The organism is Vibrio sp. JCM 18905 (assembly GCF_055393305.1).
Genome location: NZ_AP043880.1, coordinates 1,440,079 through 1,495,144 on the forward strand (window position 1 = coordinate 1,440,079; position 55,066 = coordinate 1,495,144).

The 55,066-nt window shown below is 43.7% G+C and carries 64 protein-coding genes (2 of these 64 running past the window's edge); 37 read left to right on the plus strand and 27 right to left on the minus strand.

From position 1 onward, the window contains the following. Window positions 1-213 carry the 5' portion of a hypothetical protein gene (locus tag ACZ5ZC_RS23300; RefSeq protein ID WP_005396873.1) on the minus strand. 87 nt of this gene lie to the left of the window's left edge, so only the first 213 of its 300 coding nucleotides appear in the window; the start codon lies at window positions 211-213; its stop codon lies beyond the left edge, outside the window. A 245-nt stretch (window positions 214-458) separates the two neighbouring features. Continuing rightward, window positions 459-689 carry a hypothetical protein gene (locus ACZ5ZC_RS23305; protein ID WP_005396877.1) on the minus strand — a complete coding sequence of 77 codons (231 nt, stop codon included), beginning with the start codon at window positions 687-689 and terminating at the stop codon, window positions 459-461. A 259-nt stretch (window positions 690-948) separates the two neighbouring features. Between ACZ5ZC_RS23305 and ACZ5ZC_RS23310 the strand changes: the two genes are divergently transcribed. Then, window positions 949-2,355 carry an aminotransferase-like domain-containing protein gene (locus ACZ5ZC_RS23310; protein WP_464932336.1) on the plus strand — a complete coding sequence of 469 codons (1,407 nt, stop codon included), beginning with the start codon at window positions 949-951 and terminating at the stop codon, window positions 2,353-2,355. 121 nt (window positions 2,356-2,476) lie between these two features. After that, window positions 2,477-2,695, plus strand: coding sequence for a hypothetical protein (locus ACZ5ZC_RS23315; protein WP_012841649.1), 219 nt, complete (start codon window positions 2,477-2,479; stop codon window positions 2,693-2,695). Window positions 2,696-2,796: 101 nt separating this feature from the next. Here ACZ5ZC_RS23315 and asnS read toward each other — a convergent pair whose 3' ends face one another. Together asnS and ACZ5ZC_RS23325 are read right to left on the minus strand one after the other, a co-directional pair. Then, window positions 2,797-4,197: an asparagine--tRNA ligase gene (asnS, locus tag ACZ5ZC_RS23320; RefSeq protein WP_046876186.1), complete on the minus strand. Its 1,401-nt coding sequence runs from the start codon at window positions 4,195-4,197 to the stop codon at window positions 2,797-2,799. A 188-nt stretch (window positions 4,198-4,385) separates the two neighbouring features. After that, window positions 4,386-6,011 carry a methyl-accepting chemotaxis protein gene (locus ACZ5ZC_RS23325; RefSeq protein ID WP_199804003.1) on the minus strand — a complete coding sequence of 542 codons (1,626 nt, stop codon included), beginning with the start codon at window positions 6,009-6,011 and terminating at the stop codon, window positions 4,386-4,388. Window positions 6,012-6,303: 292 nt separating this feature from the next. On the opposite strand from ACZ5ZC_RS23325, the gene queD reads away from it, so the two are divergent. After that, window positions 6,304-6,666 (plus strand): 6-carboxytetrahydropterin synthase QueD, encoded by a 363-nt coding sequence (gene queD / locus ACZ5ZC_RS23330; RefSeq protein ID WP_005376896.1) that lies wholly within the window; start codon window positions 6,304-6,306, stop codon window positions 6,664-6,666. Between the two features lie 91 nt (window positions 6,667-6,757). Here the strand turns inward: queD and ACZ5ZC_RS23335 are convergent, their stop codons facing one another. From ACZ5ZC_RS23335 to ACZ5ZC_RS23355, 5 genes are all read right to left on the minus strand, one after another. After that, window positions 6,758-7,225, minus strand: coding sequence for a GNAT family N-acetyltransferase (locus ACZ5ZC_RS23335; protein ID WP_065646580.1), 468 nt, complete (start codon window positions 7,223-7,225; stop codon window positions 6,758-6,760). 94 nt (window positions 7,226-7,319) lie between these two features. Then, window positions 7,320-9,035: a cyclic di-GMP phosphodiesterase TpdA gene (tpdA, locus tag ACZ5ZC_RS23340; RefSeq protein WP_464932337.1), complete on the minus strand. Its 1,716-nt coding sequence runs from the start codon at window positions 9,033-9,035 to the stop codon at window positions 7,320-7,322. Window positions 9,036-9,245: 210 nt separating this feature from the next. Then, window positions 9,246-10,607 (minus strand): L-serine ammonia-lyase, encoded by a 1,362-nt coding sequence (locus tag ACZ5ZC_RS23345; protein WP_005396900.1) that lies wholly within the window; start codon window positions 10,605-10,607, stop codon window positions 9,246-9,248. A gap of 98 nt (window positions 10,608-10,705) precedes the next feature. Then, complete coding sequence (locus ACZ5ZC_RS23350; RefSeq protein ID WP_005396901.1) at window positions 10,706-11,959, minus strand: aromatic amino acid transport family protein; 1,254 nt, start codon at window positions 11,957-11,959, stop codon at window positions 10,706-10,708. A gap of 344 nt (window positions 11,960-12,303) precedes the next feature. Continuing rightward, window positions 12,304-12,903 (minus strand): CoA pyrophosphatase, encoded by a 600-nt coding sequence (locus tag ACZ5ZC_RS23355; RefSeq protein WP_281189299.1) that lies wholly within the window; start codon window positions 12,901-12,903, stop codon window positions 12,304-12,306. Between the two features lie 242 nt (window positions 12,904-13,145). Between ACZ5ZC_RS23355 and ACZ5ZC_RS23360 the strand changes: the two genes are divergently transcribed. Both ACZ5ZC_RS23360 and ACZ5ZC_RS23365 read left to right on the plus strand, forming a co-directional pair. After that, entirely contained in the window at window positions 13,146-13,685 is a 540-nt protein-coding gene (locus ACZ5ZC_RS23360) for a heme NO-binding domain-containing protein (RefSeq protein WP_054867938.1), read from the plus strand. A gap of 7 nt (window positions 13,686-13,692) precedes the next feature. Then, entirely contained in the window at window positions 13,693-15,393 is a 1,701-nt protein-coding gene (locus ACZ5ZC_RS23365; protein WP_464932338.1) for an ATP-binding protein, read from the plus strand. Between the two features lie 152 nt (window positions 15,394-15,545). On the opposite strand, the gene pabB is transcribed toward ACZ5ZC_RS23365, so the two are convergent. Then, window positions 15,546-16,907, minus strand: coding sequence for an aminodeoxychorismate synthase component I (pabB, locus tag ACZ5ZC_RS23370; protein ID WP_464932339.1), 1,362 nt, complete (start codon window positions 16,905-16,907; stop codon window positions 15,546-15,548). A 271-nt stretch (window positions 16,908-17,178) separates the two neighbouring features. Here pabB and ACZ5ZC_RS23375 point away from each other — a divergent pair, with 271 nt between their 5' ends. The 8 genes from ACZ5ZC_RS23375 to ACZ5ZC_RS23410 all read left to right on the plus strand — a co-directional run bounded on the left by ACZ5ZC_RS23375 (window position 17,179) and on the right by ACZ5ZC_RS23410 (window position 25,073). Further along, on the plus strand, window positions 17,179-18,696 hold the full coding sequence (locus tag ACZ5ZC_RS23375; RefSeq protein ID WP_005376905.1) for a fumarate hydratase: 1,518 nt from the start codon (window positions 17,179-17,181) through the stop codon (window positions 18,694-18,696). A 173-nt stretch (window positions 18,697-18,869) separates the two neighbouring features. Continuing rightward, window positions 18,870-19,055, plus strand: a complete 186-nt coding sequence (locus tag ACZ5ZC_RS23380; RefSeq protein ID WP_012841654.1) for a hypothetical protein — start codon at window positions 18,870-18,872, stop codon at window positions 19,053-19,055. 263 nt (window positions 19,056-19,318) lie between these two features. Then, entirely contained in the window at window positions 19,319-20,695 is a 1,377-nt protein-coding gene (locus ACZ5ZC_RS23385) for a YcjX family GTP-binding protein (protein WP_054867939.1), read from the plus strand. Continuing rightward, window positions 20,692-21,732, plus strand: a complete 1,041-nt coding sequence (locus ACZ5ZC_RS23390; RefSeq protein WP_203347140.1) for a YcjF family protein — start codon at window positions 20,692-20,694, stop codon at window positions 21,730-21,732. Before ACZ5ZC_RS23385 ends, ACZ5ZC_RS23390 begins: the two co-directional genes overlap by 4 nt. Window positions 21,733-21,832: 100 nt before the next feature. Beyond that, window positions 21,833-23,377 (plus strand): transcriptional regulator TyrR, encoded by a 1,545-nt coding sequence (gene tyrR / locus ACZ5ZC_RS23395; protein WP_176319967.1) that lies wholly within the window; start codon window positions 21,833-21,835, stop codon window positions 23,375-23,377. Between the two features lie 35 nt (window positions 23,378-23,412). Beyond that, entirely contained in the window at window positions 23,413-23,997 is a 585-nt protein-coding gene (gene rimJ, locus ACZ5ZC_RS23400; protein WP_464932340.1) for a ribosomal protein S5-alanine N-acetyltransferase, read from the plus strand. A gap of 1 nt (window position 23,998) precedes the next feature. Then, window positions 23,999-24,586, plus strand: a complete 588-nt coding sequence (locus tag ACZ5ZC_RS23405) for an HD domain-containing protein (protein WP_464932341.1) — start codon at window positions 23,999-24,001, stop codon at window positions 24,584-24,586. 13 nt (window positions 24,587-24,599) lie between these two features. Continuing rightward, complete coding sequence (locus ACZ5ZC_RS23410; RefSeq protein WP_046876177.1) at window positions 24,600-25,073, plus strand: DUF2947 domain-containing protein; 474 nt, start codon at window positions 24,600-24,602, stop codon at window positions 25,071-25,073. A 580-nt stretch (window positions 25,074-25,653) separates the two neighbouring features. Here the strand turns inward: ACZ5ZC_RS23410 and ACZ5ZC_RS23415 are convergent. From ACZ5ZC_RS23415 to ACZ5ZC_RS23465, 11 genes are all read right to left on the minus strand, one after another. Continuing rightward, window positions 25,654-27,936, minus strand: a complete 2,283-nt coding sequence (locus tag ACZ5ZC_RS23415; RefSeq protein ID WP_464932342.1) for an nSTAND3 domain-containing NTPase — start codon at window positions 27,934-27,936, stop codon at window positions 25,654-25,656. A gap of 326 nt (window positions 27,937-28,262) precedes the next feature. Beyond that, window positions 28,263-29,498 (minus strand): tyrosine-type recombinase/integrase, encoded by a 1,236-nt coding sequence (locus ACZ5ZC_RS23420; protein ID WP_464932343.1) that lies wholly within the window; start codon window positions 29,496-29,498, stop codon window positions 28,263-28,265. After that, window positions 29,498-29,728, minus strand: coding sequence for an excisionase family protein (gene xisR / locus ACZ5ZC_RS23425; RefSeq protein ID WP_047104247.1), 231 nt, complete (start codon window positions 29,726-29,728; stop codon window positions 29,498-29,500). The genes ACZ5ZC_RS23420 and xisR overlap by 1 nt, the downstream gene beginning before the upstream one ends. A 77-nt stretch (window positions 29,729-29,805) precedes the next feature. After that, window positions 29,806-30,327, minus strand: coding sequence for a single-stranded DNA-binding protein (locus tag ACZ5ZC_RS23430; protein WP_464932344.1), 522 nt, complete (start codon window positions 30,325-30,327; stop codon window positions 29,806-29,808). Beyond that, the gene (locus ACZ5ZC_RS23435) at window positions 30,327-30,590 is read right to left on the minus strand and encodes a hypothetical protein (protein ID WP_274013812.1); all 264 of its coding nucleotides are present in this window, start codon (window positions 30,588-30,590) and stop codon (window positions 30,327-30,329) included. The genes ACZ5ZC_RS23430 and ACZ5ZC_RS23435 overlap by 1 nt, the downstream gene beginning before the upstream one ends. A gap of 81 nt (window positions 30,591-30,671) precedes the next feature. Next, on the minus strand, window positions 30,672-31,256 hold the full coding sequence (locus ACZ5ZC_RS23440; protein ID WP_054867947.1) for a 3'-5' exonuclease: 585 nt from the start codon (window positions 31,254-31,256) through the stop codon (window positions 30,672-30,674). A gap of 9 nt (window positions 31,257-31,265) precedes the next feature. Next, window positions 31,266-31,478: a hypothetical protein gene (locus ACZ5ZC_RS23445; protein ID WP_005376930.1), complete on the minus strand. Its 213-nt coding sequence runs from the start codon at window positions 31,476-31,478 to the stop codon at window positions 31,266-31,268. Window positions 31,479-31,530: 52 nt separating this feature from the next. Continuing rightward, a complete protein-coding gene (locus ACZ5ZC_RS23450; RefSeq protein ID WP_464932345.1) occupies window positions 31,531-32,349 on the minus strand; it encodes a DUF2303 family protein in 819 nt (272 codons plus the stop codon). 39 nt (window positions 32,350-32,388) lie between these two features. Then, window positions 32,389-32,784, minus strand: a complete 396-nt coding sequence (locus tag ACZ5ZC_RS23455; protein WP_005376932.1) for a hypothetical protein — start codon at window positions 32,782-32,784, stop codon at window positions 32,389-32,391. A 500-nt stretch (window positions 32,785-33,284) separates the two neighbouring features. Beyond that, window positions 33,285-33,608, minus strand: coding sequence for a hypothetical protein (locus ACZ5ZC_RS23460; protein WP_054867950.1), 324 nt, complete (start codon window positions 33,606-33,608; stop codon window positions 33,285-33,287). A gap of 37 nt (window positions 33,609-33,645) precedes the next feature. Beyond that, the gene (locus ACZ5ZC_RS23465) at window positions 33,646-34,428 is read right to left on the minus strand and encodes a LexA family transcriptional regulator (RefSeq protein WP_054867951.1); all 783 of its coding nucleotides are present in this window, start codon (window positions 34,426-34,428) and stop codon (window positions 33,646-33,648) included. A gap of 37 nt (window positions 34,429-34,465) precedes the next feature. Between ACZ5ZC_RS23465 and ACZ5ZC_RS23470 the strand changes: the two genes are divergently transcribed. From ACZ5ZC_RS23470 to ACZ5ZC_RS23515, 10 genes are read left to right on the plus strand one after another with little or no spacing between them, the layout of a single operon-like run. After that, window positions 34,466-34,669: a hypothetical protein gene (locus ACZ5ZC_RS23470; protein ID WP_054867952.1), complete on the plus strand. Its 204-nt coding sequence runs from the start codon at window positions 34,466-34,468 to the stop codon at window positions 34,667-34,669. Between the two features lie 52 nt (window positions 34,670-34,721). Beyond that, window positions 34,722-35,174 (plus strand): YmfL family putative regulatory protein, encoded by a 453-nt coding sequence (locus ACZ5ZC_RS23475; protein WP_025501770.1) that lies wholly within the window; start codon window positions 34,722-34,724, stop codon window positions 35,172-35,174. Beyond that, window positions 35,171-35,440, plus strand: a complete 270-nt coding sequence (locus ACZ5ZC_RS23480) for a hypothetical protein (protein WP_054867953.1) — start codon at window positions 35,171-35,173, stop codon at window positions 35,438-35,440. Before ACZ5ZC_RS23475 ends, ACZ5ZC_RS23480 begins: the two co-directional genes overlap by 4 nt. Then, window positions 35,440-35,604 carry a hypothetical protein gene (locus ACZ5ZC_RS23485; protein WP_171343079.1) on the plus strand — a complete coding sequence of 55 codons (165 nt, stop codon included), beginning with the start codon at window positions 35,440-35,442 and terminating at the stop codon, window positions 35,602-35,604. Before ACZ5ZC_RS23480 ends, ACZ5ZC_RS23485 begins: the two co-directional genes overlap by 1 nt. Continuing rightward, window positions 35,597-36,118, plus strand: a complete 522-nt coding sequence (locus tag ACZ5ZC_RS23490; RefSeq protein ID WP_054867954.1) for a DNA methyltransferase — start codon at window positions 35,597-35,599, stop codon at window positions 36,116-36,118. The genes ACZ5ZC_RS23485 and ACZ5ZC_RS23490 overlap by 8 nt, the downstream gene beginning before the upstream one ends. Further along, a complete protein-coding gene (locus tag ACZ5ZC_RS23495) occupies window positions 36,118-37,074 on the plus strand; it encodes a helix-turn-helix domain-containing protein (RefSeq protein ID WP_464932346.1) in 957 nt (318 codons plus the stop codon). The genes ACZ5ZC_RS23490 and ACZ5ZC_RS23495 overlap by 1 nt, the downstream gene beginning before the upstream one ends. Before the next feature lie 10 nt (window positions 37,075-37,084). After that, window positions 37,085-37,297 carry a hypothetical protein gene (locus tag ACZ5ZC_RS23500; RefSeq protein ID WP_054867955.1) on the plus strand — a complete coding sequence of 71 codons (213 nt, stop codon included), beginning with the start codon at window positions 37,085-37,087 and terminating at the stop codon, window positions 37,295-37,297. Further along, a complete protein-coding gene (locus ACZ5ZC_RS23505) occupies window positions 37,291-37,989 on the plus strand; it encodes a phage antirepressor KilAC domain-containing protein (RefSeq protein ID WP_464932347.1) in 699 nt (232 codons plus the stop codon). Before ACZ5ZC_RS23500 ends, ACZ5ZC_RS23505 begins: the two co-directional genes overlap by 7 nt. Before the next feature lie 56 nt (window positions 37,990-38,045). Then, window positions 38,046-38,297 carry a hypothetical protein gene (locus ACZ5ZC_RS23510; RefSeq protein WP_464932348.1) on the plus strand — a complete coding sequence of 84 codons (252 nt, stop codon included), beginning with the start codon at window positions 38,046-38,048 and terminating at the stop codon, window positions 38,295-38,297. Further along, on the plus strand, window positions 38,290-39,264 hold the full coding sequence (locus ACZ5ZC_RS23515) for a DUF968 domain-containing protein (protein ID WP_464932349.1): 975 nt from the start codon (window positions 38,290-38,292) through the stop codon (window positions 39,262-39,264). The genes ACZ5ZC_RS23510 and ACZ5ZC_RS23515 overlap by 8 nt, the downstream gene beginning before the upstream one ends. Window positions 39,265-39,321: 57 nt before the next feature. Here ACZ5ZC_RS23515 and ACZ5ZC_RS23520 read toward each other — a convergent pair whose 3' ends face one another. Then, window positions 39,322-39,789: a hypothetical protein gene (locus tag ACZ5ZC_RS23520; RefSeq protein WP_464932350.1), complete on the minus strand. Its 468-nt coding sequence runs from the start codon at window positions 39,787-39,789 to the stop codon at window positions 39,322-39,324. Between the two features lie 17 nt (window positions 39,790-39,806). Then, entirely contained in the window at window positions 39,807-40,121 is a 315-nt protein-coding gene (locus ACZ5ZC_RS23525; RefSeq protein ID WP_054867957.1) for a hypothetical protein, read from the minus strand. Between the two features lie 549 nt (window positions 40,122-40,670). On the opposite strand from ACZ5ZC_RS23525, the gene ACZ5ZC_RS23530 reads away from it, so the two are divergent. Continuing rightward, the gene (locus ACZ5ZC_RS23530) at window positions 40,671-41,705 is read left to right on the plus strand and encodes a hypothetical protein (protein WP_464932351.1); all 1,035 of its coding nucleotides are present in this window, start codon (window positions 40,671-40,673) and stop codon (window positions 41,703-41,705) included. A 101-nt stretch (window positions 41,706-41,806) separates the two neighbouring features. On the opposite strand, the gene ACZ5ZC_RS23535 is transcribed toward ACZ5ZC_RS23530, so the two are convergent. Both ACZ5ZC_RS23535 and ACZ5ZC_RS23540 read right to left on the minus strand, forming a co-directional pair. After that, window positions 41,807-42,514, minus strand: coding sequence for a hypothetical protein (locus ACZ5ZC_RS23535; RefSeq protein WP_054867960.1), 708 nt, complete (start codon window positions 42,512-42,514; stop codon window positions 41,807-41,809). Beyond that, window positions 42,515-42,892 carry a hypothetical protein gene (locus ACZ5ZC_RS23540; protein ID WP_464932352.1) on the minus strand — a complete coding sequence of 126 codons (378 nt, stop codon included), beginning with the start codon at window positions 42,890-42,892 and terminating at the stop codon, window positions 42,515-42,517. A gap of 544 nt (window positions 42,893-43,436) precedes the next feature. Between ACZ5ZC_RS23540 and ACZ5ZC_RS23545 the strand changes: the two genes are divergently transcribed. Beyond that, complete coding sequence (locus ACZ5ZC_RS23545; RefSeq protein ID WP_464932353.1) at window positions 43,437-44,510, plus strand: coiled-coil domain-containing protein; 1,074 nt, start codon at window positions 43,437-43,439, stop codon at window positions 44,508-44,510. A 105-nt stretch (window positions 44,511-44,615) separates the two neighbouring features. On the opposite strand, the gene ACZ5ZC_RS23550 is transcribed toward ACZ5ZC_RS23545, so the two are convergent. Further along, window positions 44,616-44,762, minus strand: a complete 147-nt coding sequence (locus tag ACZ5ZC_RS23550; protein WP_464932354.1) for a hypothetical protein — start codon at window positions 44,760-44,762, stop codon at window positions 44,616-44,618. 432 nt (window positions 44,763-45,194) lie between these two features. On the opposite strand from ACZ5ZC_RS23550, the gene ACZ5ZC_RS23555 reads away from it, so the two are divergent. The 3 genes from ACZ5ZC_RS23555 to ACZ5ZC_RS23565 are packed head-to-tail and all read left to right on the plus strand — an operon-like array spanning window position 45,195 to window position 47,549. Next, window positions 45,195-46,058, plus strand: a complete 864-nt coding sequence (locus tag ACZ5ZC_RS23555; RefSeq protein ID WP_464932355.1) for a TIGR04255 family protein — start codon at window positions 45,195-45,197, stop codon at window positions 46,056-46,058. Between the two features lie 7 nt (window positions 46,059-46,065). Continuing rightward, window positions 46,066-46,683, plus strand: a complete 618-nt coding sequence (locus ACZ5ZC_RS23560) for a hypothetical protein (protein WP_054867964.1) — start codon at window positions 46,066-46,068, stop codon at window positions 46,681-46,683. Between the two features lie 5 nt (window positions 46,684-46,688). Continuing rightward, window positions 46,689-47,549: a hypothetical protein gene (locus ACZ5ZC_RS23565; protein WP_464932356.1), complete on the plus strand. Its 861-nt coding sequence runs from the start codon at window positions 46,689-46,691 to the stop codon at window positions 47,547-47,549. A gap of 12 nt (window positions 47,550-47,561) precedes the next feature. On the opposite strand, the gene ACZ5ZC_RS23570 is transcribed toward ACZ5ZC_RS23565, so the two are convergent. Then, entirely contained in the window at window positions 47,562-47,936 is a 375-nt protein-coding gene (locus tag ACZ5ZC_RS23570) for a hypothetical protein (protein ID WP_262637765.1), read from the minus strand. 81 nt (window positions 47,937-48,017) lie between these two features. On the opposite strand from ACZ5ZC_RS23570, the gene ACZ5ZC_RS23575 reads away from it, so the two are divergent. The 9 genes from ACZ5ZC_RS23575 to ACZ5ZC_RS23615 form a co-directional block, all read left to right on the plus strand. Then, window positions 48,018-48,686 (plus strand): hypothetical protein, encoded by a 669-nt coding sequence (locus ACZ5ZC_RS23575; RefSeq protein WP_054867966.1) that lies wholly within the window; start codon window positions 48,018-48,020, stop codon window positions 48,684-48,686. Between the two features lie 155 nt (window positions 48,687-48,841). Beyond that, window positions 48,842-49,033, plus strand: a complete 192-nt coding sequence (locus ACZ5ZC_RS23580) for a phage holin family protein (protein WP_005376950.1) — start codon at window positions 48,842-48,844, stop codon at window positions 49,031-49,033. Continuing rightward, window positions 49,020-49,499: a lysozyme gene (locus ACZ5ZC_RS23585; protein WP_054867991.1), complete on the plus strand. Its 480-nt coding sequence runs from the start codon at window positions 49,020-49,022 to the stop codon at window positions 49,497-49,499. Before ACZ5ZC_RS23580 ends, ACZ5ZC_RS23585 begins: the two co-directional genes overlap by 14 nt. Then, entirely contained in the window at window positions 49,481-49,963 is a 483-nt protein-coding gene (locus tag ACZ5ZC_RS23590) for a lysis protein (protein ID WP_464932357.1), read from the plus strand. The genes ACZ5ZC_RS23585 and ACZ5ZC_RS23590 overlap by 19 nt, the downstream gene beginning before the upstream one ends. Before the next feature lie 114 nt (window positions 49,964-50,077). Next, window positions 50,078-50,680 (plus strand): hypothetical protein, encoded by a 603-nt coding sequence (locus ACZ5ZC_RS23595; RefSeq protein ID WP_464932358.1) that lies wholly within the window; start codon window positions 50,078-50,080, stop codon window positions 50,678-50,680. Continuing rightward, the gene (locus tag ACZ5ZC_RS23600) at window positions 50,568-52,529 is read left to right on the plus strand and encodes a terminase gpA endonuclease subunit (RefSeq protein ID WP_464932359.1); all 1,962 of its coding nucleotides are present in this window, start codon (window positions 50,568-50,570) and stop codon (window positions 52,527-52,529) included. Before ACZ5ZC_RS23595 ends, ACZ5ZC_RS23600 begins: the two co-directional genes overlap by 113 nt. A gap of 3 nt (window positions 52,530-52,532) precedes the next feature. Then, complete coding sequence (locus ACZ5ZC_RS23605) at window positions 52,533-52,742, plus strand: phage head-tail joining protein (protein WP_054867968.1); 210 nt, start codon at window positions 52,533-52,535, stop codon at window positions 52,740-52,742. Next, entirely contained in the window at window positions 52,742-54,301 is a 1,560-nt protein-coding gene (locus ACZ5ZC_RS23610; protein ID WP_464932360.1) for a phage portal protein, read from the plus strand. Before ACZ5ZC_RS23605 ends, ACZ5ZC_RS23610 begins: the two co-directional genes overlap by 1 nt. After that, window positions 54,294-55,066, plus strand: the 5' portion of a protein-coding gene (locus ACZ5ZC_RS23615; protein WP_464932361.1) for a S49 family peptidase. Its footprint extends 580 nt past the window's final position; the window shows 773 of its 1,353 coding nt (coding positions 1-773); its start codon is at window positions 54,294-54,296; its stop codon lies beyond the right edge, outside the window. The genes ACZ5ZC_RS23610 and ACZ5ZC_RS23615 overlap by 8 nt, the downstream gene beginning before the upstream one ends.

The following is a 55,066-nucleotide window of genomic DNA, read 5'->3' on the forward strand; positions in this document are numbered from 1 at the left end:
ATGCTTTAAGATTGCTTTTAACGCGTGCTTCTCTGTTGGGACTTCCGCTTTTTCGACTTCAAGCTTTTGTTTCGGGTGTGTGCCCGTCGCATCTTCCGCTACGTGTAGCCAATCTGGGTGCCAATAATAAGGTTGGCCGGAAGGTGAACTCCAAGAATGTACGCCGTTGGATTCACCTTTGTATTTAATGTCTTCTTCGTTGTATTTCGCCATTATTGTTTTCTCTCATAATCCATGAGTTGAGGTGTGCATCACCATTACTATCTAAATGTAACAGATGTAATGAAAATTAATGTGATAACTATCGACTTATTTTGTCATTCGATAGCTACAGACGATGCGTACTTCTCATTCAGAAGAATTTACTATTTGGCAGGTTTTGGCTTTATCTGCGTTTAAAGCATACGACGATGGATTCGCCTGCCTAACGCTATTCTTGAACGGTGATAGAGCCTAAACTACTCGTCATTCAAGTGTTTGAGAATCGCCGCTTTTGCATGCTCTTCTGTTGCGGCCTCTCCGTCAGGGACTTCAAGGTCAGCCTTTTTGTGTTCACCCAAAGCATCTTCAGCGATATGCAACCAATCAGGATGCCAGTAATAAGGGGTTGTGCCGCCAGGATGGTCCCAGCTATGTACACCTTTATGTTTCCCGCGATAAGAGAGATCGTCCATTGTAAATACTTTCATCGCTTCCTCCCGGCTTAAAAGATAGATGTCTAAGTGGATTTAACACTCTCAGCTCCGTGGAATGCCTTGCTTTTCGGACAAGGCAAAGATTTAAGACCACTCGGACGTATCAGTAAAAGTATGGAACATAAATTCTCACTTCGTCGTCGAAATTGCTATTAACAAGCTTGATAAATTACGTTGCTAAATTGACTACTGCCATATCAGAATGCTGGCGCGAAGTATGCTATGGTGCAGCTGCAAGTGAAATGAGGGATACATGAATCGATACCGTCAATTGGCCGAATTGTTTAAGGCACAAATTCAGCAAGATACTTGGAGAGCAGGGGAGAAGCTGCCTTCAATACGCGTCACCAGTCGCAATCATTCCGTAAGTGCAGGTACGGTATTACAAGCCTATCAATTGCTAGAGGCGCAAGGTTGGGTGATAGCAAAGCCTCAATCTGGTTACTATGTGACTGCCGATCTTGAACGTCTTACTAATACGAATGGAATTAAAAGCAACAATACGCCATGCACCAAGTTGAATGATGAGTTGTATTCGTTTTTGAAGCACCAAGCAACATCGGATGTTGTTCATTTAGGCTCGGCGTTTCCGGAACCGTGTTTGTTTCCTTTAGAGTCGCTTAACCGTAATTTGGCCAGCTCGGGACGAAAAATGGGGCCGGATAAGTTGCTAGGCAACCTACCTCCTGGTGCTGAGTCGTTAAGGCGACTCGTCGCACAGAGGTATATTCATCATGGGATATCACTAACCCATGATGATGTGGTTATTACTTCCGGTGCGCTAGAAGCATTGAACTTGAGTTTGCAAGCGGTCACCCGACCAGGTGATACCGTCGTTGTCGAATCCCCAACGTTTTATGGCGCACTTCAAGCGGTAGAACGGTTAGGTCTCAAGGCTATTGAAATCAGTGTCGATGATGAGAGTGGGCATTCGCTTGAACAAATCGAAGCAGCTTTTGCCAATGAAGATGTTCGGGCTTGTTGGTTAATGACGAACTTTCATAATCCAACCGGGGCTTCTTTGTCTGATGAACACAAACGATACATTGTTGAGTTAGCCAATCGATATGATGTGTATCTCATCGAAGACGATGTGTACTCTGAGCTGTATTTTTCTGACAAAAGGCCGAACTCATTAAAGACCTTTGATGAGCAAGAGCGTGTCCTTCATTGTGGTTCTTTTTCTAAGAGTTTATGCCCTGGATATCGCTTGGGTTGGGTGGTGAATAAGCGTTTTAACGAGACTATTCAAAAGCTCCAGTTAATATCGACATTATCTGGGAGTGCCCCTATTCAGCAGGGGGTTGCACATTACTTACAAAACGACAGTTACGACAACCACCTGAGAAAGCTGCGTAAGACACTGCAACACCGTCAAGCTGACTTCGTGGATTTACTTGCAAAGCACCTACCTAAAGAGGTTACCTATCAACGTCCTGATGGTGGTTACTTTCTTTGGCTGAAATTGCCAGATGGAATATCAAGTAAAGCGGTATATCAAGCACTATTGTCTGAGCAGGTTACTGTCGCTTATGGCAAACTCTTTTCGATAAGTGATCAATACGAAAACTATTTAAGACTGAATGCATCGCTTCCTTTAGAAACGAGTTTAGAACGTGCTATCAAAAGATTAGGTGATTTGCTTCGCGAATTACTCTGAATTGATACTCATTAAACTGCTTAGTGTTTTTTTGCTCCAACTGTATCAGCGCCATTTTTGCAAATTGTGCTTCAATCATTATTCAGGTCGACAGGCCTTGGACGATTAAGCAGGATTTAAGATGAAAAAGCAGTTGGTTAAACATGAGTTAAGGTTAATCGCCGTTGCTATTTTTAGTGCGTTTTTACTGGTATTTGCGCATCTCATTTTGGCGAAGTCTTTCTCTCATATGGCATGGACAGAGTACACCGCGGCCGTGATCCCTTTCGTAATGTTTGGCTTATGTATTGTGGGCGTAAAGTACGCTGAAAAAGCGGACAGAGATAAGGAAGAAGACTAACTCAAGCTTGAGTTGCTTGGCAGATAGTATTGACGGTTGAGCACAAAATAAAAGACCTCCACTAGGGAGGTCTTTTCTAATTCTATCTCACTAAAAAGTGATTAGAAGTTCGCAGAGCGAGGCGTACGTGGGAATGGGATCACGTCACGAACGTTGCCCATGCCTGTTACGTAAGATACTAGACGCTCAAAGCCTAGACCAAAGCCTGCGTGTGGCACTGTGCCGTAACGACGCAAGTCGCGATACCAGCTCATGTGCTCAGGGTCGATACCCATTTCGCGCATACGTGCATCCAGTACGTCTAGACGCTCTTCACGCTGAGAACCACCGATGATTTCACCGATGCCAGGTGCTAGAACGTCCATTGCCGCTACCGTCTTACCATCATCGTTCATACGCATGTAGAATGCTTTGATGTCTTTCGGGTAGTTCTTAACGATTACCGGCGCTTTGAAGTGCTCTTCCGCTAGGAAACGCTCGTGCTCAGATGACATATCGATACCCCACTCAACTGGGAATTCGAACTCACGGCCAGAATCCAGCAGAATTTGGATCGCGTCAGTGTAGTCAACTTGTGCGAAGTCAGAAGAAACAAAGTTCTCTAGACGGCTAACGGCTTCTTTGTCGATGCGCTGAGCAAAGAACTCAAGGTCATCGCGACGCTCTTCAAGTACTGCTTTGAATACGTACTTAAGCATGTCTTCAGCCAGTTTCGCAACGTCGTCCAGTTCTGCAAACGCAACTTCAGGCTCAACCATCCAGAACTCTGCTAGGTGGCGGCTTGTGTTTGAGTTTTCAGCACGGAAAGTAGGGCCGAAAGTGTAAACCTTGCTTAGTGCACAAGCGTAAGCTTCCGCGTTTAGCTGACCAGATACCGTAAGGAAAGTTTCTTTACCGAAGAAGTCTTCGTTGTAGTCCACTTTGCCAGCGTCTGTACGAGGCAGGTTTTCCATGTCTAGCGTAGAAACGCGGAACATTTCACCAGCACCTTCAGCATCTGAGGCAGTGATCAACGGCGCAGATACCCAGAAGTAACCTTGCTCGTGGTAGAAGCGGTGGATCGCTTGAGATAGGCAGTTACGTACACGAGCTACCGCACCGATTACGTTTGTGCGCGGACGTAGGTGCGCAACTTCACGTAGGTACTCGATAGAGTGACGAGTTTTTGCCATCGGGTAAGTTTCAGCGTCTTCAACCCAGCCAACCACTTTAACGCCAGTGGCAGCAAGTTCGAAGTCTTGGCCCTTTGCAGGAGATTCAACAATCTTACCAGTTACTTCAACAGAGCAGCCAGTCGTTAGCTTTAGTACTTCGTCTTCGTAATTATTAAGATTATTTGGGACCACGGCCTGAATCGGGTCGAAACAAGAGCCGTCATATATGGCAAGGAAAGAGATTCCAGCTTTGGAATCACGACGTGAACGGATCCAGCCACGAACAGTCACTTCGCTGTCTACTGCTAGCTGACCTTTCAATACGTCTGATACAGGCGCGTAAGTCATGTTTTCAATATTCTCCATTGAGGTAAAAATTCAACCCAACACTTATTAAAGTACTTGTCTAATAACATTTTTGTTCAAAAAACAAGCTAAGTGCTGAGTTGGGTAGCATTTTACAGATTCAACGAGACATATTACCTGTCAATTCGCTCGCATCAACCTTTATATTCATTTTGATGGGGAGAATCTCTCTATTTATTCACTCTTTGATGCTCTGAAAGTGTGAATTGGTTAAGTAATTGCTCTAAACGTTCGGATAGATGCTCTAAATCAACACTAATATCACGCGTGTGCGATGCTGATTGCGATGTGTCGTCAGCATGCAGTGTGATCACATCAATTTTGGATTGAATACGCTGACTGACGTCGGATGTGGTTTGCGTCTGGCTTTGAATGTTTTCCGCATGTTTCAGAACTTGATGCATTTCATCGACAACGTTATGCATCGTGACTGAAAGTGTCTCGACATCGACTGAACGTTGGTGAGCAAACTGGCAGACAGTATCCACAGAGGCTAAGGACTCTTCACTCCCTTGCTGGAATTGAGAAATGATATGCTCAATGTTGCCCGTGGCTTCGGCGGTCCGAGAAGCTAGGTTACGCACTTCCTCTGCGACGACGGCAAAACCGCGTCCTTGCTCTCCGGCTCGGGCGGCTTCAATTGCAGCATTCAACGCGAGCAGATTGGTTTGTTCTGCAATGCCTTTAATGACCCCAAGAATGGACGACACTTCCTCGGTTCTTTGGTTTAACGAACTGATTTTTTCCCGTACGCCGTCAATATTGCTCACCAAGTGTTTGATGTCTTCGCTCACGCTGTGTGCTTGGCTTGCGCTGTGAGTAGCAACATCAACGGTGTGGTTGACTAGAGCTGTGGCGTTATTGGTTGAGTCTTCAACGGCGGTTTGTTGTTGCAACATGTCGGTGATGTTGCTTTGTACGTCACTGGTTTCCAATTGTTGATTATTGGCCGCTTTGTCTGTTGATTGTGCAACATCCGTTAACTGACTGGCTGAATTGGCAAGAGAGTGGGAGGTGTCTTGTACACGCTCTAAACTCTCAGATACCGTGTCCATAAACGAATTAATCGCGATAGAAAGTTGGCCTACCTCATCTTTTTGGTGATGAACAAGTCGTTGAGATAGATCTTTACTATTGCTCACATTCGCCATGAATTGCGACGTTTTTTGTATTGGGCGAACAATGATCTTACGAATCAAACTCATCGTTATAATAAAACCAACAAACGCGATAACGGCCATTATTCCCATCGCAAACATTGCCTGTTTATTGATCATTGAATTGACGTGGTTCATGTTGTATTCCAAACGAATCGCGCCCAATACTTCGCCTTCTGGTGCTACATGGCAAGAAACGCAGTTGGTGCCACGATAATTTTCGCTTGATTTCATTGGTAGCGCGACAACCAGTCCGTTCCCCCAATCGGCTGAAATTGGCTCAATGACCAGTTCGCCATTTAAAGCTCGTTGATCAATATCATCGACCGGTTGTTGGTTTGCTTGTCCTGGTCCGTAAAGCTTGGTGACGGTATCGGCCCGCAACACGCGAACTTCTTCAATCCCTTCTTGAGCGAGTGCTTTTTTTCGCAAGGTTTCTTTTTGCGACATGGTGCCTGTTAGCATCATCATGTTTAGGCTATCGAAATAATTACTAGCCTTATCATGAAGCTGTTCACTGAGAACATCATTGATTAAGGTTTTTTGTTGATGGTATTGATAAGCCGTAGAGGCAGCCAGAACACAGCTGAAGACGGCAATTAACGCGAGCAAGAGCTTAAAAGTGATAGTTGAGCGCATAAATTTATAAGTGTAATTGGAACGAACTGCACAATCTTAATGTGCACAAATGCACACTGCGATCAACGAAATGAATGATTGTGACCCCACTCATGTTGGGGATATGTAATTGTGATGTGAGTGCTGTGTAATCAAATGTTTGGCGCATGACAGAAATACGACGATCAGGACAAAGGTTTAATTATTTTCGCTGAGAACAAACGGCGTTTTGCTACGCTTGTATTGAGTAGCACTTGTCTGTTGGCAGTGAATTCCTTAGTATTGCGTGTCTTTTTAAAGCCTGAGAATCAAGATGAAAACAGAATTGTACAAAGAGTTTATGTTCGAAGCGGCACATCACTTGCCACATGTACCTGAAGGCCATAAGTGTGGTCGTTTGCATGGACACTCTTTCTTAGTTCGTCTTTATGTAGAAGGTGAGGTAGACCCGCATACTGGTTGGGTAGTGGATTTCGCTGAAATCAAAGCGGCATTCAAACCAATTTACAATCGTTTAGACCATTATTACCTGAACGACATTGAAGGTTTGGAGAATCCGACGAGCGAAGTGCTAGCAAAATGGATTTGGCAACAGCTTAAGCCAAGTTTACCGTTGCTAAGTAAAGTTGAAATCAAAGAGACGTGCACAGCCGGTTGTATTTACAAAGGTGAATAAGTCACTTTTTATTGAGCATTGAAGACAAAGGCAAGCCATGAGCTTGCCTTTGTTGTATCTGGATATTCCCTAATTTTTTATACTTTTCTTGCTAGCTCAGTGGATGACGTAAAATCCACTCTTTTTCGTTCTCACCAAACGTTGTTTTCTCTGTATTGATGAATCCACACGCATCAAGAAAACTGATAGCGTATTGCTGACTCTGTGGCACAGTGACGCAAAGAGAGTTGCTTTCAGGGTCAATGGTATACGCGTAAACGAACAGTTTGCGTAACGCTTCACTCCCAACCCCTTGGCGTTGGAAACGTTGATCAACCATCAAGTACTTGAGCCCCAGTTCGTGCCTTTTGGCAAAGGGCGCATGTTGGGAGAAGCCTTTATCGATAACAAGATAGCCAACTAATAGATCGTCAGAATAAATCGTAAAGAACGCTTCAGACTTATTGCGTTTTTGATAAGCCACTTCAAACGGCGTAGAAAATCCTTTCTGCTCTTCCTGCACATCCAATTGCATCAAACTCGAAAAATCTTTCAGTTTGGTGGGTTTAATAGCAATCATCGTTCAACCACAAATTGGCGGCATATCCTCATGCCGCCACGAACTTTAATAGAGTATTTCCTCTAGTTTAAGTAACTCACGAGGTTAAGAAAAGCTAGAAATGCAGAGGATAATAATAACCTTGGTGAATATAGGCACCTAATGTTGTGAGTAAGTGAGCGCTATCGGCGGTTTCTACGCCTTCAACAATGACGGTACACCGATACGTATTTCCCATGGCGATTAACTGACGCAACGTTTCCACTTTCTTATCGTCCGACTTTAAACCAATCACAAACTCCCGATCTATTTTCAAATAATCTGGATTGATTTTACTGATGAGCGACACGTTGTTGTTGCCGGTGCCAAAATCATCGATACTGATTTTACAATCCAGTGCTTTTAGTTTCGCGACATTGCCATAAATCTCGGAGGTATAGTACATCGATGCATTTTCCGTGATTTCAATCGTCAGCAAACGACAATCTCGGTTAGATAGTTCTCTGTGTAGGATTGAAAAGTTGCGTCCTCGCAGCAAAGAAGGACAAATATTGATGCTGATAGGAATAGGCAGCGCTTTGTGCTTAGTATAGATGGACTCTATCACCAGTAAGGTATGAGTAAGGAGCAGCCCATTGCGGATCAGTGTTTCAATAAACCGTTGCGTATTTTTTACCTTAAACCGCGAGAGCGCTTCGTAATGCACAATCTTTTGCGCTGAAGTGTCATAAATCGGCTCCAGTTTGATTTTAAATTGTCGAATTGCACACAAATAAGCCATAAAGGCTTGTAGAGAGCGATGACGCAGTATTATGAGAAACAGCAAGCTTAATAAAATGATGCTTTGAAACGGTCCAGAGATGTAATACACCTCTTTATAGCCGCTGTTCTTAACGTGATAGTTGAAAAAGCGTTCATTGGTGTTACCAATTTCTAAAGAGGTCCCTGTATTGGTTGATAGCTTCATACCGGAAAGAAAAAAACGCGAAATATGATTTTCAACGTTGTCGGATAAGTTAATGTTTTTGACACGAACCAAAACGGTTGCGTTATTCAAGTCAAATGATTGGGTCGTATAATTGCTATTATTACTCCACTCTTCAAATGCTTTTTTGCTGACAGGGACAACGGTTTCGGGGGTGACTAAGCACCGGATATTGAAACGGTCTAGCATCATGCTCGATTCGACCAGCTTTACATTATCAAAGAGCGACTTCAATTCTCTTTCATCAGCAAAGCAGCTCTTTTGGGAAAGGTTCTCTGCAATTTCGAAGGCGTTATCCAGATAATTATGTTTCACAATGCTGTTTATCGCGTAGTAACAGATGGCAAAGAAAATGATCGCTGTGATCAACACGACCCACAGCGTATCTGAATAGATCTTTTTATTACGCAGACAAATACGAAGGGCTTTGCCAAGGCTGTTTGTTGTGTATTGATTGATCTTGTGTTGATGGTCGATGCCATTCTGATGGTTGTTTTGCATAGTAAAAGGTATGAAGTATCCGGTCCGGTGAATATTTTCGATAATATTTTTTTTTGTGGTTACGTGTTCTTCCGTGAGCTTGCGAAATTTCTTTCTTAGAGCGGCCACCGCGTTTTTAAAGCCATTTTCAGGCAGTGTCATTTTGTATTGTTGAGTGATTTTGCTTTCTATCAATCGCTGGCTAATTGGCATATTTAAGCTGCCGTATTTGGCGATGGTTGACAGAATGGCGTACTCATTTGGGTTGACAGGAATGGAGTGGTGGAGTGATTGATTGAGCTCTAAAGATATTTCGTTTTCGGACAAGCAAACGCAGATTTGGTTTCCAATTTCAAACCTAATCATGTGTTGGTGTGCTCCAAGTTTAATTTTTGGCTACGTTATCAATAAAGCTAGGAGAGGGATGTGATTTTTTACGGGGATATCCATAATAATTGGATATATTCAAGGTTTTAGGTTTTTTTATGCTGGGCGTAGCAACCCATTATTCATAGTTAATGAGGTATAAAAAACCCGAGCAGCGGCTCGGGTTTCGTCGATATTCAGCAAGGCTTATTAACAGATAACTTTTACTGCTAGGCCGCCTTGAGAAGTCTCACGGTATTTCGCGTTCATGTCTTTACCTGTCTCTAGCATAGTTTCGATAACTTTATCTAGAGAAACAGTAGGAGCAGAAGAACGACGCAGTGCCATACGAGTTGAGTTGATTGCTTTTACAGCTGCAATACCATTACGCTCGATACATGGAACCTGAACCTGACCTGCAACCGGGTCACAAGTTAGACCTAGGTTGTGCTCCATCGCAATTTCAGCCGCCATACATACTTGCTCTGGGCTACCACCCATAAGCTCAGCAAGGCCCGCTGCTGCCATAGAACATGCCACGCCAACTTCGCCCTGACAGCCAACTTCTGCACCAGAGATAGACGCGTTACGCTTGTAAAGGCCGCCAATTGCACCAGAAGCTGCGAAGTAACGGATGTAGTCTTTCTCAGTTACGGTTTGGATAAACTTGTCATAGTAAGCTAGTACTGCAGGGATGATGCCGCATGCACCGTTAGTCGGCGCAGTTACAACACGACCACCTGCTGCGTTCTCTTCGTTTACTGCAAAAGCAAACATGTTTACCCAGTCAACAACAGACATTGGATCGTTCGTTGTTTTTTCAGAAGTAAGCAGTTGCTGACGAAGTGCTGCCGCGCGACGAGGCACGCGTAGTGGACCAGGCAGAATGCCTTCTTCGTTCATACCGCGATCCATACATTCGCGCATTGTGCGCCAGATGTTTGCGAAGTAAGTACGAGTTTCTTCGTCAGAATGAAGCGCATGTTCATTTTTCATGGTTAGCGCACTGATAGACAGGCCGCTTTCATGACATTGCTTTACAAGCTCTTCTGCCGTTGTAAACGGGTAAGGAACTTTTACTGGATTCTCAACTTCTTTACCGAAGTTTTCTTCATCAACGATGAAACCACCGCCGATGGAGTAGTAAGTTTTTGAGTACGCTTTTTCGTCATCAATCCAAGCGTGGATTTGCATGCCGTTTTCGTGTAACTCAAGGTTTGTTTTGTGGAAGTTCATTCCACCTTCACGTGGGAACGATACTGTGTGACAGTGCATGCCAACAGGAAGGCGTTCAGTTTCTTCTACGCGAGCGATAAAGCCCGGGATAGAATCGATATCAACTTTCTCAGGAGTGTTGCCTGCAAGACCCATGATGATAGCAATATCTGTGTGGTGACCTTTCCCTGTCAGTGATAGTGATCCATAAACGTCAACGGTGATTTTAGTGATGTCGCGCAGTTTTCCCATTGCACGAAGATCATCAATAAACTCTTTACCCGCTTTCATTGGGCCTACAGTGTGTGAGCTTGAAGGTCCAACACCGATTTTATAGATATCAAAAACACTAATCATATCGATTACCTCAGAAGAAAGCCTCCCAAGGGGAGTTGGGAGGCTTAATTTTATCGTTATATTTTTGGATTAATCATACCTTGCTAGGGCAGGGATGATTAAAGAGCGCCGTAGATTACAGAACTAATGGCAGCAAGACCACAGATTGCTGTGAAAATTTGCACAGGTGCTGAAGTTTTGTACTTAGCCATCGCTGGAACTTTTTGCATTGCGAAGATAGGCATCAAGAATAGGATTGCCGCAATCATCGGTGCGCCCATTGTTTCAATCATACCTAGGATGCTTGGGTTAACGATAGCAACGATCCAAGTTGTGATTACGATGAAGATAAGAGACATCTTCTCGATCTTGCTTACTGGCGATTTTGAACGAGATTTCACTAGACCAACTAGACCTTCATGCGCACCTAGGAAGTGGCCGAAGTAGCTAGAAGTGATAGCCGCGAAAGCAACCAGTGGACCTAAGTAAGAGATCAGTGGAGACTCATGAACGTTTGCTAGGTAAGAAAGAACAGAGATGTTTTGCTCTTGTGCTGTTGCTAGTTGCTCTGGAGATAGAGAAAGTACAACAGAGAAAACGAAGAACATTACAAAGCCCATTAGCATCATCGCTGCGCCACCAGTGATAGCGTCAGTTTTCTTAACTGCGTCATCACCGTATACACGACGTTGTTCTTTAGAGAACTGAGAAATGATTGGGCTGTGGTTGAAAGAGAACACGATAACAGGGATTGCTAGCCATACGATAGCTGGCATTGCACCCCAGTCAGGTGATACTTCCATCATTGAAGTGTTCCAACCAGGAATTAGGTACACAGACAGCGCTAGTAGGATGAACACTAGAGGGTAAACCATCGCTGAAGTTGCTTTCAGCATAAGCTCTTTACCAAACACTACGCCCGCTGTCATTGCAGCGATAAGTGCACCGGAAAGTAGCCAGCGAGGAATAGATTCCATACCCATTTGGTTAACTAGGAAAGAGTCAACCGTGTTTGTGATACCAACACCGTAGATAAGTACGATTGGGTAGATAGCGAAGAAGTAAGCGAACGTAATAAGGTTTGCGCCAGTCTTACCAAAGTGCTCTTCTACTGTGTCAGTGATGTCCGCTTCTGGGTTTTTCGCAGAAAGAACGAAGCGAGCTAAAGATTTGTGTGCGAACCAAGTCATTGGTGCTGCGATTAGGGCTAGGATTACTAATGGCCAAAAGCCACCTGCACCTGCTTTAATAGGAAGGAATAGTACACCGGCACCTACTGCCGTACCAAAAAGGGACAGACACCAGGTAAAGTCTTTGTAAGAAAACTTACTAGACGATTGTGCGGTAGAAACCGCAGAAGTAGTTGTATTCATTTTTTAGTTACTCATTTTGGGAACAGGAAATAAGTCGGGAGTAATTTTGCAAGATTTTACACTAGGAAAATTAGATCTAAATCATTTATTGCTTACGCTTATTGAATGATATGTCAAAAACCTGCTTTTTATCACGAAAATGATGTGCTACTCGTGATTTCTGCTAATGAGTAAAATTAGAAAAACTTATCGATAGGGCTGTTTGTATAAATTTATTTCACCGCAAGCGTTTGCGGTGAAAACGGCAAATTAATCTAATGTGAATGAATGTTTATGAAGCAACGTTTTATTAATATTGATGCGCATGATGATCGCATCCATAAAAATACCGATATCAGAAGTTTTCAATGTGAAATGATATGTTTTTGCATTGATTCGATGATTTGTGCGGTCATGCCCCAGATGAAATGCTGTCTATATGGGATAGCAAATACACGATGACTGCTGTTTTTTAGGTCAAACTTGGTGCTGTACAATTTTGTCGGATTCAGAATGTGGTTAGCAGGAACTTCAAAAACAGACTCCACCTCATTTGGGTCAATATGCGTTTTATACTCAGGAGAAATAAAGGCCAAAAACGGTGTCACATTAAACTGACTAATCGTTGGCAATGTTGGAAGCTGGCCAAATACATGAATATGTTCATCTTCTATACCGATCTCTTCTTTGGTTTCTCGTAAAGCCGTATTGATTAGATGCCGATCTTCCTGCTCAAACTTACCGCCGGGGAAACTGATTTGTCCCGGATGATGACGCAAGTGCGCTGCTCGCTTTGTCAAAATGACCTGTAGCCCCTCCGGGCGTTCTACAAAACCAATTAAGACCGCTGCGTCTCGCAGTGATTTTCCTTTCATCCATTTCAGTCGCGCGAGGGACTCTTTGTGGTAACCCGTTGGAAGCCGAAATTGAAAGTTTTGCAGTAATTGAGTTTTGTCGATAACCAAACCAAATCCTTATTTATTGTGCCTAACCACTATTTATTATACTCAATGGCCGCAAGAGGCGCGGTGCTATCGCCGTTGGTATGGTATTAAAGTATTAGTACGGCAATACCAAAGCACGGCCATTGGTTCTTTCCCTGCTTTGTGTCATGTGTCTCACTCTGCTTGGGTATAATAATTTGAAACTTATAAGGTTATAAACCATTCTTTATTTTAAGACGTCACTATGGGGCAAGTATTGACTAATGAAAGGGATTATTTTCACCGAGTTCATGGAGTTAGTGGAAGAGAAGTTTGGTCTCGATGTGTTAGACCAAGTTCTCGATCTTTCTAGTGACGAAGGGATTTATACGGCAGTTGGTAGTTACGATCATAAAGACTTGGTTAAATTGATTGTGAATCTCAGTAAAGTATCTGGTATTCCGCCTGAACAACTGCAAGAAGTATTTGGAGAGTGCGTTTTTTTGAATTTACTTCGCTCGATTCCTAGTCATGCCAGTTTGCAGCAGTGTGAAACGACATTTCAATTTGTTCGCCATGTTGAAGATTTTATTCATGTCGAGGTCAAAAAGCTCTACCCAGATGCTAACCCTCCTAAGTTTGATTTTATCAGCGAGACTCAATCAAACATGGTGTTTGATTATCGAAGTGCGCGGTGTATGTCTCACGTATGTTTAGGTCTAATAAAAGGCTGCGCGGCGAACTTTGGTGAAGTTATTCATATTAAACACCAAAACCAGTCAGAAGATGGTAGCCAGGTTCGCTTTTGGTTAGAGGCACAATAAGAACGATATGACAGGAAGTTCCTCGCTAGAAAGGAAACTCAAACGAGAAATCGAATCAAGAAAAGCAGCTGAGCGGTTATTGGAGCAGAAGAGCTTCGAACTTTATGAATCTACTCAACAGCTAAGTGTTGCTTTGAAAAAGCTTGAGTTGAAATCAAAAAAGGATTTACGCAAGTTTGAGTTCGAAGAGAAAGTTGACGCGACGCTGATTAAGTTTGGTCGAACTTTTTTGTCGAGCACCTTTGATGAAGCCATGATTGCCAGTTTTATTGAGCAGCTCACTTCGAACTCAATCATTTCTGCGGCTTACTTACATCTTGATTCCACAAAACTCTCTTCTTTGCGCCGACATCATTTTGGTCATTTACAGCTTCGCCATGAGAATACGATTAAGACTGTCCCCAATTGGCAGGGGGAGAACTTGCATTTGCCTATCATCATTGACAAGCAAACAGTCGGGGAGTTGATCTTCTCTGTTCAGTTGGATCAAATCGATCAGTCGTTTATTTCCAAACAGATGGAGCTGGTATCGGATTTGGTTCATGGGGTCATTGGCCGGCATTTGAGTTTAGAGCGAGAAGTGGAGCTGCGAAAGCGGGCAGAGGAATCGGAAAAAGCGACGAAAGAGTTTGTCGCCATGATTAACCACGAGTTGCGAACACCTCTTAATGGCGTGTTAGGTAGTGCTGAACTACTAAGTCGAACACAGTTAGGTGAAGAGCAACGCCATTACCTAAACAACTTGACTCAATCGGGAGACTTGTTGAGGGTCATCATTAACGATCTTCTCGACTTCAGCAAGATGAATGCCGGTATGATGGAAATCATCGATAAGGTCTTTGCTTGGGAAGAGCTTGAAAAAGCCATCATGGGCGTATTTTCAGCTAAAGCAGCAGAAAAGCGAATTCATTTCTCCATCGATAAAAAGCTCGGTATTCCCGAGTTTTTAGTTGGTGACTTAGAGCGAATTACACAGATCTTGGTCAACTTGGTGGGAAATGCTATTAAGTTTACTCATTTGGGTGGGGTGGTGCTGCGAGTGGAGTGGATAAACGGTATTGCGCATTTTGAGGTTGAAGACACGGGGATTGGCATCCCGATAGAAGCACAGCCCTCACTATTTGACCCATTTGTGCAAGTAGATCGCTCGGCGAAGCGCAGTTTTGAAGGCTCAGGTTTGGGCCTTGCGATTTGTAAAAATCTAGTGGATTTGATGCAGGGCGAGATTAGCTTTGAAAGTGAAGAACGCAAAGGTACCACCTTTAAAGTCTCTATACCTCTAAAGGAGGGGCAAGCCCAAGGCGCAGCAGAGGGGGAATTAGCTACCATAGAGCGAAGTGATTTGGCAGGACGCTCAATATTGGTGGTTGATGACATCAGAATGAACCAAGTAATAGTTACTCAAATGCTGAAAAAACTCGACATTACGCCTGATTTAAAAGCCAATGGGAAAGAAGCTTTAGAAGCGGTGAAAAACAAAGAGTACGAACTGATATTTATGGACTGCCGAATGCCAGAAATGGATGGTTATGAGGCTACGATGTATCTGAGAGAGTGTGGCTTTACTCATCCTATTATCGCCTTAACCGCTGGCACTACTATCGAAGAGCGTCAAAAGTGCATTGATTCAGGCATGGACGACATCCTCACTAAGCCGTACACCGCGACCGATATTGAACAGATCATGTGTAAGTGGCTTGAGCAGTAGACGTTGCCTCTTAAAAAACGGATTCTTGTTGGCTAACGGCTAAACATTAAAGGACAGACAAACAACGCTCACAAAAACGCCTCCGTACTGGAGGCGTTTTTGCTTGTTTTCGTTAGCAGGATTCATAGGCCGTTGCCATTTGGCGAAACCTACTATTGCAGCGCTGGTAAAATCTTTGAGAGCTTATCCAACGTTTCTTGATACTCAGAGGCGCAATCGCTATCTGCCACGACGCCGCCGCCAGCCCAAGCGTAAAGTTTGTTTTTTTCCGCTACAAGAGTTCGGATAGTAATGCTGGTGTCCATACGACCATGGCGAGAAATGTAGCCAATACTGCCGCAATACGCGCTACGTCGATGTGGCTCTAATTCTTCAATGATCTGCATTGCGCGAACTTTAGGTGCACCCGTAATTGAACCGCCTGGAAAACACGCTCGCAGCAAATCTGCAGGAGAGTATTGTTCATCCAAATTCGCACGAATGGTGCTCACCAGATGATGCACTGCGGGGAAGCTTTCAATCTCAAACAGCTTTGGCACGTGAACGCTCCCCGGTGACGCAACTCGACCAATGTCATTACGCAGCAAATCGACAATCATTAGGTTTTCGGCCTGATCTTTTTCCGCTGTCTGCAAGTCATGGGCACTAGCGTTATCTTGCTTTGGGTCTTCGCTGCGTGGGCGAGTACCTTTGATTGGTTTCGTTTCAATGACGCGATCTTTGAGTTCTAAAAAGCGCTCTGGAGAGATACTCAAAATCGAAGACTCTGGCATACGGATAAAAGCGGAAAATGGCGCTTGGTTGGCGGACTCTAATTTTAGATACGCTTGCCACTCACTGCCTTGATACGGTGCGTTAAAGCGTTGCGCCAAATTGATCTGATAGCAGTCACCGCTCAACAAGTATTCTTGCACCTTGTCAAAGCGAGTGGCGTAGCTCTCTTTCGTCATGTTTGACTGCCAATCACCAGACAGAGCGAAGTCTACGATTTGCTCTGCTTTTTGCTCGTTTAACCATTGCCAAGCTTGCTCGATATTCTGACCGACTAGGCAGGCTTTTTTAAGCTTGTGGTCAACAACGACGGCCCATTCATAAAGACCTACCGCCATATCAGGCGTGTTGAGATCCTTTTCGGCCAGTTCTGGCATCGTTTCTACGCGTCGACCTAAATCGTAACTGAAGTAACCGAGCGCTCCGCCGACAAAAGGCAAATCCAATTCTTTATTTAACTCAACGTGAGGAAGCCACTGTTCTTGCAACTGATGAAGCAGCGCGAATGGGTCATCTTGAGTTGAATAGGCATTCGATGGCGTTTCAACTTGTGTGCTTTCGGCAGTGGTTTCTAACGTTGCAATTGGGTTGGCAACCAACACATCGAAGCGACTATCGATATGCGTTTCTGATGCAGAACGCAGCAACATCGCCCAAGGTCGGTGTTGAATGCGAGAAAAGAGGTGAAGAGCAAACTCTGGTGCGTATTCCAGCGCTTTAAAATCAATGAATTGATTGTCCATGTTGTTCATTTGTGTAATTTGTGACAAAGAGATCGTTCACTGCATGGCATGTCATGGGCAGCAAGAGTATCATATTCCTCTGTATAGCCAAACTCCCTCTATTCATAGGGTTTTGAGATGGTTTACAAGTAGGCGACTTCAGCGTTTCGTGTGTCGATATCAGCCGTTCGACAATTGTTTATAAAAAAACGAAGCTCAAAAGAGCAATAAGCTCAACAAACACGATTGAAGCCAAGCCAATAATGGAAGCATAACTATAACGAGGCATGTAATGACGGTAATACGCAAGCAGGATGTAATCAGCAGTGTCGCTGATGCGCTACAGTATATTTCTTACTACCACCCGCTAGACTTTGTTCAAGCTCTTGAAAAAGCCTATCACCGCGAAGAGAGTCAAGCCGCGAAAGACGCGATTGCTCAGATCCTAATTAACTCCCGAATGTCAGCAGAAGGTCACCGACCAATTTGTCAGGATACTGGCATCGTGACGTGTTTCGTCAACATCGGTATGGGCGTGCAATGGGACTCAACCGACATGACGGTTCAGCAGATGGTAGATGAAGGTGTTCGACAAGCGTATACGAACCCAGACAACCCGTTGCGTGCGTCAGTACTTATGGATCCTGCCGGTAAACGTATTAATACCAAAGACAACACGCCTGCTGTCGTACACATCAACATGGTACCGGGCGATAAAGTTGAAATTCAGATCGCCGCGAAGGGCGGCGGTAGTGAAAACAAAACTAAGATGGTGATGCTAAACCCATCTGACGATATTGCAGAGTGGGTAGAGAAAACGCTACCAACAATGGGCGCGGGCTGGTGTCCTCCCGGCATGCTTGGCATTGGTATTGGCGGTACGGCTGAAAAAGCAGCGGTATTGGCAAAAGAATCTCTAATGGAACACATCGATATTCAAGAGCTTATTGACCGTGGCCCGCAAAACGCAGAAGAAGAGCTTCGTCTTGATATCTTCAATCGCGTGAACAAACTTGGTATCGGCGCGCAAGGCCTTGGTGGTTTGACAACTGTTGTCGACGTTAAGATCAAAACTGCGCCAACGCACGCGGCTTCGAAGCCTGTTTGTTTGATCCCGAACTGTGCGGCGACTCGTCACGTACACTTCACGCTTGATGGCAGCGGCCCAGCAGAGCTCACGCCACCTAAACTAGAAGATTGGCCAGACATTACTTGGGAAGCGGGAGAAAACACGCGTCGCGTAAACTTAGACACGATTACTAAAGAAGAAGTACAAGAGTGGAAGACAGGCGAAACCGTTCTTCTATCAGGTAAAATTCTGACTGGCCGTGATGCAGCGCATAAACGTATTCAAGGCATGCTAGATAATGGCGAAGGTCTACCAGAAGGTGTAGATCTAAACGGTAAGTTCATTTACTACGTAGGTCCTGTCGATGCAGTTGGTGATGAAGTCGTTGGTCCTGCTGGTCCAACAACATCAACGCGTATGGATAAATTCACCGATATGATGCTAGAAAAAACAGGCATCATGGGCATGATCGGTAAAGCTGAGCGTGGTCCTGCAACGGTTGAATCTATCAAGAATCACAAAGCGGTTTACCTAATGGCTGTTGGTGGCGCGGCGTACTTGGTTGCGAAAGCGATCAAGAAAGCTCGCGTTGTCGCATTTGAAGATTTAGGTATGGAAGCGATTTACGAATTTGAAGTTGAAGATATGCCAGTAACAGTGGCTGTAGACTCAAATGGCGTTAACGCGCACCAAATCGGTCCTGACACTTGGAAAGTGAAAATCCAAGAGATGGAAGCGTAAGGCAAACGGTAATCTTACATTGTCTCAGTAGAGAGAATGTGACAAGGTGCTGATTTACCTAGCAAACATTTGACAAAAGTGCAGCGAAAACTGCACTTTTTGTCTATATAATGTAGATATAAACCTCAGGGCATAGCAATCAAACGTTATGCGAACAATAATTAGGAGACGGCATGCCTCGTTTTATTCAGATTCTACAAATTATTCTTGCTGTAGTGGTAGGTGGCTTTGTTGGCTACGACTTGATCCTTCACGGCATCAGCATCTTTGATGAGAAGTACGTGACCATCACGTGTGTATTGTGGCTGATTTTAGAAATCGCTCTATTTGTTATCTATAAATTAATCGAAGACGACTAGACTCAAAGAAAGCAGGTTTCTGTTCAACACAGTAATCAGCATAAATAGGGTCACTAATGCTTTAGTGTTGATTAAGTAAGCCTCTGAACCACTCAGGGGCTTTTCTTTTTTCATCCTGCTTTAAGCGAATGTTTTGTTCATCTTTTATTAAGGTATATAAAGTTAGACTCATAGAGTTCAGTATTGAAAGGTAAGTATTCATAGATTAATGCCCGAAGTGGCTGATAACGTTGTTTTAGAGCGGAGCAAGATAAAGAAGCGCAATGAAAAGAATAAAGAAAGAAGTCAATGACTTTATCAACAGAGGTATGGACTCCAATGTTCGAATTGCCGTCACCGGGCTTTCTCGTGCCGGTAAGACGGCATTCATCACGTCATTAGTGAATCAGCTTCTCCATACCGCTACCCATGATAATTTGCCTCTTTTGACTGCAGCCAGAGATAAGCGTCTTATTGGAGCGAAGCGTGAACCTCAAGCGAATATGATGGTGCCACGTTTTGCTTACGACGAAGCGATGAGCCAGATCCATGCGACCCCACCTCAATGGCCAGTACCGACACGTGATGTGAGTGAGATTCGCTTAGCGCTCAAGTACAAACCAAATAAAACCACGAAAAAGCTGTTGAGTAAAACCGCAATTTTAAATGTTGATATTATCGACTATCCGGGAGAGTGGCTGCTCGACCTGCCGTTATTGGACATGGACTTTGCGACGTGGTCGCAAACTCAGTTTGATGCACTTAAAGGCCAGCGTGGCGATTTAGCCAAAGCTTGGCTGTCTGAATTAGAAAAGGTGGATCTTTCTGCTGAAGTGAACGAGAAACTACTCGAGAAAGTTGCGCATACATACACCGAGTACCTTCATGCCTGTAAAGACGCAGGTCTTCATTGGGTACAGCCTGGCCGCTTCGTATTACCTGGTGAGCTCGGAGGCGCGCCAGTGCTACAGTTTTTCCCGTGTCGTGCTGATTCGGAAAGCAAGGCGCTTAAGGGCAGCAACTTGGCGATGCTCGAAGCGCGTTTTCAGGAATACCAACAGAAAGTAGTGAAAGCGTTTTATAAGCATCATTTTGCGACCTTCGATCGCCAGATTGTACTTGTGGATTGCTTGCAGCCTCTCAATGCCGGCGATGAAGCGTTTTACGACATGCGCCAAGCGCTAGAGCAGATCATGCATAGCTTTCGTTATGGTCGCAGTAGCTTTTTACGTCGTTTGTTCTCGCCAAAAATAGACAAAGTGCTGTTTGCTGCCACAAAAGCGGATCACATAACGCCCGATCAGCATCCCAATTTAGTGTCTTTGCTACAACAAATGGTGCATCCAGCGTGGCAAACCGCAGCCTACGAGAATATCGAGATGAGTTGCATGAGTATCGCTTCTATCCAATCAACCACGACGGGATTTATTTCTTCTGGAGATAAGACGATTCCGGCGTTACAGGGTACGACGTTGGATGGTGAGCCGATGACGATGTTTCCGGGAGGAGTGCCGAAAAAGCTACCAAATGCGGCTTATTGGCAAAACAACGGATTTGATTTTACGTCATTCCGTCCAATGCCCTCACCGAATGATGAGCCAGTGAAGCACATACGCTTAGACAAAGCACTGGATTACCTGATTGGAGATAAATTGAAATGAGTGAGTTGAAGCAAAAACAAGTTTTCTCTGAAAAGGCAATGGAAAAAGAGCAGCAATCGAATCAACCGGAGTTAACGGCGCAGCAAACATTCGGCGAAAAAGAAACATTCGTACCTGTTGAAGTTAAAGAAGAGCGCCAGGAGACCGAACAGGAATTGCAACTCGAGCATGTCATTCGTCCAAAACCGGGCAGAAAATGGCTTGCGACTGGCGCATTTGCCACCTTTGCTGGTTTGGTTGGCTGGCAAGCGGTGGACTCGGTTATAACCGCAATTCAAACTTCTGATTGGCTGGCTTTAAGCTGGACGGGGTTTATTGCTGCGATCGCTTCGCTTGGTTTAGGAGCTATGGGTAAAGAGCTTTGGAAACTGCGCAAACTACGAAATCATTTTAGTGTTCAAGAAGAAGCAGAAGCGCTTGTTAATAGTGAGAGTGTGGGGAAAGGGAAAGCCTTTTGCGAAAATGTGGCAGAACAAAGTGGTGTGATGGCAGAGAACCCGGGCTTTGATCGTTGGCAGAACAGCATTAACCCAGCTCATAGTGATGCTGAAATCCTTGATATGTATGACTCGATGGTCGTGAGCCAACAAGACAAGTTGGCAACGAAAATCGTATCGCAGCACGCAACCGAGTGTGCGGCCCTAGTCGCGGTGAGCCCTCTGGCTGCTGCTGATATGTTGCTGGTGGCGTGGCGAAATTTCAAAATGATCGACAACCTCTCCAAAGTATATGGGGTAGAGCTAGGTTACGCCTCTCGCATCAAGCTACTAAAAGCGGTATTTGTCAATATGGCAGCGGCTGGTGCCAGTGAGCTAGCTATTGATGCCAGTATGGACTTGATGTCGATGGACCTTGCGGGCAAAGTCTCCGCTCGTGCGGGGCAGGGGCTAGGTGTTGGTATTCTAACGGCACGTTTGGGCTTGAAAGCGATGACCTTATTGCGTCCACTACCATGGTATCCTGACCGTCAGGTTAAATTGGGCACCATACGCAAGGCTGTGGCGGCGAAAGTTGCATCAATTACGATGAAACCGTAACGAATATCAACTTTGATGGATAGGATTGCTTGACGCCATTCCAAGCATGATAGAAACTACTGTCAACTTTTCCTGACAGTCGTGAATTGGGATATTTTCAGTGCGTCTTGAAGTCTTATGTGAAGATCGGCTCGGCTTGACCCGAGAACTGCTCGATATTTTAGCGTCTAAAAGCATCGACTTGCGTGGTATCGAAATCGATATTAGCGGTATTATCTATTTGAACTGCCCAGATATTGATTTTGATACGTTTAGTGAGCTGATGGCTGAAATCCGCCGTATTCCGGGGGTGAAAGACGTACGTAAAATCCAGTTTATGCCGATGGAGCGCCACAATACGGAGCTGCTCTCGCTAGTTGATAACTTGCCCGATCCGGTCTTTGCCATCGACCTTAAAGGTGCCGTAGACATGGCAAACATGTCTGCACTTTCATTGCTTGGTCTTCACAAGCAAGAAGTAATTGGCACGCAGATCGGAGCTTTGCTGCCAAGTGTTCGTTTTTCTCGCTGGTCTGAAGGTGTGAATGGCAGAACGCGGGAAAACCTTGTGATTGATGGCTTGGACTATGTTCTTGAGTTGATGCCAGTTTATATCCGAGACGAAGCGCAAAACTCGACCTTAGCTAGTACACTGATGACGATTCGCTCTAGTCAGCAAGTCGCAAGAATTGAAGAAGCGCTACCACTGCATAATCCTCTGGGTTTTGAGCACTTTGTTGGTATATCGAACCGTCATAAAGCGCTAATGAACCAAGCTAAGAAGCTGTCTGTGCTTGACCAGCCACTGTTGATTGAAGGCGAAACGGGGACCGGTAAAGAAATGCTTGCTAAAGCTTGCCACAGCCGTTCTAGCCGTGCGAGTAAGCCATTCTTAGTTTTGAGCTGTGCTTCGATGCCTGACGATGTAGCAGAAACCGAACTTTTTGGTCATGCGCCGGGTTCATTTAATCATGAACAAGGTCACAAAGGCATCTTTGAGCAAGCAAATGGCGGGACGGTATTTCTTGATGAAATCGGTGAAATGAGTTCGCATCTTCAAATCAAGCTGTTACGTTTTCTACAGGATGGTAATTTCCGTCGTGTCGGTGCAGAAGATGAGATGCATGTCGATGTTCGTATCATCGCTTCAACAAAACATAACCTTGCCGAACTTTCTGAGGCAGGAATGTTCCGTGAAGATTTGTATTATCGTCTCAACGTACTTACGCTCAGCATTCCTCCGTTACGTAAGCGCTCAAATGACGTTGCGCCATTGCTTGAGTTATTTGTGGCGAAACATGCTCAACAGCTTGGGATTGATAAGCCAGAGTTTGATGATGGTCTAGTTGATGCCCTTGCAAATTATCAGTGGCCAGGAAACATGCGCCAGCTGGATAACATGGTCCTTCGAGCGCTCACAGAAATGGATGATGGTATACTGAACGCCGAGCACTTCAATTTACCTCAGCCTCAATCAGTCGGCGCTGGTAGTGCAACGCTTAACATCGACGGTTCATTGGATGAGATCATGCGTGACTATGAATCTCAGGTTCTGGAGCGTTTGTATCAGTCATTCCCATCAAGCCGCAAACTTGCTAAGCGCTTAAATGTATCGCATACCTCAATCGCTAATAAACTGCGTGATTACGGTATCCGCAAGAATTAATCGAATTGAACGAAAGACGGAATTAATCATTTGTAATGGAAGATAACAGCTCATCTATCGCCGTTCATAAGTTGGACGGTGACTTGCTTCTGCGTACCGCTGAAATCGGTGACGCAGATATGATTGCCGAGTATTTTCAAGCGAACCGAGAATATCTGAAACCATTTGAACCGAAACGTGAAGAAGCTTTTTTCTCAGTGAACGGTTGGTTGCAAAAGCTTATCAAGCTCAATGAGCTGCATCGAATGGGGTTGGGCTATTATTGCCTCTTGGTCAGAGCCTCTTCGGGTGAAATGCTAGGTACGATATCCTTTAGTAATTTGAGTCGTTTCCCTTTTTATTCTTGTAACGTCGGATATTCTCTCGCTGAAAAAGCACAAGGGCATGGTTATATGCGTCGTGGATTAACCATGGCTTGCGACTACATGTTTAACGTGCAGAAGTTGCATCGTATTCAAGCCGGCTACATGCCTCACAACAAACGTAGTGAAGCAGTGCTAGAGCATGTAGGGTTCAACCGAGAAGGGTATGCAAAAGATTACCTTTTGATTAATGGTGAATGGCAAGACCACGTTCTAACGTCAATTATTAATCCGAATTGGCAACCAGAAGGGCGATAGTATGGAGCGATTGGAAAAGCAATTAGCACTTGTAATCGAGCTCGATAAACTCAAAAGTATTTTGCGCCGAACCCGAATTAAAAGTGCTGAAGGGCGTCTCGAAAATAGTGGTGAGCATAGTTGGCATGTCGCACTGATGGCAATATTGATGGAAGAGCATGCGAATGCGCCTGTAGATATTTGCCGAGTGATGAAAATGTTATTGATACATGACGTAGTAGAGATCGACGCGGGGGATACCTTTGTTTATGATACTGCCGCGTCTCAAGAGCAGGCAGAAAAAGAAATTAGAGCGGCAGAACGCTTGTTTGGTATGTTACCCAGCGATCAGGAGCAAGAGTTATTGGCGCTTTGGCATGAATTTGAAGCCGCGCAGACCGATGATGCAAAGTATGCAAAAGCACTCGATCGGTTAATTCCAATGCTCTTGAACTACCATAATAATGGTCAGAGTTGGAAGGAGCATGGCGTCTCTCGTGAACAAGCACTTACCATTAATAAACGAATTGAATTTGGCTCTGTTACCTTATGGGACAAAGCGAAAGAGTTGATAGAAGAAGCCACAGATAAAGGTTGGCTGAAATCGTAATAAAGGAGACTGAATGTCTTATTTGCCTTTGGATGAATACCAAAGAAAATGGATTTTTACGCATCAGTCGATGCCTGTGCCAAAAGAAGACTTGGCTTTTATTAAGCCGATGAGCCAAGCTCGTTCAGCACAATTTTGGAAAGAAAATATTAGTGCTCAAAGCCCCGATATGGATCGACTTAGCTCCCAAGATTGGCCAATGAATGAGGCGAACTGGTCGGAAGTCGTTGATTGGATGGCTGCGTGGGAGTTAGATGATCCGGACATGCCAGCGGAAGTAGAAGCACATATCGATTGGCAAGACGATGTGACCGTTTACTTTTGCTACGAGAAGTACAATGTCATCGAAACTAAGTGGTCGATTTTTAAAAAGCATTGGAAGAACTTTCTCTTTTATGATGATGGTCCAATATTGATTGGACGTCGCCGTTCACAAGCGCTTTGGTTTGATTCAAAAGGCAATGTGAAACTCGGTGTTCGTCAATAGCGAGTTATACAGCAAGCCACCTTTTCGAGGTGGCTTTGTTTTTCTAAAGGCTGGATAATGGACTCAACACGCCGCCAGCCCCGCGCTCGATAACGTGAGTATAAATCTGTGTGGTATATACACCAACGCTATAAGTGATTGTTTTTACTGGTTGGTATCACGCCCCGGCTGAAGTGGGGCGCTGGTGGGACAATTCAGAATGATTTACGGCTCTACGGATTTAAAGTTCGCGTGTGAAGATTTGAGCATTAATTGTATTAACTCATACTCGATGATACACATTTGCTGGTTAGTCACGATTAGGTCGTACTGTCGTGCTAATCGTGACTCACAATTGGACAGGAATGAGTCCACTACATTACTAAATTACAATGTTATAGATTGGGTTTGGTATAACAAAGTAACACGTAAAATAAGGTATAACCTACAATGCCAACAAAACGCACATATTTGAGTAAAGCAAGGTAAAGGTTACTAATGTGTTGCGACTTAAATTCCTCACAAAAAACAGATATTCATTTTTTAATTCTACTAAAGGCCTAAATGCAGTATTAGGATTATTGTCAAATATTTTTAATTTCTATTCGTCATCATCAAATAATGAATCTTCAAAGTCATAGAAAATGTCATCTATCAAATCTTCATCGTCGTCATCTTCTAACCTCTCAGATCTGTGAGGACGGCAAATATTATCGGATTCGTTAGATTCTAGAATAGATTCGATATCTAAATAGCTCGATCCCGAAGATAGTATATTCCTTTCGAATGGAAGATCTAAATTATATACAATTTCCTCTAGATAGTCATCAGCTTCTCGCTCTGCTTCATATTCATCGCCAGGTAAGAATTCATCTAATTTATTTTCATCGGCTATTATCGAGTCGAAGTCACTTGTAAAAATCGAATCTAGTGAATCTTCTAGGTTATTAACGAGATTCATGTCTTGATCCAGTTTGTATCTAATCATCAAAAGTGAAACTTCTTCAACTTCTTGAATATCGCAACAACTCTTAATGCATCTTTTAACGAAATTATATTTATAATTATCTTCTATAATGCGAATGCCTGACTTTTCTATGCTGAGTAAGTTTCTTAAGAAACGAAAAATATTTGATGGTGTATATGTTTTGTAATTATGTCTTTGATACCAGTCTGAGAACAGATTAATATTTTTGGTCGATTTTGAATATTGACCACTTAAATATATCAACTGATCTAGATACTGTTCTGATTTCTCAAGATGTAAATCACTGATATTTTTAACAATTCCATTTATTGTCTTCTCGACAACTCCAGTTTGTCCTGTTTTATGAATCCTAACTATACTTTTGAGTTTTAAAAAGTCATCGAAACATGAAAATATATCAGCAACAAACATTGATTCATTTGCATACTTGTTAATTATGTAGTCATTAATGGATGGGTTGAAAGTGTCGTAAGTAACAATATCATCATATCCTATTGATCTTGATATCATTGAACCCGAAATTGTTTTGATACAATCTTCAAAGCTATCAAAGGAGTGGTCACCTTTGGCTCTTTTATTTACGACTCTTATTTGTTCATGGAAGTTTCGTAACTCATTTTCTGTAATGCCCCTTGAACCAGAATAAGCGATTGCGCATACTAAAAATTTTGAAATCTCGGCCTGCTTCTTAAAGCAAATGTCCCATATTTTATGTGGATTAGAAAGATTTTTTAGTATATATTCCTTGAATCCGCTAGGTAAAATATTATCTGAGTGAACTCGACTCGCGTCAAATAGATACTCAATAATTCTAGGATTGAAGTTTTTGTGTTCTACTATGGTTCTATAAAACTTGTCTTCTAATATGTTTCTAATATATGTTATATCGAGTAATGATTTGCTCGCGTGGATATATAATATTCTTGCTTTGTCGAGATTAGATACTTGACTAATGTCGATTAAATACTCTCTTTCGTAAGATTTTCTTATGTTGTACTCTTCTACTTCATTCTTTCTTCTATTTAATATGTTCGTTCTTGAAGTAAGTATAAATTTAGATTTCTCAGAGGCCTGTACTCTTCGGATAAACTTGAGTATTTCGGAGTCAGTCCTATCACTCATTGCTTCTAGGTAGTTTCTACCTAAGAAGTCATCAAAGTAAAATATTGTTTTTACATCATTATATTTGTTTAAGAATCCGCTTGATTCTAGAAAGTTAGTTCCAATATTTATAAGTTTATAACCACTGCCGATGTAATGAAGGCATATGTTTTTTGCTAAGGTGGTCTTTCCATTTCCCGGATTTCCGGTAATTATTATGACATTCTCGGATTCTAACTTATCTATAGCATCATAATGATATGGAAGTGCTTTATAATATTGCGACTCATTAAGAATCTCTAGAGCTGTAAAATCACTGTCACCTATAATTTCGCTCTTCATTATATTCTGAATTACAGTTACGCTTGATAACCATAACTTATAATGAGTTCTCTCTATTTCTGCGTTTTTTCCAACAATACTTTCTATTTCGTCTTTACCGAATATATCTTTTGTTGACTTTATATGGCCTTTGAAGGCGGCCATTATTTTGTCTTTGTCTGAGGGGTTGAGAGGTGTTGACGTAAAGTATATGTACCTATCCGCGCCCAATTTTTGTGCTTTCTGCACTTCTGTTCTTTTAATTTCGTTAATGAGAGTACCAATTTTTGCTTCAGGTCGATGTTTAGCTTGGATGATACATTTCTCGTCATGACAAGAGAGAAACCGCCCGTCTATACCTTGGTCTTTGCCTTTTTTGAAGACTTCGACCCTGCACTTCTCTTGATCTGCCAAAATATCTGCGGCCAAATCCTCAAAATCATCAAAACTCAGTCTTCCAAAATCGTAGCTCAAAATATTACCATCATATCAATAATTTACTGGTTTCATTGTAACTTTATTAACAGGTATTATCCAGATGCCCGACTAGCAGGTGTTATTTTATAAAATGTTAAACAGAAGCTGGTTAGTGATATTTTGTGATTTTTGCTCTAAAGGTCAGATGTTTGCCGCTGTCAACAAATCGCTACTTATCATTAGTTGGATCAGGTCTTGCTTCTTGGAACCGATTATTTTTTATGTTTCAAATCTAGCAGGTTAGTCAGCTTTACAACGAGGTATAACACTTTTCGGTGCAATTCTCTTCCGCAAATTGAAATGCACACACAATCCGAATGGCCTTATTTACTTGAAGCCATGATCCCATTTAAGTATTCGATCTGCTCGTGCGAGTGGGATTTCATGAATCGGCCGTAAACACGTTCCAACATCATCGTGCTCTTATGTCCCATTTGTTCTGCGATAAAAGATAGGTTTGCTCCTTTGGTGATCAACCAACAAGCGTAGGTGTGTCGAGATTGATATGAGCAGCGATGGCGAATGCCAGCTCGCTTAAGTGCGCGTGACCATAGTCGATTGTATGTTGTCGTCTTGTAGGTTTCACTCGGTGCTTGGCCATTACGACGTTCTGGAATAAAAACGAATCGAACGCTTTCCTGGCGAAAGGTGTTTGAACCTTTTACTTCCACAAAAATATCTCTCACCGGGCTAAACATGGTTAGTTCTCTTTGGGATTTAAGGGCGAGGAGTGCAGGCTCAAGTAGATGAATAGTTCGCTCTGACTTCTTATTTTTCGGTGTTGTGAATTTTCGTTCAATCGTGACGTTGCGAGTAACCTCGATTGTCCCTTTATCTAGATCAACATCTTCCCAGGCTAACGCACAAAGTTCACCAGTTCGCATGCCAGTGTAAATGGCTAAGGTGAACATATTCCGCTGCTGTAAGTTTGTCGTTGATTCTATTAGCTGGTGGAATTCTTCTAGTTCTAATGGATCCGGTTCACCAGAACCACCACTAAGCAGCTCAACATGCAAAAATGGATTGTCCTCAATAAACTTTGATTTCACTGCTAGGTCAAAGCATCGGCGCAGAAGTTTGATCATATTGTTGATCGTCTTAGCGCTACGTGATGCGCCAGTGCGAGTAGGGGAGTCGACCATTAACTTTTGGCACTTTAGTGCGTCCATGATCGTGATGGTGGAAATAGTGCGTTCCTCCCCAACAAACAAGCAGCATGCTCTTGCTGTCGTACTCAATACATAAAGTGACTGAGAAGCCATTGTGGTTTGTTTCAATTGAATATAGTCATCAAACAACTCACGAACGGTAAGGTTCTTGCCTCGCTGTTCTGGTGTCGCAAAGAGTTGTGCTTTCTTTGATGTTGGAAAGCGTGATAAGTAATCAAATGTGCCTAATGAAATTTCAGAAAGTATAGAAGCGCGTAGATGACCTGCTTTTTTGAGATTGCCTTTAGTGACTTCCCAACCTTTTAGTGTCTCCCGACAACGCATCTCGCGGTAAGTAAAACTAATGCGGATAGACTTACCGCGGATCTCTACACCTTCTGGTGTGTTCATTACGCAACCCTTTCTCTTGCTGAAAATTCATCGATGGCAACACGGTCATACTTAAAACTTTTGCCACCACCACTACTCTTACCGGATGCTTTTTTGAAGTGAACGCCTTCAATCCAGCGAAACTGACGATAGTCTTTGATTTCATTGGTGGACATGCCTGTTAAATCAATCAGAAGATCTTCTTTCACCCAACGGCTAGGCTCTAGTTGAATCACCGTAAATGTTCTCATCGGTAAACTCCTATATAGTTGAATTGAGAGAAGAGCAGGGCAACCACCTTGCTCTTCTTAATTTGGTGGTTGACGGGTTAACAGCAGTGAAGTAGTGCCGGATACTGCAAGCCAATGGGCGCGAACGGTATATCGTCGTCGAAGTCCATTGGTGGCTCGTTATATTGACTGTTGTTTGGTTCTTTATTGGTTGGGTACTGAGGTGCTTGTTGTTGAGGTTGTTTAGGGTGCCCCCAACTTTGATCGCGCTTACCCCCAAGCATTTGCATCACACCATTAAATCCTTGGACGACAACTTCCGTTGTGTATTGGTCCTGACCTTGTTGGTTTTGCCATTTGCGCGTTTGCAGCTGCCCCTCAATATAAACTTGAGAACCTTTTTGTAGATATTCACCGGCTACTTCAGCCAGCTTTCCAAACAAAACGACTCTGTGCCATTCAGTCTTCTCGCGTTGTTGGCCTGTCGCTTTGTCACGCCAAGAGTCGCTGGTGGCCACAGTGATGTTCGCGACTGCAGTACCGTTAGGCATATAACGAACGTCAGGATCGTTACCTAAGTTTCCAACCAGGATAACTTTGTTAATTCCTCTGCTAGCCATTACTTCACCCCACCCGGGTATCGGTTGAAGTTCAGATTCTTACGACCACCTTTCGATACGTCCTGATTGCGAAAATAGAACGCGGAGCCAACCAGTGTTTCATCTTTCATAATTGCTGCCAGTTCCTGCTGAAACTGCACATCACTCATTCGTTGTGTAACGGTCGAGTCCTTGGGTTGCTCTTTTGGTAAACGCGTACCAGCAGGGCGAAGCTCCATCACACCATCAACCGCTCTATTGATCTCTTCCTGTGTCATGCTCATCGTGATATCTCCATGCTGAATAGATGACATAGCCGAGGCTAAATAGGGCGCAAAGCCCTATATAAGCGAATAGTGCCTTCACTATTGGTTCTCCATTAGCGTCAGCATGGTCATGGTGTCTTTGGCCGCATCATGAAGGGCATGATGTTTAATAAAGCCTTCTGGATTTTTCTCAATCACATAGCCATTGCGTGTTCCAGCAATCGTGTCGATAACGGTACGAATACAGCGGAAGCGGTTGTATAGCCAAGGTTTGGTAATAAGGCACTTTTCAAAAGCGTTCTCTAGAATCCCGCCGTCAAAGTCGTAACCTCGGCAGAAGATTTGCCCACCGTCTTTTTGCAAAGGCTGGACGTATTTGACTAGATGATGGTTAACTTGGTGTAACGCTTCTTCGATGTGTGTATCTAACTCTGCGTTTGGCTCTAAGACATGACGAGCTTGTTCACCTTGTTTATTCCACCAATTCATCGTGGATTGAGATTCAGTAAAGCCAGCAGGAAAACTGCTCATATCTATCTTGATATAAAGGCTGGCTTCGCGTTCGCACAGGTCTTGAAAGCAAACTTGTTCACCAGGATTCCAAGGAACGATGCCAATACTTAAGATTTTTGCAGTGGTTTCAGTATCCAGAGTTTCCAGATCGATAGTGACGTTTTGGTACATGTGAAATCCTTACATTACTTGTGCCGCATCTCTGGCGAACATGTTTAGAAATTGATTGGTGAGCGAGACATTAGAAGGACATTCTTTGCTGATGCCCCAGCCGTTGCTCTCGTTCTCTGGCTTAATCAGAGTTAGGTTGATCACTTCACAACCTAGCTGGTGACTAAAGTAAGGGGCTGATGTCGTGACCTGCCCGAATTGAGTATCAATGGTTGCCGCCATAGATATTTCCTCGCAAGATACGCCCCCTTTAAGAAGAGGGCGCCAATATTAGTTAAGAGCTGAATGATCCAATGAAGGTATCAATTTCAATCTCCCCGTTTTTGAAGCACGCTTGAAGCTTGGTTTGGAACTCTTCGCCCATCTCTTCTTCGTGTTGTTCCAGCTTCTTGATACGAAGGACTAAGGTTTCATTACCGATGGTACTCATGCGCATTTCAAAAGTGCGCTCTGCTAAGCCCAAGAACGGCACACACGTGAACTTAAACACCGCAGGCATTGGGAACTCTTCCTTGGTGCGAACCGCAACAGACTCGTATTCAGATTGGTGGTGGCTGAAGTCATCCACGTTGGACTCTCGCCCAGCCTTCGCTTCAAACTTCATATTGCGAATTGCCGCAGAAGCGACAGAGTTTTCAATGACTTCTCCAGTGGTAGAGAAGACCTGAACAAACTCGCTGTAGTCTTCGACCCACTCAGCCAGTTTCTTTTGGCCAAGGCGTTCTTCGTTAATGTTTAGTAGGGCGTTAAATGCTGCTGTGCGGCGCAGAATCAAGTTTGCTTGATGTTTACAGTGCCCAGGGAAGTTATGAGTACCAAGGTCGAAAATAGTTACTGCAGCCATACGTTCAGCATTGATAAAGCATTGGTTGCCTTCGGTTTGATACTCTTCGTGATAACGCACAAACTCGTCGATATTTGCCGTCTTCATTGTGCCGCGGAAATAATTGCGGTTTGGCATGTATTCTTCTAAATCATGCAGATTGAAAGACTGAGGCAGAGCCGCGACAGGGAAACCTGCTTGCTCTAACTGTTTTAAAAACTGTGGTGCATTTGCTGATTCTTGGATCTGCTGGATTGCTGATTTATCCATTTATCTGTTCTCTCTTTGAGTGAGTTGCTGCTGGATGAGTTAGCCGCGTACTTCGCGCAGCATGCCTTCTTCAATAACGGCTTGGCCGTGAATATCTTCTTTTGGTCGGTCGTAGGTAAGTTTGCCGCCTTTGCCTACGTACGCGATTGAGGTGTATTGGAAGTCTTCTGACTTGGTACCGAATCCGGCTTTTGGCTCTTTTACCGACATGTTGACGGTGATTTCGACCATTTCGTTGTTGGTACCCATTGGTTTGAGCTTTAGATCCATCTTCACGTTTCCCTGTTTATCGCTGTAAGACACAGCTCGGGCTACGTTAGATAACGCCAAGCCGACGACATTGGAGACAACGCCGCCGTCCAGTTCCTGCATCAGTTTTGGGAAGTTAGTAGTGCGGTCCTCAAGACTGAGGTTTCCTGCTTCTTGGTTAGACATGTGATTTCCTCGCTTTAGTACTTAATGAACTAACTGAATGAGGAAAATGTACCATAAGTACATTTATTGTAAAGAACTAAAAGTTCATTTTACAGTTTCGGAAATTAAAAAACCGCCAAGGAGGCGGTTTAGAATAAGGTTTATTGACTAACGTTTTAGAACATAAATTTAGCGGCAGTTAACTCTTTGCGTGACTCTCTGGCAAATCACTCTGACAATTAGGACATTTGACGGCCTTGGTACTAATGGAGCTGTCACAGTAAGGACATGTCTTTTGCACCAAGGATGAAACTACCCATGTCGATATTAGATAAACGATGATGCCGACAAGGACGCTAAGCCATGAAAACCCGAATACTATTAGAGCACTAAAAATGAGAACAATAACAACAAATTGAATCAGATAAGCTAGTAATTTCAAATCTTCACCTTTTACCTAATAACAGCTTTAAAATACCCAGTGTTTCTTTTCACTGGAGATGAGTAAGCATCAATGTTCGTTACAGGCTTTCAGAAGTAATACCTTCTGAGGATGTAAATTTACAATCACCTTTAGTATCAAATTCAATGCCATAGCGATCTTTTGGCTCTTTTCTTATAACGACTCCAACCATATCTGAAGCTCGCTTAGGACACTGCCCTTTTATTTCTTTGTACTCGTCCGCAAAATTTTCCAAAGCGGTAATATTCGTTATTTCTAGATCTTTGTCCCACTTTGATTTCTCAATTTCCTTTTGGGATTGTTTGACGTGATCATAAATAAAAGGGCTCGCAATCACAGAGAACCCAATTAAAAGGGCGCCAAACATTATCGACTTGTTCATCTATTACCTCTACCTTAGTCGTCCAACTTAAAGTTGTTTACAACAGTACTGAGTACCAGAATACGCGTCCGACAATAGTGATTTTTTGTTCTAATACCTGCGCTTCGGTGTATTCACGAGCTGGATATTCTATCTCATTGAAACTATATATTCTGAGGCCGCCACCGGGTAGTCGGTATAACTTCTTGATAAAAAGCTCACCATTGTGGTTGATGGCAAAAATCTTGCCTTCCATGAGAGTCTTGTTTCCACAATCAATACCAACGGTTGAGCCATCTGGCAGGACTGGCTCCATGCTGTTTCCATGCACTGCAACGCAGACTGCGTTTTCCGGCTCTACGTTGTAGCGACGAAGGGTAGATTTAGCGAAGCGCAAGCGGAAACCGCTGTCGTGCTCTAAGTCGTTTACGAAGCCGTTTCCGGCAGAAAGTTTTACTTCAGATAAGAATGGCACTGCTACTTCGTCATCCCCAATTGGAGTGCTGCTGTCCCATGCTTGCATATTACCTAATAATTCAGCGTTTCCTTTAGGTTGAGTTTCTTGTTTGCCATATTGCAGCCAATACAAGCTAACGCCCAAATATTCAGCCAGTTCGGCCATTTTATTTTGGCGAGGCATGGACTCGGCATTTAGCCACTTACTAACTGCTTTCGGGGTGACCGCAAGCTTTTTAGCAAGAATTACACCACGCCCATGTTCTTCAATCCCAGCTTTACTACAGGCCTGTGCAAGCCTTTGGGCGAATTCAGATCGCACATTTTCACTTTGAACCATAGGTTCAATAATAAACCCTCTTGCATGTACTATCAGTTCCGTCATAATATGTACCAAATGTTCATTTTAGAGGTAAATAGAAATGTTGAAAGAGGCCATAACTTCCATTGGCACTCAGAAAATTGCTGATCATTGTCATGTAAGCGTTCGTGCAGTGTACAAGTGGTGCGAGAAAGGTTGTTTACCTCGTACCGAATATACAGGTGAAACGAATTACGCGGAGAAAATCGAAGCATTGTCTGAGGGTCGTTATAAGAAAGAAGACCTACTTAGCTTGCCTCGATAGGTTCATTCTTCCAAGTTTTTACGTTTTAAGTAACCACCAATCAAAGGAGCAAATGGTGAATAAGAAAGAGATGGTGAATAAAACCATTGCAGGCGTCACCGGTGGTAAAGAGGCGGTTGCTGCAGTTCTTGGTATGTCGATAGACAGTTTTAACAATCACCTATACGAGAAGAAGGGTTCTCGCTTTTTTAGTGTTGATGAGCTGGTGGAAATGGCTGAGCTAACCAACACCCCATACGTAGCAGAGTACTTTGCTAACCGTGTTAATTGCATGGTGGTAGAGCAACCTGATGTCGCTGAACTGGATACGGTGGATATGTTCGATTGCCACTTACACCTTAATGCTGTGAAAGGGCTTTTGGATAAAACCATTGAAGAAGCAAAAGCGGATGGTGTGTTTGATGCTCGCGAACGTGCGCTCATCGCCCAATTGAAAGCGGAATACCACGCGACTTTCGAAGCCTTCATGCTGAAGCTCGATGCGTTGTACGCGGAGGTTGTATGAAAACAGAAATATTTTGGCAAACCGTTTCACAGATGGCAGACATCACCTGCAGCTCGGCAAAGCTAATGGTGGCGCAGGGCCAATCGTCAGAAGTCTACGAACGTGAGCAAATCCAGCTGTTGAAAGCAAAGTGCGAACGTCGATTACGAGTAATAGATGAGGAAGTGGCTTTAAACCGCGGCAACGGTCTAAAGCCGGGTTGTGATGATTCTCGCGAGGAACAATCACAGCTCACTCAGTCACCAGCAAAGATCACGGAGGAGTGATGGAAAGAATAACACTCAATTATTCATTGTGGTACCACCAAAACCAGTTTTACAAGGTGGAGAAGGGGCAGAGCATCATTCTCACCCATGATGAATTAGCAGACTTGTTTGAAGCAAAGCGCATTTACGTAACTGCTGTTTATAAGGGGATGCTCCGTGGCTAAAGAACGTATCGAACGAGATTTCTATCCAACACCTTCTTGGTGTGTGAAAGCCTTATTGGACTGCATCGAGTTTCGCGAGGGGGACGTTATCTCTGAGCCTTGCCGTGGTGATGGCCGTGTAACGAACGAGCTACCAAGCGAACACACCATCAAGTATGCGGAGCTGGCCGAAGGTATTGATTACCTAAACCCTAAGAAAGACATGTCTGCAGATGTGATCATTACTAATCCACCTTTTAGTTTGGCTTTGGAGTTTATCTCAACGGCTATGACTCGCGACCTACGGCATGACGGCACTATGTGCTTCTTGCTTCGCCTTTCTATGTTGGGCAGTAAAGGTCGTGCAGATTTCTGGCGTTCTTTCCCTTGGACAAACCTACTGATCCTGACACCAAGACCATGCTTTGTTCATGGTGGAAGTGACAACTCTGAGTATGCGTGGATTTGTTGGGATAAAGGAAACCGTATGAAGCGCCCTGCGTTCTGGACGTTGAAGAAAGAAGAGGTGGAATAATGTCAGTTAAGGTAATGAGCTACGTTTGGGACATTCCGAGTTTTAAAGGTTCTGATAAGTTGGTGATGCTTTGCCTAGCTGACCATGCGGATGATAGCGGCCTTTGTTGGCCGTCTATCGATACCATTGCTCGAAAGTCTGGTGTTTCACCTACCACGGTAAAATCTACCCTTAAGAAACTGGAAGCCGCTGGATGGTTATTCAAAAAGAACCAATTCAAAAAAGCGGATACAGGCCGTTTAGTCCGTTCGAATAATCAGTACCAGTTGCCTGTGATGCTTTTGAAGAAGAAAGCAGATGAACAGACAGATTTTGAACAGTCGAATTTCGTCTGTTCAAAAGTCGAACGTTCGAAACTCGAACAGACGAAACAACCTGAGGGGGTAGGTCAAATTCCGGCTGGGGGTAGGTCGGAATCCGGCTATAAACCACCAATAGATCCACCAATAGAACCATCAAGTAAAGATCTTGCTCCAAGCGAATCGCTCGAAGCCGAACCAGCGCTGTTTGAAATTCCTTTGAACAGGAAAGGGCAGTTTCATGGAGTAACTCAACCGGACATCGATCGCTATTCGGATTTGTTTGGTGCAGTGAATGTTCGTGCTGAGCTGAAAAAAATGATCGGTTGGTGCGATGCCAATCCTCGTAAGCGGAAAACCAAGCAGGGTATCGAGAAGTTTATTCAAGGTTGGCTTGGCAGAGAGCAAGACAAAGGTCGTTACCTGCAACCACAGCAAGGCGATACCTCAGTGGATACTCAGGACGAAGTTACCGTGATTCAGCGTGAAGTCGCTTTGCTAGAGAGCTCTATCAACTCAGAAAATCAGCGCATGTTGTACTTGATTGACGCTAAGCGACCTCAGCATGAAGTGGATCCTTCAAAGCGAAAAATCGCGGATTTATCGGCTAAGCGCAGAGAGTTACTGGAGCGTGTTGCGAATCTAGAGGCAGTGTAGGGGGCCAGTAATGGCAAGTAAAAAGGAATTGGTTGATGTAATGAAATCTCGTCGCCGGCTTTGGTCTCCGAGTGAGCTGTGTGACGAATTGGGTATTCACGTTTGTGACTTGGTTAGGTTGGTTAAGGTGGCTCGCCGTTCTGGTGTGGATGTCCGACATGAGAGCAGTGAGCAAACGGGGTTCTCGAGTAAATATTGGTTAGCGGAGGGAGTCGAATGCTAAGTATCAGCACCCAAACAGAGATGACAATGAGTAGTCGAGAGATTGCAGAACTGACAGGTAAGCGTCACGACAATGTTCGACGCACTATAGAAAGTTTGTGGGACTTGTCTTTAATTTCGGTCACTCAATTTGAGGAACCGACCGTAGGCGGAGGGAAGCCAACGAAGGTTTATCATGTTAACGAAGAAGGCTCTTACATCGTCGTGGCGAGACTATCTCCAGAGTTTACCGCGAAAATTGTCAAACGATGGCAAGAGCTAGAAAAACAGTCTCAACCACAAGTTCCTCAAACTTTTGCTGATGCTCTTTTGCTTGCCGCTAACCAAGCTAAGGAACTGGAAGAAAAGAACCAGGCATTAGCCATCGCAGCACCAAAGGCAGAGTTTGCTGATGCTATCGCGGGAGCGGATAAGGGCGTGAAGCTCGGGCAGTTTGCTAAAACGGTAGGTTTGGGGCCGGTCACTATTTTCCGGGTACTTCGCGAGTTAAAGATCTTCATGAGCCGTGGAGACTCTTACAACCTACCGTATCAAGATTACGTCGAACGTGGTTACTTTACGGTGAAGCAGGGCACTTACGAGACGAACTCCCAAACTCGAATCAGCCACACAACATTGATTACCGGAAAGGGTGAAATCTGGCTACGTAAAAAGCTGCTGGAAACAGGTCACTTAAAGGCGGTGGCGGCGTGAGTCAGTTAGAGAAGTTGTTATTGCAGCATATAAGAGCGTTGAAGTTGGAAGTACCTATGTCTGAGTATCGATTTCACGAGACACGCAGATGGCGCTTTGATTTTGCCTATCCCGATCAGCTACTGGCTATCGAAGTAGAAGGTGGGACTTGGAGTAATGGTCGCCATAATCGAGCAAAGGGTTATGAAGCGGATTGTGAGAAATACAACATGGCAGCATTGAGAGGTTGGACTGTTTTGCGTTTTACCGGGGGCATGATCAAAAAGGGGTTAGCGATACAAATGATTGAGGAGGCACTACGTGATTAAGGTAGATATAGATATTGTGCCCACTCTTAACGCGGCAGTGATCGCTCTGACACCAAATACTCAATTGTTAAAGTCATTGCTGGTGGACGGTAAGATTGGTTTAGTGTCACCCGCACAGCAATTGGTTCCGGAAGAGAGGCAAGCTTTAAAACCAACTGATTCGAGTCTAGTGGCATTTTTCTCTCATGAGGAAGTACAAAGCAGAATTGGCCCAACGCATCAGTTTGTTGATTCAATCAACGAATGCCAGTTAAAGGACTCGGGTTACTGCGACCACAATTTAAAAACTCGTAAAACAGGAGAAGGCGCGGTAAGGCTATGCTGGCATCATGATCTTCAAGGGGACAGTGACCCAAACCTTTACTATCACATTGCCCGAATGAACAATGTCGTCCATGGCCTGCAAACGGTGTCTCGTCAGTTACATGGCTTTCAAAAGCCGATTACCGATGTTGACCTGTGCTGGTGGGCGGTTCGCAATGGTGTGTATGAGCTGCTTCCGCAATCGGTTATAGATCGCCAGTTCAAACGAGAGGCTACTGCTAAGCGAGTAGGTGTTAAAGGCAGAGTCGATACTGATGCCAGGTATGTGGTTGAAAGCCAGCGCGACCAGCTCGAGCGATTAGCTAAACCAGTTCTAAAACTGGTCATCGATGACGACCCACCAGCGATGTACCTAAGAAAGCCTAAGCCAATCCGATGGGAGAGTGAGAAGTACCTGTCATTCGTGCGTAAGTTACCCTGTCGCGTATGTGGTAAAACGGCTGGCATAGCTCATCATCTCATAGGCCACGGAGAAGGGAAGATGGGCAGCAAGGCTTCGGACATGTTTACCTTCCCGTTATGTAATGAACACCATCACGAACTGCACCGAGATATGAACACCTGGGAACGCCAACACGGCGATCAACTGTGGCATGTGAAGGAGACGATTAATAGAGCGCTGGTGGTTGGGGCGGTGGGGTGAGCTATGTTATTTAAGAAGGATTGGCTGCTATCGCAGCCAACTGAATATTCTTGTTTATTATTGCCCGTAATATTTTCTACTAAAGCTAGCATTTAAAGGCCCGCCATCATAAAGACAAGAGACGCCAACTTTTAGTTTGTTCTTATGGTCATAATAGGTATGGAAGTGCTTCCGTTCTCTAACTAACTCTAAACTGTTCGGATCTATACCTAAGGCACGTAAGATTCTACTGGAATTAAAGCTTCTTGTTTGGTCACATGGTGATGTTTCATTAAAGCTAACGTCAACGTAACTCACAACAACTCCGTCACTTGACTCGAACAGAAAGTGATGATTATTAGTGTCAATGATAACGTTGCCAACTGAATTGGGTTCTGTTGAAAATTTTTGAGCTACAGTATTTGCTTGTTGTCCTATATAAGTATAGGGCTGCTGATATTCATCACCTACCGGGATTAAATCTTTTTCTTGGCCACATCCAAACAACGCAATAGTTGATAGCAGTAAAAGTCCAAGTGTTTTCATAAATCACCTGTAAGTTATTATTTTTTATAATAAAATGAATTGTTGAGATTTAAGTTCTCTAGAGCTTTTTCCATGCGTTCGAAGAAATCTTGAATTTCTTTGACACTAAAATCATTTTTGTCACATTGAGTTATCTTTATGGGTTGGGCTCTAAGCGAAGGTGTATCAAGGTACTCCATAATATGTTCTTTTCCTTTGAGAGAAAAAACTAGGCAGCATTCTTCATTTTTACATTCAAGAACATCTCCAGAAGCCATCCTCAGCAATTGATTTGTGAGGTTTTTTTCAATTAATGGTACACCTTGGTAATCGATCTTAAACATTCCGTTCATGAGTTTCCCTTGTTTTAAGTGTATGTGCTGTTCGAAGACTTGTAATTAAGCTTCAAAGAGAACTATATGCAACTAGATTATACTAAAGGTGGTAAATAAATTGCCTGGCCTATGTCCGGTTACCTAGTTCATGATTGAGGTAAAACTCACGTTTCGAATAAATTACTTAGTAAAATTTATAGGTATTATTCTTTTTACAACCAAACCACATTGTTCTTGGTGTCTTGATCTGCGTTTTTATCCAAGTAATGCTTTACCTCTCCATCATAAAGTAGGATGAAACACTTCCGTTTAGGTACCTCCATACAAGGTAGTGGTATTAACCTTGACATGTGAAGGAGACAATTAATAGGTCGCCGTTGGTAGGGGCGGTGGGATGACTGCATACAAACCTAAAGGACACAGATAATAGTTTTTCGCTTTCGCCGTTCTACTAAATGGTAAAGTAATGTAAAAAACGCTAGTTATTAAATGGTTATATGCGTTTTGGTTCTTATCGTGTAATATAAAACCTATTATCAATACGTCGTGATTAAGGTTTAGTTATCAATGAATAAAGTTATGATTCCTATCGCCGCTGTTATTGCTTTAGGTGCAATTGGTTTTGTAAACAAAGATGCTATCTATGAAAAGTACTTACAGACACAAGTAAACAAAAATCTTGTCGTAGATAAAGGCATGGTTGGCTATTGTGGGCATATCATTGAGGACACCGAAACTCCTAAGCAGTTAGTTGAACGAGTAAAAAACCAGTTCAATGGGGCTGCATCTTTCAGAAAAATCGTTGCTACTTCTAATGAGGTGCTAGTTGATACTGATGAAATAGAAAAAATTAATAAGAAAATCAGTGATTGGGGATGGCAAAGTGATGAGTACTTAGCGGAGCGGATTGCTGATTACAAAAATATGTCTTACATGAAAGATTCACTTGAAGAGTATCTTGCAATACAGAAGCACAGGCAATCAGTCGAATACACAAAAGAAGAGTTGATTACAGAGCGTGATGCTCTTCGTGACGCTGTTTATATTAGTAGAAAGCAAGAGTTAGAAGGCAAAATTTCTCAACTTGTTGATCAATTTTCTTGTGAATTGGACGACGAGTCATTTGAAAGTGAGAAGTACGTAATTTTTGATTCCCTAGATAGAGCACTGCCGGATGAAAAAAAGGCAGAGTTTGAAGCATTGCATAAAGAGCGAGCCAAGTTAGGCCTAGTGAATGCAGTTGAACCATTGGAATCTTTTACAAACAAGTTTTACAAATTTATTAATGATGCTGTTGCTGAAATCAAAATTATTGATTCCAGCACCTCTGTCGAAGATTTCAGAATAACTAATGTACTTACTGTGGCCTCGACAAGCCCATTTGGTAAAAAGCAGCGCTATGACGTGGGTTGTGAAGCTTATTCAATAGGAGTTAACCCAATCTTTGGTTCGGCTAGTGTCTCTAATTGTTTTTTCCGCAAGTCGGGAGAAACATTTGGTGATCGTATATATTTGTACGATTTACAAATAATGGTTGAAGACTATAACAACGAAGAACAATGGGACAAAGCTAGGAAAGCTTTCCTTGAAAAGTTAGATTAAAGCATTAGTTAGGCTACTTTACTCCTGCGTAGCGTAGCGTAGCGTAGCCTGGCTTTAAGCTGCGCAGACAAAGGTGTTGACAGGCAGAAGGCCCAAATTTGTTACTTATTTCTGACACCACACTCAGAATTTAATAACTGACCAACTTCTATAAGTCGATTTTTTACGTCGAACCCATATTTCAACACATCGATCGCCCATTTTCGTCCATAAAAACAGCCATAGTAAGAAAAAGGTTTAATTCTTATTGATGCTCGACCTTCACGTAAATCTAATTGACGATTAAATTGAACAAGGTTTCGGTGTTTGATTGTATTAACAAAGCTATTTACATACTGATACTCATAACTAGCTAAGATTTTTTCTAGTTCAGTTTTAACATTCCCTTCGGGTAAAGCATCGTACACCTTACCAATGTCACATGTGTGAATTGGTAGAGGTTCATGTACCAAAAGAGCATTTAGTAATTGAGCGAGAATATCATACATCGAACGTGCATTTTGAAGAGCTGCATGCAAATGCGCTTGCGCACCGATCACTTCATTCTCTAAATCGTTTTTTTCAGAGTCCAATGTAAAAACTAGCCTCATAGCCATTTCGGGATCGTCTGAATCTAATTTACTGATTAGACTGAATGCTTCAGCTTTGTGGTACTCGAATATATCAATAGCACGAGTTACAGAATCAAGGTACTCAATGTAATGTTCTGGTTGCTCTCCAAGTGAATCAAGATGATGTTTTAACGATCTAATATTCCAAACGTTTTCACTGAGTACATCTCCCTCTGGAGCAGTTTGTTCAGTATGCACTTATTCCACCGACATGTTCATATTATGTTTGGTGTTAGTTTCTGCAAAGTTCACAACAACGCCATTTTCCAGAAGAATATCAAGCATATGTGTTGATATGTCTGATGTTGTTTTCATTGTGAAAGCTTGCGATGATGCGCTTCCACCAGTATAGGAATATACCCATTTTTCTCCAGTTTCGCTGACTACTGATTTTACTGAGGGCTCACCAAAAATTCTTATCAGATCAGCTTTAGTAGTAACTTTTTTTTCAATTTTTGCTACTTGCTCCGATGTAAATTGCGTACCGTAATCAACATTAGATTTATAAACGCAACCAGATAACGTGATTGCTGAAGCTGCTAAAAAAGCTGCAAGTCGTAGAGATTTATTTTTCATACATACCAACCGAGTTAAATATAGTAATTTGAATTAGAAAGCACATGATGTTTGTTGGAACTTAGCCAAACTCAAATATTAAGATATAAATTAATATCAGTACGTTAGACTACATTCTATTGAACTAGATTGCATATTTTAGGCTTGCTTTGATAACGCTGATCACAATTTAGATATTCAAATAGGCACGTATAGCTAAACCACGTTGTTCTTGGTGTATTGGTCGGCGCATTTGTTTAAATAGTGATATGGGCCGTGGCATGTGAAAGATATGATTAATAGTGCGCTGGTGGCCGGGCGATTGGAGCAAAATAGAGTTATTGGTGTTTTTCTTAACAGGTAAGACTAGTAATTTGTATTTCATAAATTTCCTTTTTGTCAGTAGCATAAGTTTGCTATTAACGCTTATCACCCAAAACCCTCTGAAAACATCTCAAAAATGACATACGTTGCATACTTTGTATCTCTATAGTCGTTTTATTGTACAGCAGTCAGCTGCGTATATGTCTGTAACAACCAAACAACTACGTCAGAGGAGAAGAGTATGAATAGTAAATTAGGCATCGGAGCATTAAGCCTATTAGCTCTGAGCATTATGGCTTCACCAACTTTTGGAAAAAGCAGTGCCAAAGTCAATGGTGGTACCACGCCGGAAGGTAAGCCTTTTGTATACGTCGGTGAACAAATTGAAGTGATTGAAGCCGTTCAACTTTCTCTACAAGATCAAATAGATGATCTTGTAGGTAAAGTATCCACCATGGAAGAGCTTTTGGAAGCAACGGAAGACGCTATTGTCTTGTTACAAGCTAGAGATCTCGCTTTACAAGCATTAATCGAATCAAATGCAGGTAACATCACCGATTTGCAGGGCGAGATAACGCGCCTTAATACAGAACTTCAGCAACTCTATCTCGACATGGCGAATGGCGATTCAACTCTGCAATCACAAATTAATAACCTCCGTTTTCTTATTGGAGCGCTTCAGTTAGCCGTTTCAGACCTAAACACTCTACAAGCGCAGATTGATGCATTGGAAACCGAAAACGCTAACCTCAGATTAGAAATGGAAGCAGGGGACTCGTCACTTCAATCACAAATTGATTCCAACAACAGTTTGATTACTAATCTTGAAAGTCAAATTGACTCAATCGGTCGTCTGGAATCACAAATTGACGCTAACAATTCTTTAATCGATGCATTGATCGGGCAGGTTAATTCGTTATCTATTAGCATAGATCGATACTCAAGTTACATGAATAGAGAGTGCCCAACAGGAGAGTTCTTACACTCTACGAATGCTGATGGTTCTTACGTATGTGAAGTTGATAGCGGAACTGGTGGGAGTGCAGGATTTCGCCAATTTAGAGCTTATACACAGGTAGTTATGACTGGGAACTCACATAGTTCTGTTGTTGCCACATGCCCAACTGGAAGTATCGTGACAGGGGGAGGGTATACATCACCAACATATCGAGATGTATTTATACATGAGTCGAGGCCTGTAGCCGATTTGGGGGATCCTACAGTTAACACTAACGGCTGGTATGTTTCTGGATATAATTACAATGAACCCAGTTTTGTAATGTCCGCTACAGCACTTTGTCTAATGCCATTGTAAGTAATGCATACCGCAAGAACCCTTTCATTTTGAGCGGCGAGCTTGAGTTGGTAAAGCTTAAGTTCGCCATCGTTGAGTCAGATCAATCACGCTTTCTTTTCGCGTTCACACCACCAAGGCCTCAATTCTATCCACTCTTTGATTCGGTATAACTGCCCCCACTATTTCAGCAACTAATGGACCAATGATCGGTATCGCACCAACCACTCCCTTACCTAAGATTGCTGCAACGTCTGATTTAGTTGTGCTCACTTTTTCCTCCACAGCGTTTATTTCTGTTCTGGGTATAGGTGATCAAAGATATGAGTAAAGATTTTAGTATGCAACTAGTCTTTTGTTTATGGATTGGTTCTGTTAGAAGTCCGAGGATAGGCGAAATTTGTCTAGGAGATCGGGGGGAGTCCATTTGAGCCTTCAAGTGACTATTCATGGTGAGGCACAACGCTGGCTTCTATGGCTATTGCATAGCGTTTATAGTGAAAGTTTTGAACTTTATCGCATATTTTCCTCTCTAGTGATGCCAGTTTTATTTAAGGGGTAATCTACATTTAGCGTTTGGTGATGGTTTTTATACTACATATGGTATGTGAATGGCTGTAACAAAAAAAAACTTGAAAGTTACTTTTATACAATCTCATTAAGTGTATATTTAAGTGTATAATTCATCGTATATCTGAGTGTAAAATGACTAAATTCATTCTTGAAAAAACACCATTAGTCATGGTGTTAGTAGATTTGCGTTTTACTAATTTACCTGAATCTACGTTTATAAAGTGCGCAGAGGATTTTGAGGTAAAGCTTTTTGAGGCGGGATTGTCTATATCTAAAAGCACAGATGCCAATCAATTTGACATAAAACATAACGCTGCAGATCCTCAAAGTGAACCTCAAATCACTAAAAAAGTTATCAAACGCTTCGACTACCTAAACATTGCCCGTGAACGAGGTGTTACTTTAACCAATGGCTCGCTCACTTTTCGTTCGAGCAAGTATACTTGTTTTGAAGATTTTAGTGAGAATTGGAGTGATGTCTTGGATGCATTTTTTAGTTGTTTTAAAGGGATAGAAAATGCTGGCATGATTCGTTTAGGTTTGAGGTATATGGACGCATTTATCACTCCAAAACAGAACGTGTTTGATTTCATTAGTCATCATTGGTTGTCTCCACAGCAGTTAGAATCCGATGAAAATTCGTTTAATGCTTCGCGCAGCTTAAGGAAGACGGAACATGGTATTCTGAGAGTTGAGCTGGAAGAGAGACTTCCTAACAATGGAATGATAAATACGTTACCAAATGATATTGTTGATCCAGACGAAGTAAGCTTGAACCTAGAGATTAAAGAGCATTGGAAAGAAGCTAAAGATGAGCGATATGTGATTGTAGATATAGATCACTCTTGCAATTTTGCTAAAAATCTTCAGCCACTTAGTCGCCAGAATATTGATAGCCGACTAGAAGGGCTTTATCGTGAAAGCTCAGAAACTTTCTGGACATTACTTTCTGGTCATGCAAAAGAGCAGTGGGGCAAAAAACCTATAAATATATGAGGCACCTATGACAGCTTTAATGAACAGTTCTAATGCTGTATTTGTAGACAATACAGCACGTTTTTCAGGCTCCACTAGTGATCAGTTTGGTCTTGGATTTAGTGACATACTGGATACAACCCGTGAAATCTGGAATAGATTATCTGACGTGTATCGCTCCGGTGATATTGCTGTATTTGATGCTGATGTAGCGATACAAACTGAGGTAAATGAATCTATAGTAGATCCCTCATACATGGTAAATGTGCTTATCGGTGCAATTGGTCTTGGTATTACGGACTTGGAAAATGTGCTGCGAGTAAAAAGAGCTACTATTTATAACTGGCGTAAAGGTGGTGAGGTTCGCGGAGATGCCAGCATAGAAAGGCTGAAATCGGTTTATCATATTGCAAATCAAATCGCTGAGTTTAATGATCGTCCTTTTGGTCGTCGTGCAAAAACTCATATATTAGAGGGTAAAACCTATCTCCAGTTACTAAGTGAAGATGTTCTCGATGAGCGAGCAATAGTCCACCATGCAGCGATTCTTTCAGGACAAGAAAATGCGCGCGTCAAGGCAGCACAAGCAGTGGAGCATGAATCTAATGATATTGAACAGTTATCCGGTGGGTGGCAGAGACTGTGAAAGGTATGCGCGAGACTATTTATTCAAACGGATGGAAGCAAGGTAGTGTAATAGAGTTTCAGGCAATTAAAGACCTAGAGGCCAAAGAAGGTTTTGTATCTCCTTTGGTCTCACTACCAAAAGACAAAGTAAAGAAACCTGGAAGTGCTTTATTAGTAGCTATCAATATGAGCTGTGATGTTGTTTTTGGAAAGCCAGATCAGTTGCCTCATGTAAAGTTTTTGCTTTGTCAGCCAAATAAAGGCGGGAAGGTAAACTCTGAGCTAGGTGACCCGAGACAGTTTGTTTTAGATATTGAAGGTGAATCTTATCTTTTTAGAATGAAAGATAGGGTTTTTGTACCAGTTGAGTTCTTACAACATCTGGCTCCAAAAGATCAATTGTCTGAAGATAGCTTGAACTCATTAATTCGATGGAAGGTTGCTCAGTTTAATCGACTAGGTCTGCCAGAGTCCTTGGCGAGCCGCGTGATGGATATTTTTAATGCCCCTGAATTGGACAACTGGTTTGGGCAAAATTCTCAATATTTAGAAGGTATTTTCATTGAGGTAAACCCAAGAGGAGAAGAGCTCCCGGACACAGAAAAGTATCAAATTGGCGTAGTAGCTGTAGTGAAGTCCAAGGAGGCTAAGGGAACGAAGCTGTTTGATATCCATGAGGATTTGGACAAGCTCATAATTGAGCGCTTAAAGGGTGTAAATAATCTTCACGTTTTAAATGATACCGAAGAATACCAAGATCAATGCATAGAAACTGTCATGTCATCTAGTGACTTTACTTATGACATGCTTAAGGTATTCAGAAGATATTACTTAGATCATTACTCTTTGGATCCAGAGGATAACACTGCACCAGTAGGGGTGTAATGATATTAATATTCACAACCAAACTACATTATTTTTGGTGTCTTGGTCGGCGTTTTTGTCTAGGTAGTGTTTCACTTCTCCATCATAGAGCAAGATGAAACACTTCCCGTTTAGGTACGTTCCCACGAGGTAGTGGTTTCTCGGAATGGTATAAACGACTTTGTGACCGTCATCATCAGAGCATAGCGCAGACACATCCATTATCTTCAGACGCCTTACACCCACAACGTTGCCCACTTCCATAAAGCCGCCAAAAGGGATTGTCTTCCAGTCGCCATTAGCCATCAACACCGATACTTTATCTTCGGTGCTGTTGTATCCACATGGGCCATCTGGACCTATGCGGTAGATACGGTGTCCTACTAAGCGTTGAATCGTTTTGTACATGCTTTAAACTAAGAGTTATACTGTTCTTATATACAGTATAACTGCGTATGTTTATGTATCCAAACTTGTACAGGGAATATTATGGGATTAGCGACTAACGTTGAAACGTGGCCTATGCCTGCAGCAATTGGTATGGCTACGGAAGGCATCAAGGCAAAGTATAATGACGGTTCTGGTGGCGGCGGAGGCTTCGGGGCTGCTGACTATCAAATGGCATCTCGAATTGATGGCGCAAAAGTGCTTTTAACGTTAGATAGAATGCAAAAGAAAGCAGCACATTTGGCTGATTGGAGTCTATACGCTTACGCATCACCGCTCTGGAACTCGAAAGAAAACAAGAAGCGCCTGGTGGAAAGTGTGTTGAATGATTGGGTCGTTCTTTCATCTGAGCAAGGCATGATTGTTCAGAAGCGAACCTATCTCAAAGTTAAAGCGCTCATCAGTACTATCGCTGGAAATATTGCGCTCGAGCAATTGGCTGGTGCTCAGACTTACTTCGATCATGATGGTATTCAATATATGCCAAGTGTTAGCCGTCAGTTCCTAATCAAAGCGCTGGTGGAAGTAGATTGTAAAGAAAAGAATATTGAGTCTGATGGGTTCAGAAAGAAACGTACTCGCTATTACCAAAACCACTGGTCTGAATGGGAAAAGCACATTGAAGTGATTCGTACCTTGCTTATTAACTACGACAAGTCCGCGCGAAAATTATTCAAAAAAGAGCTTGAAAATAAAAACGGGGCAATTTAATGTATATATATCCATTATGGATAAGTACACAGTATTGAAAATGACCGCCACTTAGGCGGTTTTTTTGTGCCTATCATAAATTCTCGAAAACCTCGCCTCGGCGGGGTTTTTTCATTTTCACCCAAGCAAAAGGGCACTCCAGTACGGGGGTGAGTATGCGTATGAACGAAAAGATATCCAGCGCCCTATCTTATTTTTGGAATGGGGTAATAGGAGTGTTTGGGTCTATATCTGCAGATGGTTATACGGTGCTGATTGCTTTGGCTGGCATGCTCATTACTGCCTGGATTAACAACTACTGGCAGAAAAAGCGCTTTGAAAAGGACTATGGCGATGAAGCACCTTAATTCTGCAGTCAAGATGTTAGCAGCCGCAGGAGCTTCGGCTCTTATTATGGCGACAACAATGGTAAAGCCAATGGAAGGTGTTCGGTTTACTTCTTACATCGATGTCGCTGGTGTTCAAACTGTGTGTTACGGCCATACAGGAACAGACATCATCCCGGACAAAGTCTACTCACAAGCTGAGTGTGATGCGTTGCTTGCGTCTGACTTGGCTGATGTTAAACGAATGGTCGACCCGATGATTCACGTTGAAATTCCTGAGACGACACGAGCAGCTCTCTACTCTTTCACGTTTAACGTTGGTATTGGCTCATTCTCACGATCGACGTTACTGAAGCTGCTCAACAAAGGTGAGTGGCATGCAGCATGTGACCAGCTTAAACGATGGGTATATGCAGCAGGCAAACCATGGAAAGGGTTGATGAACCGACGCGATATAGAGAGGGAAGTATGCCTAATGCAAAGCTGACAGTATGGGTGACAGCTATTGCGGTAGTAGTGGTTGCGACACTCTCGGCAGCATTGTTCGTGGAAAGCAGTCGGGCTGATATCGCTGAAAGCCAGCTGACCTCAGCAAAGGGCGAGATTCAGGGCTATATCGCAGCATTACACCAGCAGCGAGTTCAAATTCAATCCTTCAACCAATTGGGAGAGAAGCATGCAGCAGAGCTATCCGAAGCAAAAGAAGAGATTGATCGTCTTAGCGATAGTCTCAGCACTGGCCCTGAGCGGGTGTATGTCCAGGCAGATTGCCCAGCAGTGCCCGAAGCCACCAGCACCAGAAGCGTGGGCAATGCAAACACCCCAAGACTTGGAGCAGCAGCTGAACAAGATTATCTACGTCTCAGAGGAATGATGATAGAGAACGAGCAGCAGACAAAGTACTTACAGGATTACATCAGGACCCAATGCCTAGCAGAAGATCAGCCATGATCGCGGGTCCTTCTGGGGATCCTGAGTTACCACGGGGGTTCGACCTCGCAGAAAAGCTCTCGTTAAAAAATTTTTTTATTTTGGAGGTTTCCGGTTTCCGGTCAAAAACCATGAATGAGCGAACTATTCAATCCCAGCAAGAAGTACACGCAAGAGGATATAGCGAAGCTCCTTGGCATTTCATCTAGACAGGTCCGAAACCTTACGCAAGAAGGGTTCCTGCCTGCTGCTATTGGTCGAAGTGGCATGGACCCGCTAGCGTGTAATCATGCTTACATTACGTATTTAAGGCGGTCTAAGTCCGGGACTCCAAAACCGGAAACCGAGCAAGAAGATGAGGAAACGTTCGCAAAACTAGAACGAGATCTCAAGATAGAAGAACGGCGCGAAAAGTTGGCGATGCTAAAAGCCAAACGCGTGTTGTTTGAAAAGAGTTACGCACCAATAGACGTCATCGTTGATACCTTAGAACAGGTATGCGCCAGAATAGGTACACGCCTCGACACCCTCCTTCCCAAACTAAAGAACGCATGGCCAGACATGCCACCCGAATCGGTGGAAGTGTTAGAGGCTGTGATTGCTGCTGTATTAAATGAGTGTGCCGATGTTCAACCAAACCTCTCCGATTACATTGAAAGCGATCCAGACGAAAGTCCGTCGTGGCTTGATGGGGATGAGGAGAACAATCGCCATCAAGGGGTCGGAATGGGCAAATAAGCATTTCCGGTTAGCGGCGGGCTCTTCTCAGGAAGAAGGCTTTTGGGAAACACTGCCTTTGCAGGTGGTGCCACTCAATATGATGTGTAACCGCGCCATATCCGAGCTGACCATGCAAAAGTCGGCGCGTGTTGGCTGGTCAAAACTGGTCGTTGCCGCCAACTCTTGTCTGCATGCTCAGTTTAAAACCAACACCGTGATTTACGTGCCGACAGAGAACGATGCCAAAAATATCTCTGTCACTGAAATCGATGCAGCCTGGCAGGAAATGCCGATCATGCCTCAAATCTTTCCAGCCTTATTTGCCAAAGACCATCGAAACACCGTTTCCTACAAACAGGGAACAGGTTGGTCGTTACACGTTCTTGGTACATCCACACCGCGAAACATGCGTGCTCTGACTAAAGGTGCTTTGTTCGGTGATGAGATAGATGGTTGGGACTGGGAGGTTGGTAAAGAAGGTAACCCAATCGACCTCGCCAGGATGCGTTTGGAAGGCGCTGCTTTTCCAATGGCAAGATGGGGAACCACACCGACGAATACAGGCGAATCTCACGTAGAACGCCTGATGAAAAAGATGGAACTGACCTTTCGCTTCTATCTACCGTGTCCACATTGTGGAACCGAGCAGGTTTTAGAGTGGGGCAGCAAAGAAGACAAACACGGTTTTAAGTGGGACAACACTCAGCCAAGCATCGAGAAGAAATCGAAAACTGCTTATTACAGTTGTGTGCATTGTGATGAGCCAATTTACTACAAGCACCTTTACAAAATGGAGCTGGCAGGCCGTTGGATTGCAGAGGATGGAACATGGACACGCGATGGCTATGACTTCTTCGATATTGACGACAACCCTGAGCAAACACCAAGCAGCGTCGGTCTCCACATCTGGTCAGGCTACAACACCAAATTAAGCGCAGGCTGGCGAGGCATTGTTCGTGATTTTCTCAATAAGAAAGACGATCCAAGCCAGCTAAAAACGTTCGTCAACCTAACACTTGGTGAGCTATGGGAAGGTGAGAACGGTGACAAGCTGGATTGGGAACAACTCAAAGCTCGCAGAGAAATCTGGTGGGCAGAGGTTCGCAAGAGCAACCCCGTTCCAGACAGGGCAGTGGTCTTAACAGGAGGCATTGATACTCAGGATGATCGTATCGAGCTCTATGTTTGGGCTTGGGGACCCGGTGAAGAATGCTGGCTTGTCGAGCACATCGTTTTACTCGGTGATTTGTCTAGCCAGGTCTTAAAAGATGCGGCAGGAAAGGCACTGTATCGAACCTACAAAAAGCGCAATGGCGAAGTCATGGACGTTAAGCTTTGGTGTTGGGATGCCATGGGCCATAAAACCGATGACGTTTACCAGATGAGCCGAACACACGGTGTCATGTGGGTGATCCCAATTCAAGGTGAAAACCAATACGGCAAGCCGATACAAAACTTCCCTCGCAAAAAGAACAACAAGAAAGTTTACCTCACAAGGCTTGGTACCGACGGCATCAAGCAACGACTTTATAGCCGCTTGTGCTTAATCCCAAAAGGCAACGAACCCGTACCAGGGTGCATTCATTTTCCACTGGATGATGACATAGCCGGTGATGAGTTCTTCAAGCAGCTTTGCTCAGCGAATAAGAAGTTAGAGCACGACAAATCAGGCCGACAAGTTTGGCGATGGCACAAACAGTACCACCCATACGATGAAGCATTGGATGGCTGGGTTTATGCATATGCCGCTTTAAACATTCTCATTCAAAAGTTCGGTTTAGAACTGGAAGAGCCGCAAGCACAAGAACAGCCAAAATCATCTGGTCTCAGCATTGCTGAGTTGGCCGCACGATTGAAAGGTGGATAGAAAATGACGTTACAAGAAATGCTGCAGCAAGCCGAAGCCGCTTATCACAACCTGCAGACCGGAAAAATGGCGGTATCCGTACAAAAAGGAGACCGCAAAGTCGAATACAGTCGAGCGAATATTCATGAGCTTCGCGCCTACATTGACGATTTACGCGCTCAGTTAGGAACGAATTCAGTTCGCCGTCGCCGCCCCGCAGGAGTTTCATTCTAATGATAAACACCGGACTACTGGCTGCAGATGGTCAAACACCATTAAGAGAAGCGGTGTATAGAGCTGGCGGTTCAGGGTTTGGTGGCCAGATGAGCGATTGGAACCCTCCGTCAAAATCGGTAGATGCTGCTTTCTTGCCTGTCATGAAGCAGGCCAATGCCCGAACAGATGATGTGACGCGCAATAACGGCATTGCTGCAAACGGCATCCAGCTACACAAAGACCACATTATTGGATCTGAGTTTCGCCTCAGCTACAAACCCAACTGGCTGTTGCTCGGCATCGACCCAGACAAAGGTTTTGTGCGTGAAGTCGAAGCCATCTTTCGTGATATTGCCGAAGACCCTAACTGTTTTATTGATGCAGAAGGTCGACGAACCTTCACCATGATGATGCGAGAGGGCATAGAGACACACGCTCACACTGGCGAAATCATGGCAAAGCCGGAATGGATAGACAGACGCCACTCTCACTTTTCAACCTGCATTCGCATGGTCGCCCCTCGAAAGGTGAACAACCCGAACTACATGATGGACAAACCCCATCAGCGTGGCGGGATGCGATTCAACCGTCACGGAGAAGCCATTTCCTACTTCATTGAAGAAGGAGCCGATAACTTTGGCTCGCCAAAGACATGGCGGGAAGTGCCGAAGCGTCTGCGCTCGGGACGAATGGGATTCTTGCACATCTTCGAACCATCAGAAGGTGGACAATGCCGCGGCGTGAATAAGTTCTTGTCGTGTTTAGAGCAATTGAAAATGCTCGACACCCTACAGAACACCACGCTGCAGCGTGCGATCGTCAATGCGATGTACGCAGCAAGTATCGAGTCAGAACTTGGTAGCGACCAGGCGATGGAATTCCTTTTCGGTGCGAACCAACAAAACGGCAGCATTGAAAAGATGCTCTTAGCCTACGGTGACTACTACGCCAGCAACGAAGTTAAGTTCAACGGCGTCAAACTGCCTCACTTAATGCCTGGTGACAAAATCAATCTGCACAGCGCAGGTAACGCCGATAACGGTTTTGCAGCCCTAGAACAGTCGATCATTCGTTACGTTGCCGCTGGGTTAGGCGTGGATTACGCGCAGCTGTCGCGTAATTACTCGCAAATGTCTTACAGCACCATTCGTGCTTCGCACAACGACTCATGGCGCTATTTCATGGGTCGACGAAAAATCATTGCCAACCGATTTGCCAACCAAATCTTTGCATTGATGTTCGAAGAAATGATCCTGCGTGGCTACATCAAACTGCCAAGCAAAGCGCGATTCAACTTCTATGAACGCCGAAACGCTTGGACCAAGTGTGACTGGATTGGCTCTGGCCGACTCGCCATTGATGGATTGAAAGAAGTCAAAGAAGCGGTGCTTCGCATTGACTCCGGTCTTTCGACTTACGAGAAAGAGCTCGCGCTACTCGGTGAAGACTATCAAGAAATCTTTGATCAACAGTTGGCAGAAATGGAAGAGCGCAAAACGAAAGGTTTACCACCACCAAGCTGGATGAAGCTGCAAGCGTTAGCACCGGATAACCCAAGTGAGACACCAAATGAATAACTTACAACATTTGATCAGCAATACATTCAACAGGCCGCTCGCCTTAGAAGCTGGTTACGCTCGGGTATTCTTCTCGGCGCTCAGCCAACGTCTAGGCAATGTGGTCCAGCTTACGGATACCGATGGGCAGGTCCTCCGAGAGAACGACATGAAAAAAGTCGCCACAGGCTTTTCTCGTTCTCGAAGTAGCGACCGAAGTTATCAGGTTGTCGATGGCATCGCCATTATTCCCATTGACGGCACATTGGTTCACAAATATGGCTACGTAAAGCCCATCTCAGGTATGACAGGTTATGACGGCATCATGCACCGCCTAACAGAAGCCATTTCTGATCCAGAAGTGAAGGGTGCTTTGTTAGACATGGATACCCCAGGCGGCATGGTCGCAGGTTGTTTTGACTTAGCTGACAAAATCGCAGAGATGCGAAAAATCAAGCCTATCTGGTCCCTTGGTTACGACATGCACTGCAGTGCCGGACAAATGATTGCGAGTGCGTGTTCAAGGCGCCTCATTACCCAAACAGGCGTCGCAGGTTCCGTGGGCGTGATTATGGCTCACACCAACATCGAGAAGATGCTCGATCAGCAAGGAGTGGAAATCACTCTTGTCACGGCTGGTGACCATAAAGCCGATGGCAACCCTTACCAGTCTCTGCCGAAAGAGGTGCGAGAAAAATGGCAATCCGAAGCAGAGAGCACACGCCAAATGTTTGCAGGTAAAGCCGCCGAATACATGGGCGTCGACATTCAAACCATTCTATCGAC

Bases quoted from the DNA above. Each gene is read 5' to 3' on its own strand.
- ACZ5ZC_RS23410 (WP_046876177.1), top strand. From the start codon at position 24,600: ATGTCTTATTTGCCTTTGGATGAATACCAAAGAAAATGGATTTTTACG.
- ACZ5ZC_RS23315 (WP_012841649.1), top strand. From the start codon at position 2,477: ATGAAAAAGCAGTTGGTTAAACATGAGTTAAGGTTAATCGCCGTTGCT.
- ACZ5ZC_RS23460 (WP_054867950.1), bottom strand. From the start codon at position 33,608: ATGAACAAGTCGATAATGTTTGGCGCCCTTTTAATTGGGTTCTCTGTG.
- ACZ5ZC_RS23565 (WP_464932356.1), top strand. From the start codon at position 46,689: ATGCGCGAGACTATTTATTCAAACGGATGGAAGCAAGGTAGTGTAATA.
- ACZ5ZC_RS23365 (WP_464932338.1), top strand. From the start codon at position 13,693: ATGACAGGAAGTTCCTCGCTAGAAAGGAAACTCAAACGAGAAATCGAA.
- rimJ (WP_464932340.1), top strand. From the start codon at position 23,413: ATGGAAGATAACAGCTCATCTATCGCCGTTCATAAGTTGGACGGTGAC.
- ACZ5ZC_RS23585 (WP_054867991.1), top strand. From the start codon at position 49,020: ATGAAGCACCTTAATTCTGCAGTCAAGATGTTAGCAGCCGCAGGAGCT.
- ACZ5ZC_RS23455 (WP_005376932.1), bottom strand. From the start codon at position 32,784: ATGTCTAACCAAGAAGCAGGAAACCTCAGTCTTGAGGACCGCACTACT.
- ACZ5ZC_RS23495 (WP_464932346.1), top strand. From the start codon at position 36,118: ATGTCAGTTAAGGTAATGAGCTACGTTTGGGACATTCCGAGTTTTAAA.
- ACZ5ZC_RS23475 (WP_025501770.1), top strand. From the start codon at position 34,722: ATGGTGAATAAGAAAGAGATGGTGAATAAAACCATTGCAGGCGTCACC.
- ACZ5ZC_RS23305 (WP_005396877.1), bottom strand. From the start codon at position 689: ATGAAAGTATTTACAATGGACGATCTCTCTTATCGCGGGAAACATAAA.
- ACZ5ZC_RS23560 (WP_054867964.1), top strand. From the start codon at position 46,066: ATGACAGCTTTAATGAACAGTTCTAATGCTGTATTTGTAGACAATACA.
- ACZ5ZC_RS23570 (WP_262637765.1), bottom strand. From the start codon at position 47,936: ATGTACAAAACGATTCAACGCTTAGTAGGACACCGTATCTACCGCATA.
- ACZ5ZC_RS23600 (WP_464932359.1), top strand. From the start codon at position 50,568: ATGTTCAACCAAACCTCTCCGATTACATTGAAAGCGATCCAGACGAAA.
- ACZ5ZC_RS23435 (WP_274013812.1), bottom strand. From the start codon at position 30,590: ATGAGCATGACACAGGAAGAGATCAATAGAGCGGTTGATGGTGTGATG.
- ACZ5ZC_RS23465 (WP_054867951.1), bottom strand. From the start codon at position 34,428: ATGACGGAACTGATAGTACATGCAAGAGGGTTTATTATTGAACCTATG.
- ACZ5ZC_RS23480 (WP_054867953.1), top strand. From the start codon at position 35,171: ATGAAAACAGAAATATTTTGGCAAACCGTTTCACAGATGGCAGACATC.
- ACZ5ZC_RS23430 (WP_464932344.1), bottom strand. From the start codon at position 30,327: ATGGCTAGCAGAGGAATTAACAAAGTTATCCTGGTTGGAAACTTAGGT.
- ACZ5ZC_RS23405 (WP_464932341.1), top strand. From the start codon at position 23,999: ATGGAGCGATTGGAAAAGCAATTAGCACTTGTAATCGAGCTCGATAAA.
- asnS (WP_046876186.1), bottom strand. From the start codon at position 4,197: ATGACTTACGCGCCTGTATCAGACGTATTGAAAGGTCAGCTAGCAGTA.
- ACZ5ZC_RS23390 (WP_203347140.1), top strand. From the start codon at position 20,692: ATGAGTGAGTTGAAGCAAAAACAAGTTTTCTCTGAAAAGGCAATGGAA.
- ACZ5ZC_RS23500 (WP_054867955.1), top strand. From the start codon at position 37,085: ATGGCAAGTAAAAAGGAATTGGTTGATGTAATGAAATCTCGTCGCCGG.
- xisR (WP_047104247.1), bottom strand. From the start codon at position 29,728: ATGAGAACATTTACGGTGATTCAACTAGAGCCTAGCCGTTGGGTGAAA.
- tpdA (WP_464932337.1), bottom strand. From the start codon at position 9,035: ATGATTAGGTTTGAAATTGGAAACCAAATCTGCGTTTGCTTGTCCGAA.
- ACZ5ZC_RS23540 (WP_464932352.1), bottom strand. From the start codon at position 42,892: ATGAAAAATAAATCTCTACGACTTGCAGCTTTTTTAGCAGCTTCAGCA.
- ACZ5ZC_RS23525 (WP_054867957.1), bottom strand. From the start codon at position 40,121: ATGAACGGAATGTTTAAGATCGATTACCAAGGTGTACCATTAATTGAA.
- ACZ5ZC_RS23580 (WP_005376950.1), top strand. From the start codon at position 48,842: ATGCGTATGAACGAAAAGATATCCAGCGCCCTATCTTATTTTTGGAAT.
- ACZ5ZC_RS23610 (WP_464932360.1), top strand. From the start codon at position 52,742: ATGATAAACACCGGACTACTGGCTGCAGATGGTCAAACACCATTAAGA.
- ACZ5ZC_RS23325 (WP_199804003.1), bottom strand. From the start codon at position 6,011: ATGCGCTCAACTATCACTTTTAAGCTCTTGCTCGCGTTAATTGCCGTC.
- ACZ5ZC_RS23485 (WP_171343079.1), top strand. From the start codon at position 35,440: ATGGAAAGAATAACACTCAATTATTCATTGTGGTACCACCAAAACCAG.
- ACZ5ZC_RS23440 (WP_054867947.1), bottom strand. From the start codon at position 31,256: ATGTACCAAAACGTCACTATCGATCTGGAAACTCTGGATACTGAAACC.
- ACZ5ZC_RS23590 (WP_464932357.1), top strand. From the start codon at position 49,481: ATGCCTAATGCAAAGCTGACAGTATGGGTGACAGCTATTGCGGTAGTA.
- ACZ5ZC_RS23595 (WP_464932358.1), top strand. From the start codon at position 50,078: ATGAGCGAACTATTCAATCCCAGCAAGAAGTACACGCAAGAGGATATA.
- ACZ5ZC_RS23310 (WP_464932336.1), top strand. From the start codon at position 949: ATGAATCGATACCGTCAATTGGCCGAATTGTTTAAGGCACAAATTCAG.
- ACZ5ZC_RS23350 (WP_005396901.1), bottom strand. From the start codon at position 11,959: ATGAATACAACTACTTCTGCGGTTTCTACCGCACAATCGTCTAGTAAG.
- ACZ5ZC_RS23420 (WP_464932343.1), bottom strand. From the start codon at position 29,498: ATGAACACACCAGAAGGTGTAGAGATCCGCGGTAAGTCTATCCGCATT.
- ACZ5ZC_RS23375 (WP_005376905.1), top strand. From the start codon at position 17,179: ATGACGGTAATACGCAAGCAGGATGTAATCAGCAGTGTCGCTGATGCG.
- ACZ5ZC_RS23530 (WP_464932351.1), top strand. From the start codon at position 40,671: ATGAATAAAGTTATGATTCCTATCGCCGCTGTTATTGCTTTAGGTGCA.
- ACZ5ZC_RS23335 (WP_065646580.1), bottom strand. From the start codon at position 7,225: ATGATTGCTATTAAACCCACCAAACTGAAAGATTTTTCGAGTTTGATG.
- ACZ5ZC_RS23555 (WP_464932355.1), top strand. From the start codon at position 45,195: ATGACTAAATTCATTCTTGAAAAAACACCATTAGTCATGGTGTTAGTA.
- queD (WP_005376896.1), top strand. From the start codon at position 6,304: ATGAAAACAGAATTGTACAAAGAGTTTATGTTCGAAGCGGCACATCAC.
- ACZ5ZC_RS23450 (WP_464932345.1), bottom strand. From the start codon at position 32,349: ATGGATAAATCAGCAATCCAGCAGATCCAAGAATCAGCAAATGCACCA.
- ACZ5ZC_RS23470 (WP_054867952.1), top strand. From the start codon at position 34,466: ATGTTGAAAGAGGCCATAACTTCCATTGGCACTCAGAAAATTGCTGAT.
- ACZ5ZC_RS23545 (WP_464932353.1), top strand. From the start codon at position 43,437: ATGAATAGTAAATTAGGCATCGGAGCATTAAGCCTATTAGCTCTGAGC.
- ACZ5ZC_RS23360 (WP_054867938.1), top strand. From the start codon at position 13,146: ATGAAAGGGATTATTTTCACCGAGTTCATGGAGTTAGTGGAAGAGAAG.
- ACZ5ZC_RS23445 (WP_005376930.1), bottom strand. From the start codon at position 31,478: ATGGCGGCAACCATTGATACTCAATTCGGGCAGGTCACGACATCAGCC.
- ACZ5ZC_RS23605 (WP_054867968.1), top strand. From the start codon at position 52,533: ATGACGTTACAAGAAATGCTGCAGCAAGCCGAAGCCGCTTATCACAAC.
- ACZ5ZC_RS23520 (WP_464932350.1), bottom strand. From the start codon at position 39,789: ATGAAAACACTTGGACTTTTACTGCTATCAACTATTGCGTTGTTTGGA.
- ACZ5ZC_RS23575 (WP_054867966.1), top strand. From the start codon at position 48,018: ATGGGATTAGCGACTAACGTTGAAACGTGGCCTATGCCTGCAGCAATT.
- pabB (WP_464932339.1), bottom strand. From the start codon at position 16,907: ATGGACAATCAATTCATTGATTTTAAAGCGCTGGAATACGCACCAGAG.
- ACZ5ZC_RS23510 (WP_464932348.1), top strand. From the start codon at position 38,046: ATGTCTGAGTATCGATTTCACGAGACACGCAGATGGCGCTTTGATTTT.
- ACZ5ZC_RS23380 (WP_012841654.1), top strand. From the start codon at position 18,870: ATGCCTCGTTTTATTCAGATTCTACAAATTATTCTTGCTGTAGTGGTA.
- ACZ5ZC_RS23345 (WP_005396900.1), bottom strand. From the start codon at position 10,607: ATGATTAGTGTTTTTGATATCTATAAAATCGGTGTTGGACCTTCAAGC.
- ACZ5ZC_RS23505 (WP_464932347.1), top strand. From the start codon at position 37,291: ATGCTAAGTATCAGCACCCAAACAGAGATGACAATGAGTAGTCGAGAG.
- ACZ5ZC_RS23385 (WP_054867939.1), top strand. From the start codon at position 19,319: ATGAAAAGAATAAAGAAAGAAGTCAATGACTTTATCAACAGAGGTATG.